The following is a 56,568-nucleotide window of genomic DNA, read 5'->3' as shown; positions in this document are numbered from 1 at the left end:
CCCCCCCCCCGGAAGGGGCGGCCGTCCCAGGCCGGAATCCCTGGACTCCAGGCCAGGGGGCACGTCAAGATCGGCGCATGTCAGACACAGGTGGCGTCCGCGAAGTGAAGTCCGCGGCCCGCACGGTCGAGTTGCTGGAACTCCTCGCGGCGCGCGGCGACCGTCCGGCACGGCTCCAGGAGCTGGCCGACGAACTCAGCGTCCCGCGCAGCTCGATGTACGCGCTGCTCCAGACCCTGATCTCGCGCGGCTGGGTCCGCACCGACGTCACCGGCTCCCTGTACGGCATCGGCATCCGCGCACTGCTCACCGGCACCAGCTACCTCGACTCCGACCCGCGGGTCCGGGTCGTACGGCCGTATCTCGACGAGGCGTCCGAGGCGCTCGGCGAGACGATCCACATGGGCCGGCTGGACGGCCGGGACGTGGCGTATCTGGCGACGCGGGAGTCGCACGAGTACCTGCGCACGATCAGCCGGGTGGGCCGGCGACTGCCCGCGCACGTCGGGGCCCTGGGCAAGGCCCTGCTGGCGGAACGCCCGGACGCGGAACTGCCCGAGGGGCCGTACGAGGCGCTGACCCCGAACTCGCACACCAGCCGGGAGTCCCTGGCGGCCGACCTCGCCCGGGTCCGGGCCCGCGGCTGGTCCGTGGACCGGCAGGAGGGCGTGACCGGCATCGTCGGCTTCGGGTTCGCGCTGCGCTACGACACCCCCGCACAGGACGCGATCAGCTGCTCGGTGCCGGTGGCCCGGCTCACGCCGGAGCACGAGGAGCGGATCGTCGCCGTGATGCGGGAGATCCGGGCAAAAGTGGAGGCGACGGTTCCAGGGGCCGGGTCGGTGCACTGGCGTTAGCGGAAACCTCTACGCCACCTCGGGAAAGGCGCTCGTCTACCCGGACTTCACCGCACCAAACGCAACGTGCGCCACATCACACCCTCCGGGTTAACTCGTACGACTACTTGCTTGATACAAATTGCCCGCGCGTTCCTGTCCGTCGACGGTCGTCGCCCAATCCCCCTCCTCCGCCGCTCCTTTCGCATGCCCTGGGAACGCCCGTGTTCGCCCCCCGCACCACCCCCTGGCCCCTCGTCGCCCTTTTCACGGCCGGGTACCTCGCCCCGTATCTGCTGCCGACCACCGTCGGCAGACTCGACTCGGGCCTTCCGCTCTCCGCCACCCAGGCCGGCGCCGTCGGCAGTGCGCTGCTGCTGAGTTCGGCGACCGCCGGATTCGCCCTGGCCTCACGGGTCGAACGGATCGGGGCCCGCGCCCTCGCCCGGCTCGGGCTCGCACTGGCCCTGCTCGGCTACGGCGGTGCCGCACTGGCCACCGCCGTCCCGGCCGTCGTCGCCGGTGCGGTGGTCGGCGGGTTCGGATCCGGCACGGCCACCACCGTCGCCGCCACCCTGATCGCCGCCCAGCGGGACCCGCACAGGGCCTCCACTGCCGGGCTGCTCACCGTCTCCGCCCTCGCGGGCGCCGTGTATCTGACGGTCCCGCACCTCGGCCCGGGGCACGGTCTGCCCCTGGCCGCGATCGCCCTCACGGCCCTGGCCGTGTGGCCGCTGACCGGCCGTCTGCCCGCCGGTACGCCCGCCGCGCCCGCGCGGCACCACAAGGCCCGGCTGCCACACGCCCGTTCGGGCCTGGTGCTGGCCGCCGCCATGGTGTGCTGGTCGCTCGCCCAGAACTCCCTGTGGGGCGTGAGCGGCCAGATCGGGCTGACCCAGGCCCACCTCGGCGAGGCCACCGTCGGCGCCGTCTTCGCCGTGGCACTGGGCGCCGGGCTGACCGGCGTCCTCGCGGCGGGCGCGCTCGGGGCGCGGCTGGGGCGCGCGGTGCCGATCGGGGCGGGCACGGTCCTCATCGCCGGCTGCATCGTGCTCAGCGCCTCCGCGACCGACCTGGCGAGCTTCGCGACCGGCGAGATCGCCTGGAACACCCTGTATCCGGTGGTGCTGTCGTACCTGATCGGACTCGCCGCCTCGCTCGATCCGCGCGGCCGCTGGGCGGTGCTCGTCGGCTCGGCGTCCTCGCTGGGCACGGCCGCCGGGCCGCTCACCGGCAGCCTGCTGTCCGCGCAGGCCGGGTTCCCGGCCATGGGCGCGATCCTGGCCGCCGGCCTGCTGGTGGTCGCCCTGCCGATGACCGCCGTCGCCCTGCACACGAGCGGACGCCCGCTGCTCGCCGGGGCGATCCGCCGCCGCGGCGGCCACCCGGCCGCCCTGGTCGCCGCCGCCACGGGCACCCCCACCGGCACGGTCCCCGAGATCGGCGCTCCGGAACAGCCGGTGGTGGAGATCACCGTGGACACCCCGGCCGTCCCGGCCCAGCGCGCCTACGGCAAGGCGGGGTCGGAGGTCCTCTGAGGCCACCGGAGGTCTTCTGAGGCCGCGGGTTCCTCAGCGGAACTCGTAGGCCTCCACCTCCGCGAGATACCGCGCCCGCAGCTCCTCGTCGTCCTCCAGGAACGAGGCGAGGAAGGAGTTGCGGGCGAGCTCGCGCAGCCGCTCCTCGCTCAGGCCGAGGGTGTCGCGCACGGCGTCGAAGTTGTCACCGGCGTATCCGCCGAAGTACGCCGGATCGTCCGAGTTCACCGTGCACATCAGGCCGGCGTCCAGCATGGCGGGCAGCGGATGGTCGGCGAGGGTGTCGACGGTCCGCAGCCGGACGTTCGACAGGGGACACAGCGTCAGCGGCACCCGCTCCCGCACCAGCCGCTCCACCAGCGCCGGGTCCTCCACGCAGCGCAGCCCGTGGTCGACCCGCTCGACGCCGAGGACGTCCAGCGCCTCGGTGATGTACTCCGGCGGCCCCTCCTCACCGGCGTGCGCGACCCGCCGCAGCCCGAGCGCGGCGGCGGCCTCGTACACCTCGCGGAACTTCGCCGGCGGATGCCCGACCTCGGCCGAGTCGAGGCCGACGCCGGTGATCCGGTCCAGGTACGGCTTGGCCGCCTGAAGGGTCGCCAGGGCCGACTCGGCGGACTCGTCGCGCAGGAAGCACATGATCAGCCGGGTCGACACGCCGTGCCGGGACTCGCTGTCGCCCAGCGCCCGCCACAGCCCCTCGACGACCGTGCCGAGCTCCAGCCCGCGGCTGGTGTGGGCCTGCGGGTCGAAGAAGATCTCCGCGTGCCGCACGCCCTGGGCGGCGGCGCGTTCGAGGTAGGCGTTCGCCAGGTCCTCGAAGTCCCGCTCGGTGCGCAGGACGGCCATGAGCTCGTAGTACAGGTTCAGGAACGACTGGAGGTCCTCGAACCGGTACGCCTCGCGCAGCTCGTCCGTGTCCGCGTACGGCAGCGTGACGCCATTGCGCGCGGCGAGCTCGAAGGCCAGTTCCGGTTCCAGGGTGCCTTCGATATGAAGGTGCAGTTCGGCTTTGGGGAGGGACATCAATTCATCGTACGGCCGTGTCACCGACGCTTCGGAACCGGCACCCTCAGCAGATCGTGCGCCACGGTCAGCTCCCCCTCGTACCCCGCCGCCCGCGCCTGCCGCTCGAACTCGTCCGGGTCGTTGTAGCGCTGGCTGAAGTGGGTCAGCACCAGGTGCCGCACACCACCGTCCCGGGCCACCCGGGCGGCCTGCCCTGCCGTCAGATGACCGTGCTCCACGGCGAGTTGCTCGTCCTCGTCGAGGAAGGTCGACTCGATGACGAGCATGTCGCAGCCCTCGGCGAGCGCGTACACCCCGTCGCACAGCCGGGTGTCCATGACGAACGCGAACCGCTGCCCGCGCCGCACCTCGCTGACGTCGTCGAGCGAGACCGGGCCGAGCGACCCCTCGCGCTGGATCCGGCCGACATCCGGGCCCTTGATGCCGTGCGCGGCGAGCCGCTCGGGCAGCATGCGGCGGCCGTCGTGCTCGATGATCCGGTAGCCGTACGACTCGACCGAGTGCGACAGCCTGCGGGTGTCCAGCGTGTACGACGGCGTGACCGCGAGCACGCCGTCCCCGTCGGCCGGGGCCTCGGTGATGAAGACGGTCGCGCGGTAGGGCGTGGCGAACTGAAGCCGCTCGTAGAAGCGCTGCCCGGACTTCGGGTAGTGGGCGGTGATCTCGTGCGGCACCTGGTCGAGGTTGATGCGCTGGATGACCCCGGGCAGGCCCAGCGCGTGGTCGCCGTGGAAATGCGTGACGCAGAGCCGGTTCAGGTCGTGCGCGGCGACCCCGGCGCGCACCATCTGGCGCTGCGTGCCCTCGCCGGGGTCGAACAGGATGCCCTCGCCGTCCCAGCGGAGCAGGTAGCCGTTGTGGTTGCGGTGTCGGGTCGGGACCTGGCTGGCGGTGCCGAGCACCACGAGTTCACGTACGGACAAGGCGGATCATCCCGGAGGCCAGTCGAGACCGCGGCCGCCGAGCACGTGACCGTGCACGTGCCAGACCGTCTGGCCGGCGCCGCTGCCGGTGTTGAACACGAGGCGGTAACTGTCCAGCTTCTCCTCGTCGGCGACGGCCTGGGCCTCGCGGAGCACGTCCGCGGTGAGGGCCGGGTCGGCGGCGGCGAGTGCGGCGGCGTTCTCGTGGTGCGCCTTGGGGATGATCAGGACGTGCGTGGGGGCCTGGGGGTTGATGTCGCGGAACGCGACGGTGGTGTCCGTCTCGCGGACGATCGTCGCCGGGATGGTTCCGGCGACGATCTTGCAGAACAGGCAGTCGCCCTGTGGCTCCCCTGCCATTTTCCCTCCGGGGGTTGGCCGAATGTGGTGTCCGACTCGGGCATCGTATCGTCGTCGGGTGCGGGTGCGTTGGGGCTGGTCGCGCCCATGCGGCGGAGCCGCACCTCGACACAGCCCCGCGCCGCTAATCGGTCGGCACAGCAGGGGGCGTCTTAGCGGGACTGTTCTCCAGGTTCTCCAGCGCGATACGGATCGCCTCGTCCAGCTGGGCGTCCCTGCCCGCCGCGTAATCCTGGGGACGCTGAAGGACCTCCACATCCGGGTCCACCCCGTGGTTCTCCACCCCCCACTCGTAGCCCTCCAGCCAGAAGGCGTACTTGGGTTGGGTGACGAGGGTGCCGTCGACCAGGCGGTAGCGGCTGTCGATGCCGATGACGCCGCCCCACGTGCGGGTACCGACGACCGGTCCCAGGCCCAGGGCCTTGACCGCGGCGTTGACGATGTCGCCGTCGGAGCCGGAGAACTCGTTGGCGACGGCCACGACGGGGCCGCGGGGGGCGTCCTCGGGATAGCTGTAGGGGCGCATGCCGCGGGGAACGGCCCAGCCGACGATACGGCGGGCGAGTTTCTCGACGACCAGCTGGGAGGTGTGGCCGCCGCGGTTCTCGCGGACGTCGACGACCAGGCCCTCGCGGGCGACCTCGACGCGCAGGTCACGGTGGATCTGGGCCCAGCCGGGCGCCTGCATGTCCGGGACGTGGAGGTAGCCGAGGCGGCCGCCGGACTTCTCGTGGACGTAGGCGCGCCGGTCGGCGACCCAGGCGTGGTACCGCAGCGGCTCCTCGTCCGCGACCGGGACGACGACGGCGTGCCGCGGGTCGCCGCCGCCGGACGGGGAGATGGTCAGCTCGACCGGCTTGCCCGCCGTGCCGATCAGCAGCGGACCGGGTCCGGCCACCGGGTCGACCGGCTGTCCGGCGATCGCGAGGATCGCGTCCCCGGGGCGTACGGCGACGCCGGGTGCGGCCAGCGGGCTGCGGGCGTCCGGATCGGAGGTCTCGGAGGGCAGGATGCGGTCGACACGCCAACTTCCGTCCTCGTGGCGGGAGATGTCGGCGCCGAGCAAACCCTGGCGGGGACCGCCGCCGAATCCGCCGCGCGGGGTGACGTAGGCGTGTGAGGTGCCGAGTTCGCCCTGCACCTCCCACAGCAGGTCGACCAGGTCGTCGTGGGTGGCGAGCCGGTCCACGACCGGCCGGTAGCGGTCGAGGACGCCGGCCCAGTCGACGCCGCTCATGTCAGGCCGCCAGAAGTGGTCCCGCATGATGCGGCCGTTCTCGTCGAACATCTGCCGCCACTCGGCGGCCGGGTCGACGAACTGGCGTACGCGGCCCAGGTCGATGGTGATGTTGGTGTCGCTGTCGTCGTCGTTCGAGGCGCGCCGGTCGCTGGGGACGACCTTCAGCCGTCCGTCGGTCCACAGCAGCACCCGCTTGCCGTCGCCGCTGACCTCGAAGTGGTCGGCGTCGACGGCGAGATGCTCGACGCGCTGCTGGGCGAGGTCGTACCGCTCCAGCTCGGACTTGGGGTCGGGGTCGTCCGGGGTGGCCCGGGACGCGCCGAGCACACCGGCGACCGGGTGGCGCAGCCACAGGACACCGTCCTTGGCGGCGCGCAGGTTGGAGTAGCGGGCGGCCTCGACCGGGAAGGGCACGATGCGGTCGGCGAGGCCTTCGAGGTCGATGCGGGTGGTGGGGGTGCCCTCGCTGTCGGGGGTCTCCTCCCGGTCGGGCGTCTCGAAGGACCGGCCGTGCCGCTGCGGCCCGAACGGGGAGGATGTAGTGGCCGCGAGCGTGATCAGATACGGCCGGGCGCCCTCCACGAAGGCCAGGTCGAAGACGTGCTCGTCGTAGACCGGGTCGAAGGAGCGGGTCGACAGGAACGCGAGGTGCTTGCCGTCCGTCGTGAACGCCGGTGCGTAGTCCTGGAAGCGCAGCGGGGTCGCCTCGGTGACCGACAGGTCGGTGGTGTTGGCGAGCTTCAGCTGGCTCAGGGGCCGCGGTCCGGGGTGGGACCAGGCGAGCCAGGAGGAGTCGGGCGAGAAGACGAGCCCGGACACGTCACCGTCCTCGCTGCGGTCCACCTCCCGCAGCTCGCCCGTCTCCCTCTCGACGAGCAGCAGGCGACCGTCGTGGGAGGCCACGGCCGCGCGGCTGCCGTCCGGTGCCATGGCGAGGTCCAGCACCCTGCCGAGCTGCCCGGCGGCGAGCCGGCGCGGTGTCGCCCCCGGGGCGAGACCGGTGGCGGGGGCGAACTCCAGGGCGTCGTCGCCCTCGGCGTCCGTCACCCACACGACCCACTCCTCGCCGTCCGCGCGGAACGCCTGCGGCATCCGGGCCCGCACCCCGGGCGTCGCGGCCAGCGCGCGGGCCGGGCCGGAGCGGTGGGTGACCCAGTGGACGGACCCGCGCACGGACACGGCACTGCCGCGCGCGGTGTGATCCGGGGACGCCGACCCGAACCACCGGGAGGCGTTGACCGGGAACGGCTGGAGATCGACGCGCTGCCCGCCGAGCCGCACGTCGAGCCGCCGCGGTTCGGCCCCGTCCAGGTCGTCCAGCACCCACAGCTCACCGGCGCTGGAGTAGACGACACGGGTGCCGTCGGTCGCTGCGTGCCGGGCGTAGAAGCCTCCCCCACTCTCGGCTTCGCTCGAGCGGGAGGTGCCCCCATGCGGGGTGTGCCGCCGCAGGTCTGATCCGTCGGCGAGGGAGGAGTACAGCGCGCCGGTGCCCTCGTGATCGGACAGGAAGGCGGTACGGTCCCCCACCCACAGCGGGTACTCGATGTTCCCGTCGAGTTCCTCGTGCAGCCGGACGAACTCCCCGTCGCCCTCCCGGTCGATCCACAACTTGCCCGCCGTACCGCCCCGGTACCGCTTCCACCAGGCGGCCTCGCGCCCCATCGGCGCGGACAGCAGGACGACACTCGGCCCGTAGGCGATGTCACCGACCGGCCCGTACGGCAGGGTGGTGGCCGGACCGCCGTCGAGCGGAACGGCACGCGCCCAGGTGCGGCGCAGGCTCGCCTGTCCCTGGGAACTGATCGCGAGTACCTCGCCGTCCGGGGTCCAGCCGCGCACCTGGGTCTTGAGACTGCCCCAGTACGTCAGGCGCTTGGCGGGGCCTCCGTCGACCGGAGCGATGTGCACCTCGGGGGCGCCGTCGCGGGTGGAGGTCCAGGCGACGGTGGTGCCGTCGGGCGAGATTCGGGGCAGGGTCACCGGCACGTTGTCGGCGCTGACCCGCCAGGCCCGTCCGCCGTCGAGAGGAGCGAGCCACACGTCGTCCTCGGCGGTGAAGGCGACCAGGTCACCGTGCACGTGGGGGAACCGGAGGTAAGCAGGCGATGCGGACTGTGTCACCCGATCACCCTATGCAGGGACGGCGTCCCGGGGACAGACTTCGGATCACTTGCCGTTCGCCTCTGGCGCACGTCACTTGCCCTCGACGGGCCGGCAGTCGGGGTACCGATCGCACCAGATGGTCTGGGTGACGGTCACGGTGACGGTGGGGCCGGGCTGCCCGTTCGTGGGCCCGCCCCCCACGGGCGGCGGGCTGGTGGAGTTGCAGTCGCCGAGCCCGTCGACCTCGAACCACACCTTGCCGTCCACCTTGGCGGTGATGTTCCCGCGCACACAGGCACCGTCCACCGCGTGGGTGACCTTGCCGTCGACGGTGATGTCCTTCCCGTCGTCCGTCTCGCCCTCGCAGTCGACGGTGGCGACGGTCTTCTCACTCGCCGAGGGCGACGGCTTCCCGCCCTGGCCGGAGTCCCCGTAGGAAGCGGTGCACGTCAGCCACCGCACGCCCGCCTTCTGCCGGTTGAGTTCCTTGGTGACGGTCTCGTCGGTGGTGTACGCGACGGACGCGGAGCTGATCCCGGCACCGGGTTCACACGCGACCGCGCCGCCGACGGCAGCCAGCGCGAATGCCACCGCGACCGTCACCCTACGACTGCGCGGCCCCCGCCAGTTCCTCCTCAATGCCCCCATGGAGGGCAGCCTGCCACCGTCGGGGGCGGGGCGGTAGAGCGCAAATGGCCACCCGGCGTTGTTGCGGGAGCGGGGCGTTGCGCAGCCCGGCGTATGCGCGCAGGCAAGCCGTCAGCCGCGCAGCAGCAGCCATTCCTGGAGTTCCACCAAGTTGCCCTCCGGGTCCTTGAGGTGGGCGACGCGCAGGCGGTCGGTCAGGAGGGCCGGGCCGTGGAGGATCGTGGCGCCGCGCATCGTGATCTCCTCGCAGTACGCGTCGAGGGCGTCGACGCGCAGGACGACCAGGGAGCGGTGGCCGTTCGCCGAGTCGCCCAACTCGTCGAGCACTTCGGCCATCACCGAGCGGTCCTGCAACGCGATTCCCGCGGAGCCCGCCGCGGGGCTGAACTTCTCGTACGGCCCGTCCGCCGCCCCCGACTGCGGCTTGAGGCCGAGAACCTCGCCGTAGAAGCGGTAACAGGCGGCGAAGTCGGTCACGAGCAGTCGTACCTGTGCGAGTTCCACGGTGCCTCCGAGAGGGGTCAGGTCCAGCGGCCGGTGCGTGCCAGGAGCACGGCCGCGGCCGCGGTCCCGGCAGTCGATGTGCGCAGCACACTGCGCCCGAGGCGAAACGCCTCGGCCCCCGCTTCCCCGAACAGCGCCAACTCTTCCGGCGCCACGCCCCCTTCGGGCCCCACCACCAGCACGATCTCACCGGACGACGGCAGTCCGGCCGTCGCCAGCGGCGAGTCCCCGCTCTCGTGCAGCACGGCAGCGAACTCCGCCCCCGCCAGCAGCGCCGCGACCTGCTTGGTCGTAGCCGTCTCGGCGACCTCGGGGAACCTGACCCGGCGCGACTGCTTGCCGGCCTCCCGGGCGGTGGCCCGCCACTTCCCCAGCGCCTTCGCCCCGCGCTCGCCCTTCCACTGCGTGATGCAGCGCGCCGCCGCCCACGGCACGATCGCGTCGACGCCGACCTCGGTCATCATCTCGACGGCCAGCTCCCCGCGGTCACCCTTGGGCAGCGCCTGGACGACGGTCACCCGGGGCTGCGCCTGCGGCTCCTCGGTCACCGGGTCCAGCCGGACGATCAGCCGGTCCTTGCCCTCGGTGTCGAGCACGACACCGTCCGCCCAGCGCCCGGCCCCGTCCGTGAGGACGACGTCCTCACCGGGCCGCAGCCGCTTCACGGAGACGGCGTGCCGTCCTTCGGGACCGTCGAGGACATAGCGGCCGCCCCCGCCCGCGTCGAAGTGCTCGACCACGAATACCGGAGCTGTCATCGGACTCCGCCTCCGCCCGACAACGCTGTCCACGCCGCGGCGAGTTCACCGGCCAGCACCTCCACCAGCTGTCCGGCCGGCAGCTCCCGCGCCATCCAGTGCCCCTGTCCCGCCCACAGCGCCATGCCCTGCGCGTCCCCCGCCTTGGCGGCGGCCTTGCGCAGCGGCGAGGTGAGGTGGTGGATCTCGGGATAGGCGGCGGGGGCGTACGGGCCGTGCTCACGCAGGAAGCGGTTGACGAGACCGCGCGCCGGGCGCCCGGAGAAGGCCCGGGTCAACTCCGTACGGACGAACAGGGGGTTGGTCAGCGCCTGCTTGTGCAGGGCGTTCGCGCCCGACTCGGCCGTGGCGAGGAAGGCGGTGCCGAGCTGGGCCGCGCTCGCGCCCGCCGCGAGGACCGCGGCGATCTGGCCGCCGCGCATGATGCCGCCGGCGGCGATGATCGGGATGCTCACGGTCTCCCGGATCTGGGCGACCAGCGACAGCAGCCCGATGCCGGAACCGTCCGTCTCGGGGATGTCCCGGTGCGTGCCCTGGTGGCCGCCGGCCTCGACGCCCTGCGCGATGACCGCGTCGGCGCCCGCCCGCTCGACGGCCCGGGCCTCGTCGGGGGTGGTGGCGGTGACCAGGACGAAGGTGCCGACCCGGTGCAGGGCGTCGACGACCTCCCGGCTCGGCGTGCCGAAGTGGAACGACACCACGGGCACGGGGTTGTCGCGCAGGACCGCGAGCTTGGTCTCGTAGCCGTCGTCGCGGCCGCTGTCGGGGTCGCCGAGCTCGGCCTCGTACCAGGAGGCCTCGCCGGCCAACTGGTGGGCGTAGACGTCGATGGCGGCGGGGTCGGCGTACTCCGGCTGCGGCATGAAGAGGTTCACTCCGAAGGGCCTGCCGGTGAGGCTGCGGAGCTGCTTGATCTCCTGGTACATCCCGTCGGCGGTCTTGTACCCGGCGGCGAGGAACCCGAGCCCGCCCGCCTCGCACACGGCGGCGGCGAGCTTCGGTACGGAGACGCCGCCCGCCATGGGGGCCTGCACGATCGGGTGCGGGAAGAGATCGGTCAGCGCGGAGGACATGACCGCATGTTGTCACGTCCTCCGAACAACTCCGAAACCGGCCTGCCGTGTGGCATAGACCAGAGGAACAGGCACCTGCCGACCCCCAGGGGACCCGACGTCACCGCCCGTTGAACGCGTCCTTCAACCGCGAGAACAACCCTTGCTGCCCCGGCTGGAACTGCCCCTGCGGGCGCTCCTCGCCGCGCAGTTTGGCCAGCTCGCGCAGCAGGCGCTCCTGCTCGACGTCCAGCTTGCTCGGGGTCTGGACCTCGACGTGGACGATGAGGTCGCCGCGTCCGCCGCCGCGCAGGTGCGTGACACCGCGGCCGTGCAGCGGGATCGACTGGCCGGACTGGGTGCCCGGGCGGATGTCGACCTCCTCCAGGCCGTCCAGCGTCTCCAGCGGCACCTTCGTGCCGAGGGCGGCCGCCGTCATCGGGAGCGTGACCGTGCAGTGCAGGTCGTCGCCGCGGCGCTGGAACTGCGAGTGGGGCAGTTCGTGGATCTCGACGTACAGGTCGCCCGCGGGACCGCCGCCGGGACCGACCTCGCCCTCACCGGCGAGCTGGATCCGCGTGCCGTTGTCGACACCGGCCGGGATCTTCACGGTCAGCGTGCGGCGGGAGCGGACGCGGCCGTCACCGGCGCACTCCGGGCAGGGGGTCGGGACGACCGTGCCGAAGCCCTGGCACTGCGGGCAGGGCCGCGAGGTCATGACCTGACCGAGGAAGGACCGCGTGACCTGTGACACCTCACCGCGGCCGCGACACATGTCACACGTCTGGGCCGTGGTCCCCGGCGCCGCGCCCTCACCGCTGCAGGTGTTGCACACGACCGCCGTGTCGACCTGGATGTCCTTCGTCGTGCCGAAGGCCGCCTCGTCGAGCTCGATCTCGATACGGATCATCGCGTCCTGGCCGCGGCGGGTGCGCGAGCGCGGACCGCGCTGCGACGCCGTGCCGAAGAACGCGTCCATGATGTCCGAGAAGTTCCCGAAGCCGCCGGCCCCGAAGCCGCCCGCGCCGCCGCCACCGGCCTGCGAGAGCGGGTCGCCGCCGAGGTCGTAGACCTGCTTCTTCTGCGGGTCCGACAGCACCTCGTAAGCGGCGTTGATCTCCTTGAACCGCTCCTGGGTCTTCGGATCGGGGTTGACGTCCGGGTGCAGCTCGCGCGCGAGCCGCCGGAAGGCCTTCTTGATCTCTTCCTGCGACGCGTCGCGGCGCACGCCGAGTACGGCGTAGTAGTCCGTGGCCACTACGACTCCGCCAGGATCTGTCCGACGTACCGTGCCACTGCGCGTACCGCTCCCATCGTTCCCGGGTAGTCCATGCGGGTCGGTCCGACCACGCCGAGCTTGGCGACAGCTTCGCCGCCCGAACCGTAGCCGACCGACACGACGGACGTGGAGTTGAGTCCTTCGTGGGCGTTCTCATGACCGATACGTACGGTCACGCCCGGATCCTTCGCCTCGCCGAGCAGCTTGAGGAGCACCACCTGCTCCTCAAGCGCCTCCAGCACCGGCCGGATCGTGAGGGGAAAGTCATGCCCGAAGCGGGTCAGGTTGGCGGTGCCGCCGATCATCAGCCGCTCCTCGTTCTCCTCGACGAGCGTCTCCAGAAGTGTGGAGAGCACCATGGAGACCGTACCCCGGTCCTCGTGCTCGAACGCCTCCGGCAGATCCTCCACCAGACTCGGCACATCCGTGAAACGGCGGTTCGCCACACGGCTGTTGAGCCGCGCGCGCAGATCCGCGAGCGAGGCCTCGCCGAAGGGTGCCGGGCAGTCGACCACGCGCTGCTCGACCCGCCCGGTGTCCGTGATCAGCACGAGCATCACGCGCGCGGGCGCGAGGGAGAGCAACTCCACATGCCGCACGGTCGAGCGGGTCAGCGACGGGTACTGCACGACGGCGACCTGGCGTGTGAGCTGGGCCAGCAGCCGTACCGTACGCGCCACGACGTCGTCGAGGTCGACGGCACCCTCGAGGAAGTTCTGGATCGCGCGCCGCTCGGGCGCGGTCATCGGCTTGACACCGGCCAGCTTGTCCACGAACAGCCGGTAGCCCTTGTCGGTGGGGATGCGCCCGGCGCTGGTGTGCGGCTGGGCGATGTACCCCTCGTCCTCGAGGGCCGCCATGTCGTTGCGGACGGTGGCCGGGGAGACGCCGAGGTTGTGCCGCTCGGTGAGGGCCTTGGAGCCGACCGGCTCCTCGGTGCCGACGTAGTCCTGGACGATGGCGCGCAGCACCTGCAGCCTGCGTTCACTGAGCATTCGCGCACACCTCCAGAAGTCGTCCGCCTGGTGTCCTGCCTGTCGTGCCTGGCACTCTGCGCGTGCGAGTGCCAGCATTCCCCGCCCAGTGTACGGCGGTGGGGTACACCCCCGGCAAGGCTGGTCGCATGCCGTCGTGCCCCGGGCGGGGGTCACCGCTAGCGTCGCCGTATGACGGTGACTTGGGAAGAGCTCGGGTGGGAGCGCGTGGCCGCCGGGGTGGGGCGGTGCCGGCTTCCGGTGTGGGACTGCACGGCGGGGCTGGTCGTCGGTGAGGGCGCGGTACTCGTGATCGACGCGGGGTCGAGCCCGGCCGAGGGCGCGCGGTTGCGCGAGCAGGCGCAGTCCCTCACCGGTCACCATGTGACGCATCTCGCGCTGACCCATCCCCACTTCGACCACGTCTTCGGGGTCGCGGCCTTCACGGACGCTGAGGTGTTCGGCGCGGTGGGCGTGGACGCGGTGCTGACGCGCGTACGGGACCGCCAGGAGCTGCGCGCCGACGCGGTACGCAACGGCCTGGCGGAGACCACCGCGCAGGAGTCTGCGGACCGGCTGGTCGCGCCCCGCCACCTGGTCTCCGGCGAGTGGACCCTCGACCTGGGCGGCGGGCGCCAGGTGCTGCTGGCGAACGTGGGCCCCGGGCACACCGCGCACGATCTGGCGGTGCTGGTGCCGGGGGATCCGGAGGTGGTGTTCTGCGGCGATCTGGTCGAGGAGTCCGGCGAGCCGCAGGCGGGCCCCGACGCCGTGCCGTCGCACTGGCCGGCCGCCCTGGGCCGGCTGCTCGACCTGGGCGGGGAGGACGCGCTGTACGTGCCCGGTCACGGAGCGGTGGTGGACGCGGCGTTCGTCCGCGCCCAGCGGGACACGCTGGCGGCGCGTTTCGGCGTGTCTCCGTGACCACCCCCCGGCTTCTCCTATCGTCATTCGAATGCGCCAGTACTCACCCGATCTGACCCCGTCGTGGAAGAAGCCGCAGCAGCCGGTGCCCGAGGTTCCGGCGGAGCCGGGTCTGGTCGTCGAGGAGGCCGGGACCGGCTTCTGCGGCGCGGTGATCCGCTGCGAGGCGGGCACGGTGACACTGGAGGACCGCTTCGGCAAGCACCGGGTGTTCCCCATGGAGCCGCGCGGCTTCCTCTTGGAGGGCAGGGCCGTGACACTGATCCGCCCTTCGCCGGGCGGCCCCGCACGTCCCACCCGCACGGCGTCCGGTTCGGTTGCCGTCCCCGGTGCCCGCGCACGCGTGGCACGCGCCGGCCGCATCTACGTCGAGGGCCGGCACGACGCCGAGCTGGTCGAGAAGGTCTGGGGCGACGACCTGCGCATCGAGGGCGTGGTCGTGGAGTACCTGGAGGGCGTCGACGACCTGCCGTCCATCGTCGAGTCCTTCGCCCCCGGCCCCGACGCCCGCCTCGGCGTCCTGGTGGACCACCTGGTGCCGGGCAGCAAGGAGTGGCGCATCGCCGAGTCGGTGACGAGCGACCACGCCCTGGTCGTCGGCCATCCCTACATCGACATCTGGGAGGCGGTGAAACCGTCGTCCCTGGGCATCGAGGCATGGCCTCGGGTCCCGCGCGGCCAGGACTGGAAGACGGGGGTGTGCCGGGCGCTGGGCTGGCCGGAGAACACGGGCGCGGCTTGGCAGCGGATCCTGTCGGGTGTCCGGTCGTACAAGGACCTGGAGCCGGAACTGCTGGGCAGGGTGGAGGAACTGATCGACTTCGTGACGACGCCGGCGTAGGTGCTGAGCTGCGGGCGATCGTGCCGCCAGGGCGGCACGGGTGGGCGCAGCGGCACCCGGCTACGCCGGGCCGTGCGACGCCCCGGCCCCAGTACCAACGCCGCGCACCTCAGTCCACGAGGTCCCGAACCACCGCATCCGCCAGCAACCGCCCCTGCAGCGTCAGCACAGCCCGACCTTCCTCGTACGGCCCTTCCTGCAGAAGCCCGTCCGACAACGCCCGCCGCGCAGCCGCAAGCCCCTCCTCCCGCAGCAACGACAACGGCACGCCCTCCCGAAGCCGCAGCTCCAGCAGGATCCGCTCGACCCGCCGGTCTTCCTCCGACAGCACCTCACGTCCGGCCCCCGGCGACCGCCCCGCCGCCAGCGCCCCCGCATACGCACCGGGATGCTTCACGTTCCACCACCGCACCCCACCCACATGACTGTGCGCCCCGGGCCCGGCCCCCCACCAGTCGGCCCCCCGCCAGTACAGCTCGTTGTGCAGGCAGCGCCCCGCCTCCGAGGTCGCCCAGTTCGACACCTCGTACCACTCGAAGCCCGCGCCCGAGAGAACCTCGTCCGCGATCAGGTACCGGTCGGCATGCACATCGTCGTCGGTCATCGGCACCTCGCCCCGGCGGATCCGACGAGCCAGCTGCGTCCCCTCCTCGACGATCAGGGCGTAGGCACTGACATGGTCGGGCCCGGCCCCCAGCACCGCGTCGAGCGAGGCCCGCCAGTCGTCGTCGGACTCCCCCGGCGTGCCGTAGATCAGATCGAGATTCACATGCTCGAAACCGGCCGCCCGGGCCTCCTCGACACACGCCTCCGGCCGCCCCGGCGTGTGCGTGCGGTCCAGCACCTTCAGCACATGCTGCCGCGCACTCTGCATCCCGAAAGAGATCCGGTTGAAGCCCCCCTCGCGCAGCGCCGCCAGATACCTCGGATCGACCGACTCCGGGTTCGCCTCGGTCGTGACCTCGGCGTCCTGCGCGAGCCCGAACTCGTCGCGGACGGCCGCGAGCATCCGCACCAGGTCGCCGGCGTCGAGCAGCGTCGGCGTACCCCCGCCCACGAACACCGTGCGAACGGGCCGCTGATCGTCCCCCAGCACCTTCCGCGCCAGCCGGATCTCGTCGGCCAGCGTCTCGGCGTAGTTGTCCCGCGAGGCCAGCACGCCACCGGTGCCGCGCAGCTCGGTCGCCGTGTAGGTGTTGAAGTCGCAGTAGCCGCAGCGGGTCGCGCAGTACGGAACGTGCAGGTAGAACCCGAGCGGGCGGTCGGCGGCCCCGGCGAGGGCGGACTCGGGCAGCGCGCCGTCGTCGGGGACGGGCTCACCGTCGGGGAGTGCGGAAGGCATACGTTCCATTGTCCAGCACCCGGGCGGTCACTCCGCCTGGAGCACCAGCAGCGCCAGATCGTCCGCCGGGGGCCGCGCCCCGAACTCGTGCACAAGCCGCCTGATCCGCTCGGCTATCAGCTCGGCGTCCAGACCCGCGCACCCGGCCAGCGCCGCCGCGAGCCCGTCCCCGTCGTCGAACTGGCGGGACCCGGAGCGGCGCTCGGTCACACCGTCGGTGACGCACAGCAGCGTGTCGCCGGACCGCAGCTCGAAGGTCTCACTGGTGTAGGTGGCGTCCTCGACGACGCCCAGGAGGGTCTGGGGCTGTGCGGCCGTGTGGACCTCGCCGCCCGTCCCGAGCAGCAGGGGCAGCGGGTGCCCGGCGGAGGCGACGGTGCAGCGGACGCCACCGTCGAAGGGGACCAGTTCGCCGTACAGCAGAGACAGGAAGCGCGTCTGAGGGCCGTCACCGGGCTGGGTCGGACGGGCGCCCGCGGCCACCAGCGCGCGGGCCGCCGCGTCCGCGGCCTCCGTGGCGTCGTCGAGCAGGAGCTGGTTGAGGCGGTCGAGCACGTCGGCGACCCGGTAGCCCTCCCGGGCCAGCAACCGCAGCCAGGGCCGGGCCAGGCCGATCACGACGGCGGCCTCGGGGCCCTTGCCCTGGACGTCGCCGACGGCGAAGCACCAGCGGCCGTCACCGGCCGGGAACAGGTCGTAGAAGTCGCCGCTGGGCCCTCCCTTGTCGCACGGCTCGTAGACGAGGGCGCTGCGTACCCCGGGGATCTCGGCCACGGCGCCGGGCAGCAGTCCGCGCTGGAGCACGGCGCTGATGGTGGCCTGGCGGGCGTACTGGCGGGCCGCGCCGATGGCGAGCGCGACCCGGCGGCTGAGGTCCTCGACGAGGCCGGTGATCTCGTCGGGGAAACCGGCGGCACCGGACCGTCCGATGACGAGGGTGCCCAGCGGGCGTCCGCCGGCGACGAGCCGGTACGCGAGGGCCGAGCCCGGCCCGCCGGGCTCGTCACCGAGCGCCTCGCCGGGCCAGGGGTAGTCGACCGGCCCGGACCCTGACGGGTCGGACGGGTGCGGCGCGTCCTTCTCCAGGGCCCGGCGCAGCTCCTCGATGCGGTTCTCGCTGCCGTGCCAGACCCGGGCCAGCCGGGGCCCGCCCGCTCCGGCCCCGCCGCCCCAGCCGCCGCCGGTGGCCTCGTCCTCCAGCCACACCGCGCACCAGTCGGCCAGCCGGGGCACGATCAACTGCCCGGCGAGGGCGGCGACCAGGTCCTCGTCCAGCTGTCCGGCGAGGAGGTCGGAGGCCTCGGCGAGGAAGGAGAGGGCACCGCGGCCCAGCCAGGCGCCGTCGCGTCCGTCACGGCCGTCGCAGTCCTCGTAGCGGTCCCGCCAGTCGCGCAGGTCGTGCCAGTCGCGCAGGTCGCGGGAGCCACCGGGGTCATGCCGGTCCCGGGTTTCGCGCCAGTCCCGTGCATCAGGCGGGTCCCGCAGGGGATGCCCGCCCTGTCGCTCGTTCGCGCCACGTGCGGCACGCCGCCGGCCCCGGCCACCCTCCCGGTCGCCTTCTCCGTGGGGCGGCTCCGGTGCCAGGATCTCCGCCATCCGCAACCCGCGCGCCAGCGCGTGCTCCCCGGCGTACGCCTCGATCTGCTCGGCCGCCGCGCAACCCCCGGCGGGCAACCGCGCCCAGACGGTCTTCCTACCCGTGCGGTACGTGATGCCCCAGGCCTCGCAGAGCGCGCCGACGAGCCGCAGGCCGCGCCCGTACTCCGGGGTGTCGTGCGGCGTTTCCGGCTCGCCGCCGCGCGGGGCGCGTGAGGGGTGGTGGTCGGAGACCTCGACGACGAGCGCGGCGGTGTCCTTGCCGTCGGCTTCCAGCCGGCACTCCAGCTCGACGTCGGTGCCGGCGTGCACGACGGCGTTGGTGACGAGTTCGCTGACGACGAGCAGGGCGTCGTCGGCGAGCCGGTCGGTGAGGTGCTCGGCCCCGGGCAGTCCGAGCCCGGTCCACTCGGCGAGCGCCGTACGCACCAGGGCGCGGGCGGAGCCCGGCGCGAGGGAGCTGCCGGACAGGGTCGCGTACGCCCGCGCGCGCTCCTTCTCACGCGCCTCTGAGGCGATCACGGACGCCTCGGATGCGGCCACGGGCTCCCCGGATGCGGGCACGGGAGTCTCGGGTACGAGCACGGGCTCCTCGGATGCGAGCACGTGCGCATCAGCACTCGGCACGGGCTCCTCGGATGCGAGCACGTGCGCATCAGCACTCGGCACGGGCGCCTCGGATGCGAGCCCCGGCGCCTCGGAAGACAGTGCGCTCTCCTCGGAGACGGCCCCGTCGTGCACGGGCACCGGCATCTCCGAAGCGTGGGCAGGCGCCTCTGAGGCACGGGAAGCGGTCTCCCGTTGCGTCGGAATGGCCCCCATGGACAGCTCCCCGGGCAGTTCGTACGAATACGCCACAGTCGATGCCGACAGGGTGACAGACTGACCACGCCCATAAGCGCCGAGTTACCGAAGTGGGCCGCCATGAGTGAGAACAGTGCTACTCCTGTGGTCGAAGACGGGCACGAAGACGGTCAGATTCGTGCATCCGATCTCCGTCCCCTGCTCGCAGCCATGACAGCCGCACGCGACGGCGACTTCACCAAGGTGCCGGAATCCGGCCACGGGACGGTGGCCGAACTCACCGCGGTGTTCAACCAGATCATGGACCGCAGCGTCCACTTCACCACCGAGGTGCGCCGGGTGAGACGGGAGCTGGTGCGGCACGGCCGGCTCGACGAGCGGCTCTCGGCCAGTCCGGGTCAGGGCCTGTGGACGTCCCGCGTCAACGACGTGAACCAGTTGCTCGACGCCCTGGTCGCCCCGGCGGCGAACGCCACGCGTGTGCTGGACGCGGTGGCCGGCGGCGATCTGACCCAGCGGGTCGATCTGCACGACGGCACGCGGGAGTTACGCGGCGACCTGCGGCGCCTCGGCCGGGCCGTGAACAAGATGGTGGACCAGCTCTCCCTGTTCACCGGCGAGGTGACGCGGGTCGCGCGCGAGGTGGGCACCGAGGGGCGGCTCGGCGGCCGGGCCAAGGTGCAGGGGCTTTCGGGCAGTTGGCGGGACGTGACCGAGGCCGTCAACACGATGGCGGCCCGGCTGACGGCCCAGGTGCGGGACATCGCGGCGGTCACGACGGCGGTGGCACGCGGCGACCTGACCCGCACGGTCACGGTGGAGGCGACCGGCGAGCTGCTGGAGCTGAAGCTGACCGTGAACACGATGGTCGACCAGCTCTCCGCCTTCGCCGACGAGGTGACCAGGGTCGCCCGGGAGGTCGGCACCGAGGGCCAGCTGGGCGGCCGGGCCCAGGTCCGGGGCGTCTCCGGGGTCTGGAAGGACCTCACCGACAACGTCAACTTCATGGCGTCGAACCTGACCTCGCAGGTCCGCAATATCGCCCAGGTGACGACGGCCGTGGCCAACGGCGACCTGTCCCAGAAGATCACGGTCGACGCCCGCGGCGAGATCCTGGAGCTCAAGTCGACCATCAACACGATGGTCGACCAGCTCTCCGCCTTCGCCGACGAGGTCACGCGGGTCGCCCGCGAGGTCGGCACCGAGGGCAACCTCGGCGGCCGGGCCCAGGTCCGGGGCGTCTCCGGCGTCTGGAAGGACCTCACCGACAACGTCAACTTCATGGCCGACAACCTCACCTCCCAGGTGCGGAACATCGCGCTCGTTTCCACCGCCGTCGCCCAGGGCGATCTCGGCAAGAAGATCACGGTGGAGGCCAAGGGCGAGATCCTGGAGCTCAAGTCCACGATCAACACGATGGTCGACCAGCTCTCCGCCTTCGCCGACGAGGTCACGCGGGTCGCCCGCGAAGTCGGCACCGAGGGCAACCTCGGCGGGCAGGCCCAGGTCCGGGGCGTCTCCGGCGTCTGGAAGGACCTCACCGACAACGTCAACTTCATGGCGCTGAACCTGACCTCGCAGGTCCGCAACATCGCCCAGGTCACGACGGCCGTGGCCAACGGCGACCTGTCGAAGAAGATCACGGTCGACGCCCGCGGCGAGATCCTCGAACTGAAGGACACCGTCAACACGATGGTGGAGCAGCTGCGCGCCTTCGCCGACGAGGTCACGCGCGTCGCCCGGGAGGTCGGTACCGACGGCCGGCTGGGCGGCCGGGCTCAGGTGCTGGGTGTCTCCGGCGTCTGGCGGGATCTGACGGACAACGTCAACTCCATGGCCGACAACCTCACCTCCCAGGTGCGCAACATCGCCCAGGTCGCGACGGCCGTGGCGCAGGGCGACCTGTCCCGGAAGATCGACGTGGACGCCCGCGGCGAGATCCTGGAGCTGAAGACCACGATCAACACGATGGTCGACACGCTGTCCTCCTTCTCCTCGGAGGTCACGCGCGTGGCCCGCGAGGTCGGCTCCGAGGGCCAACTCGGCGGGCAGGCCCGGGTCGAGGGCGTCTACGGCACCTGGAAGCGCCTGACGACGAACGTCAACGAGCTGGCCTCGAACCTCACCACCCAGGTCCGCGCGATCGCCGAGGTCGCCTCCGCCGTGGCCCAGGGCGACATGTCCCGCTCGATCACGGTCGAGACCCGCGGCGAGGTCACCGAGCTGAAGGACAACATCAACCTGATGGTGGCCAACCTGCGCGAGACGACCCGCGCGAAGGACTGGCTGGAGTCCAACCTGGCCCGGCTCGCCGCCCTGATGCAGGGCCACCGCGACCTGATGGAGGTCGCCGACCTGATACTCCGCGAGCTGACCCCGCTGGTGAACGCCCAGTACGGCGCGTTCTACCTGGCCGACCCGGACGAGGACGGCGCGGCCCTGCGCACCACCGTTCCGACGAAGGGCCTGGCTTTCATCGCCGGCTACGGCGCCGCCCAGGACGCGACCGTCGAGACCGGCGCCCTCCCGGTGCACGGCCTGGTCGCGCAGGCGGCCCGGGAGAAGAAGCGGATCCTGGTCGAGGGCGCCCCGCCCGACTACATCAAGATCAACAGCGGCCTCGGCGAGGCGGCTCCCACGACGATCGTCATCATCCCGATCCTCTTCGAGGACAAGCTCCTCGGCGTCATCGAACTCGCCTCCTTCTCCCGCTTCTCCGACGTGCACCTGGCCTTCTTCGACCAGTTCGTCAACACCATCGGCGTCGCCATCAACACGATCATCGCCAACTCCCGCACGGAGTCCCTGCTCGGCGAGTCCCAGCGCCTCGCCATGCAGCTCCAGGAACGTTCGGACGAACTGCAGAAACAGCAGGGCGAACTTCAGCGCTCCAACGCCGAGCTGGAGGAGAAGGCCGCCCTGCTGGCCACGTCCTCGCAGTACAAGTCGGAGTTCCTGGCGAACATGTCGCACGAACTGCGCACACCGCTCAACTCCCTGCTGATCCTGGCACGGCTGCTCTCCGACAACCCGGACGGTCATCTCTCGGACCAGGAGGTGCAGTTCGCGACGACGATCCACCGCTCGGGCTCGGACCTGCTCCAGCTGATCAACGACATCCTGGACCTGTCGAAGATCGAGGCCGGCAGGATGGACGTACGCCCCAAGCGGCTCCCCCTCATCAAGCTGCTCGACTACGTCCACGCCACGTTCCGCCCCCTCACCATCGACAGGGGGCTCGCCTTCGAGCTTGCGGTCGGTGAGGACGTACCGCGCGAGATGTACTCGGACGAACAGCGGCTCCAGCAGATCCTGCGCAACCTCCTCTCCAACGCGATCAAGTTCACCGCCACGGGCAAGGTCGAGCTGCGGGTCGACCGGGTGAAGGACACCGAACACCGCTACGTACGGGACGCCGACGACGTCATCGCCTTCGCCGTGTCCGACACCGGCATCGGGATCGCGCCGGAGAAACTCCCCGTGATCTTCGAAGCGTTCCAGCAGGCCGACGGCACCACCAACCGCAAGTACGGCGGCACGGGGCTCGGCCTGTCCATCAGCCGGGAGATCGCGGGCCTGCTCGGCGGCCGGATCGTCGCCGAGAGCGAACCCGGCAAGGGCTCCACGTTCACCCTGTACGTGCCTGTCCTGAGCCCCGGTCACACGGCTCAGGGTCCGGCCGTCGACGACCGCCCCGAACTGCCCCTGCCCCTCCAGCCGGCCGCCGCCGGACCGTTCCCGGCCGCGAACGACACGGACGACGCCTGGCCCCTGCCGACCAGGCTGGAGGCATGGACGTCCGGCAGGCCGGGCCGGATCCTGGCCGGGCGGCGGGTGCTGATCGTCGACGACGACATCCGCAACGTCTTCGCCCTCACCCATGTCCTGGGCCGCGTCGGCATGACCGTGCTGTACGCGGAGAACGGCCGGGAGGGCATCGAGACACTGGAGCGCAGCCCGGACGTCGAACTGGTCCTGATGGACATCATGATGCCGGAGATGGACGGCTACGAGACCATCGCCGCCATCCGCCGCACCCCGCGCTGGGCGGACCTGCCCATCGTCGCCCTGACCGCGAAGGCGATGCCCGGCGACCGCGAGACGTCCATCGCCCGCGGCGCCAACGACTACGTGCCCAAGCCGGTGGACATCGACCGACTGCTGACGGTCGTCTGCGAACTGCTGAACCCCGAGGACGGGGAAGAGGTCTGCGAACTGCTGAACCCCGAGGACGGCGAAGAGGAAGCATGAGCAGCGCGGCCGGCCACCCCGAACGCGCCGGAATCCTCCTGGCCGACGACATGGAGGACAACCTGACCGCCCTGGAGGCGGTCCTCGCCTCACTCAACGAGCCGCTGGTGCGCGCCCGTTCCGGCGAGGAGGCGCCGAAGGCCCCGCTGCGACAGCCCATCGCCCTGGTCCTGCTCGACATCCGCATGCCCGGCATGGACGGCTTCGAGACGGTCGCCCACATCAAGCGCCTGGACCAGACCCGCGACGTCCCGATCATCTTCCTGACGGGCGCGGACGACGACTCGGGCTACGCCTTCCGCGGCTACGCGACCGGCGCCGCCGACTACGTGGCCAAGCCCTTCGACCCCTGGGTCCTCAGGGCGCAGGTCAGCGTCTTCCTGGACCTCTACCGCTAAGGCAGAGAGGTGGAACGCCTGCGCACAGAGGTCCAGGAGCTCAAACGCCGGGTTGATGAAGGTACCCAAGGGGCGCGGGGCTGTGTCGATCTGCGGCTCCGCCGCGTGGGCGCGAGCAACCACGCACAACCCGTAGCCGCCGGCGAATCCCCGCGCCGCCCCTCACGCCTCGCGAGACCCCTCGTACATCTCCTCGATCAGATGCTTGTACTCCCGCTCCACAACCGGCCGCTTCAGCTTCAGGCTCGGCGTGATCTCACCGTGTTCCACATCGAGATCCCGCGGCAGCAGCCGGAACTTCTTGATCGTCTGCCACCGCTGAAGCCCCTCGTTGAGCTGCTTCACATACCCGTCGACCATCTCCACCGTGACCGGCGAGGAAACGATCTCCGCGTACGGCTTCCCCCCGAGCCCGTTCTCCTTGGCCCACTCCGTGATCGCGACCTCGTCGAGCGCGATGAGCGCCGTGCAGAAGTTCCGGTCGGCGCCGTGCACGAGGATGTTGGACACGTACGGGCACACCGCCTTGAACTGCCCCTCGACCTCCGCCGGCGCGATGTACTTGCCGCCCGACGTCTTGATGAGGTCCTTCTTACGGTCGGTGATCCGCAGGTACCCGTCGGGCGACAGCTCCCCGATGTCCCCGGTGTGGAACCAGCCGTCCGCCTCCAGCACCTCGGCGGTCTTCTCGGGCAGCTTGTGGTAGCCCTCCATGATCCCCGGGCCGCGCAGCAGGATCTCCCCGTCGTCGGCGATCCGCACCTCCGTGCCGGGCAGCGGCTTGCCGACCGTACCGGTGCGGTAGGCCTCGCCCGGGTTCACGAACGACGCGGCCGAGGACTCGGTCAGGCCATAGCCCTCCAGGATGTGGATGCCGGCGCCGGAGAAGAAGTACCCGATCTCGGGGGCCAGTGCCGCCGAACCCGAGACGCAGGCCCGCAGGTTCCCGCCGAAGGCCTCCCGGATCTTGGCGTACACCAGCGCGTCGGCGACCTTGTGCTTCGCGCCCAGCCCGAACGGCACGGACGCGGTTCCCGTACGCCGGAAGTTGTCCTGGGCGACCTTGGCGTACTCGCGGGCGACCTCGGCGGCCCACTGGAAGATCTTGTACTTGGCGCCGCCGCCCGCGCGGGCCTTCGCGGCGACGCCGTTGTAGACCTTCTCGAAGATGCGCGGCACGGCCGCCATGTACGTCGGCTGCACCACCGGCAGGTTCTCGATGATCTTGTCGACGCGGCCGTCCACGGCGGTGACGTGCCCGACCTCGATCTGGCCGGAGGTGAGCACCTTGCCGAAGACGTGCGCGAGGGGCAGCCACAGGTACTGCACGTCCTCGCTGCTGACCAGCCCGGTCGCGGCGATCGCCTTCGCCATGTAGGACCAGTTGTCGTGCGGCAGGCGCACGCCCTTGGGGCGGCCGGTGGTGCCGGAGGTGTAGATGAGGGTGGCCAGCTGGTCCTTGGTGATGGCGCCGACCCGCTCCCTGATCAGCTCGGGGTCCTTCTCCAGGCGGGCCGCGCCGCGCCTCTCCAGCTCGTCGAGGGTGAGGATCCAGTCGGCGGTCTCGACCCCGGCCGGGTCGATGACCACGACGTGCGTGAGATCGGTGAGCTCGGCGCGCTTCTCCTGCGCCTTGGCCAGCTGTTCCACGTTCTCCGCGATGAGCACCCGGCTCTCGGAGTCCGACAGGATGTACGCCGACTCCTCGGCGTTGGTCTGCGGATAGACCGTGGTCGTGGCGGCGCCGGCGCACATGATGCCCAGGTCGGCGAGGATCCACTCGATGCGGGTGCTGGAAGCGAGGGCGACGCGCTGCTCGGACTGCACGCCGAGCTCGATGAGCCCGGCCGCGATGGCGTAGACCCGCTCGGCAGTCTGCGCCCAGCTCAGCGACTTCCATTCGTCCGGCCCCTGCCCGGAGGGCGCGGGCACCGGATAGCGGTAGGCCTCGGCGTCCGGCGTGGCCGCCACGCGCTCCAGGAAGAGGCCCGCCACGGACGGCGGACGGTTCTCGATCAGTGTCTGTGTGTCGCTCACGACATCCTCCGGGGCCCGCGACAGCGCGGCTGGCTCAGGTGCGGCTGGTTTTCACTCACGAGCTGCTGTTCGCGAGCGTTGTTTAACTCGCGAGTAACTATCGAGCAGGGATCAGAGTAAAGGTCGACCGGCCGCTTCGTAAGGGTCCGCGGCCTGTCACTTCATACAGAGAGCTACCCCGCATACGCACAGGGGCCCGCCGCACTTTCGCGCGACGGGTCCCTGTTCTACCCGGTTTGCGGCGTAACCCGCGGTAACACGTGATTACTTCTTGCCCTTGCCCGACCCCGCGCTGTCATCGCTCGACAGGACGGCGATGAACGCCTCCTGCGGAACTTCCACGGAACCCACCATCTTCATCCGCTTCTTGCCCTCCTTCTGCTTCTCCAGCAGCTTCCGCTTACGGGAGATGTCACCGCCGTAGCACTTGGCGAGGACGTCCTTGCGGATGGCGCGGATGGTCTCGCGGGCGATGACCCGGGAGCCGATGGCGGCCTGGACCGGCACCTCGAAGGCCTGCCGCGGGATGAGCTCCTTGAGCTTCGCCACGAGCCGCACGCCATAGGCGTAGGCCTGGTCCTTGTGGGTGATCGCCGAGAAGGCGTCGACCTTGTCGCCGTGCAGCAGGATGTCGACCTTGACCAGGCTGGAGGTCTGCTCGCCGGTGGGCTCGTAGTCGAGCGAGGCGTAGCCGCGGGTCTTGGACTTCAGCTGGTCGAAGAAGTCGAAGACGATCTCCGCGAGCGGGAGGGTGTAGCGGATCTCGACCCGCTCCTCGGAGAGGTAGTCCATGCCGAGCAGGACACCCCGCCGGGTCTGGCACAGCTCCATGATCGAGCCGGTGAACTCGCTGGGCGCCAGGATGGTGGCCCGCACGACCGGCTCGTAGACCTCCGAGATCTTGCCCTCGGGGAACTCGCTCGGGTTGGTGACCGTGTGCTCGCTGCCGTCCTCCATGAGGACGCGGTAGACCACGTTCGGGGCGGTCGCGATCAGGTCGAGCCCGAACTCGCGCTCCAGCCGCTCCCGGATCACGTCCAGGTGCAGCAGGCCGAGGAAACCGACGCGGAAGCCGAAGCCGAGGGCGGCGGAGGTCTCCGGCTCGTAGACCAGCGCGGCGTCGTTGAGCTGGAGCTTGTCGAGGGCCTCGCGCAGCTCCGGGTAGTCCGAGCCGTCCAGGGGGTAGAGGCCGGAGAACACCATCGGCTTGGGGTCCTTGTACCCGCCGAGCGCCTCCTGGGCCCCCTTGTGCTGGCTGGTGACGGTGTCACCGACCTTGGACTGGCGCACGTCCTTCACACCGGTGATGAGGTAGCCCACCTCGCCGACCCCGAGACCGTCGGACGACAGCATCTCCGGCGAGTTGGTGCCGATCTCCAGCAGCTCGTGCGTGGCGCCGGTGGACATCATCTTGATGCGCTCACGCTTGTTGAGCTGCCCGTCGATGACACGGACGTACGTCACCACGCCCCGGTAGGAGTCGTAGACGGAGTCGAAGATCATGGCACGCGCGGGGGCGTCCTTCACGCCGACCGGGGCCGGGACCTGTTCGACGACCTTGTCCAGCAGCGCCTCGACGCCGAGCCCCGTCTTGGCGGAGACCTTGAGCACGTCGTCGGGCTCGCACCCGATGAGGTGGGCGAGCTCCTCGGCGAACTTCTCGGGCTGCGCGGCCGGCAGGTCGATCTTGTTCAGCACGGGGATGATCGTGAGGTCGTTCTCCATCGCCAGGTAGAGGTTGGCGAGGGTCTGCGCCTCGATGCCCTGGGCGGCGTCGACCAGGAGGATGGTGCCCTCACAGGCGGCGAGCGATCGCGAGACCTCGTAGGTGAAGTCGACGTGCCCCGGGGTGTCGATCATGTTCAGGATGTGCGTGTTGCTCTTGTCGTGGGACGGGGCCCACGGGAGTCGCACCGCCTGGGACTTGATCGTGATGCCGCGCTCACGCTCGATGTCCATGCGGTCGAGGTACTGAGCACGCATCTGCCGCTGCTCGACCACTCCGGTCAGCTGGAGCATCCGGTCGGCGAGCGTGGACTTGCCGTGGTCGATGTGCGCGATGATGCAGAAGTTGCGGATCAGAGCCGGGTCGGTTCGGCTCGGCTCGGGCACGTGGCTGGGGATCGCGGGCACGCAGGGTCCTGATTCTTGAGGCGTCCGCAGTGTCTGCGGTCTCGGGTCGGATCGATACGTAGCCTCCATGGTCCCACGGGTGGGGACCATGGACGGGTTTGGGCCATGAATGAGCCCGCTGGTACCGTGGGGGGCTGTGCCTCATGCCCTCTCGCAGGAGGCACTCCTCAAGAAATCACCCGGTACAGGACCGTGCGGCACCCGTGCGGCCCCGTGCCAGAACCTGAGAAGGCTCATTCGTGGCGAACATCAAGTCCCAGATCAAGCGGATCAAGACCAACGAGAAGGCGCGGCTGCGCAACAAGGCCGTCAAGTCCTCCCTCAAGACCGCGATCCGCAAGGCCCGTGAGGCTGCTGCCGCGGGTGACGCCGAGAAGGCCGCCGAGTACCAGCGCGCTGCCGCGCGTCAGCTCGACAAGGCCGTCTCGAAGGGCGTCATCCACAAGAACCAGGCTGCCAACAAGAAGTCGGCGCTGGCTCAGAAGGTCGCCGCGCTCAAGGGCTGACGTCTGATGTGACGCCGGAGGGAATCGAGCGGGCCCTCTCTCATCCGCTCCCGTCCGGCACCCCTCGGGTCCGCGCGCGGCCTGCGTTCGCCACGCGGGCGCGGATCCAACAGCTTGAAGCGAAGGCCGGGTGTCCTCCTGTTCCCCATGGGAGGGCACCCGGCCTTCGGCCTGTTCAGGACCAGAATTCGTTGTTCTTGTCGATGTCCTCGACACACTCGTCGAGGTCAGTGACCTTGTCTCCGACGATCCGGAAGATGATGCATCCGGTGTCGTCCAGGCGCTTGCCGTTGCGCTCGGCCGTGAAACGGGTCATGCCGACCGCGTGACCGCGGCCGTCGACACAGGTGCCGATCAGTTCGGCACGCGCAGTCCCGTTGGTCTCCGAGCCGAGCCGTTCGTACATCTCGATGATCGCGTTCACCCCTTTGAAGTCACCCGACAGCGGGTGCTCTCCGGGTACGTGGTGTGTCGCGTCCGCTGCTATCAGCCCGCGCAAGGTGTCCATGTCACCGCGCGAGAAGGCCTCGAATCCCTTGCGGACCAGCGCTGCGTGCGGGTGTTCAGCCATGTCCTCCGCCGCCTCTCCGTCTCTTGGCGAGCTACGGCTGACACTCCCGATTCTCCCTCCGGACGGCTCTGGCGGCACAGTGGAGACATGGACGCAGACGACAGGAACGTGCTGGCCGGAGCCCGTGTGGCGACCAGGCTTCCCGCCCAGGACCTGGACCGGGCACGGCGCTTCTACTCCGAGAAACTCGGTCTGGAGCCAGTCGACGAACGGCCCGGCGGGCTGCTGTACCGGTGCGGCGGCGCGGAGTTCGTGCTGTTCCGGTCGACGGGAGCCTCGCCCGGCACCTTCACCCAGATGGCGTTGGAGGTTGGCGACATCGAGGCCGCCGTGGCGGAGCTCAAGCGGCGCGGCGTGGTCTTCGAGGAGGTCGACGCGCCCGGCTTCCGCACGGAGGACGGGATCGCCGAGATCGAGGGGAACTACCCGAGCAAGGGCGCACGGGGTGAACGCGGTGCCTGGTTCCATGACAGCGAGGGGAACCTGCTGGGGATCGGGGAGCCGGTCGTCTGAGCGGAGGCTCGGTGACCCAGGTGATCGGGACACGGCGTCCTGCTGAGATTACCCCCGGCCCCTGGACCGCGCCGCCCGTGCGATGGTGACCACCGCCTTCTCCAGGGCGTACCCGGGATCGTCCCCGCCACCCTTCACCCCCGCGTCCGCCTCGGCCACGGCCCGCAGCGCCACGGCCACCCCGTCCGGAGTCCAGCCCCGCATCTGCTGCCGCACCCGGTCGATCTTCCACGGCGGCATGCCCAGCTCCCGGGCGAGATCGGCCGGCCTCCCGCCACGCGCGGACGACAGCTTCCCGATCGCCCGGACGCCCTGCGCCAGCGCACTCGTGATCAACACGGGTGCCACCCCGGTCGACAGCGACCAGCGCAACGCCTCCAGCGCCTCCGCCGCCCGCCCCTCGACCGCCCGGTCGGCGACCGTGAAGCTCGACGCCTCGGCCCGGCCCGTGTAGTACCGCCCGACGACCGCCTCGTCGATCGTCCCCTCGACATCCGCGACCAGCTGCGAAACCGCCGACGCCAGCTCCCGCAGATCGCTCCCGATCGCGTCGACGAGCGCCTGGCACGCCTCCGGCGTGGCGGACCTGCCCACCGCCCGGAACTCCTGCCGCACGAACGCCAGCCGGTCCGCCGGCTTCGTCATCTTCGGGCAGGCCACCTCGCGCGCCCCCGCCTTGCGCGCCGCGTCGAGCAGCCCCTTGCCCTTGGCCCCGCCGGCATGCAGCAGTACCAGGGTGATCTCCTCGGCGGGCGCCCCGAGATAGGCCTTCACGTCCTTGATCGTGTCGGCCGACAGGTCCTGCGCGTTGCGTACGACGACGACCTTGCGCTCCGCGAAGAGGGACGGGCTCGTCAGCTCGGCGAGCGTGCCGGGCTGCAACTGGTCCGGGGTCAGGTCCCGTACGTCCGTGTCGGCGTCGGAGGCCTTCGCGGCGGCCACCACCTCCTGCACGGCACGGTCGAGCAGCAGCTCTTCCTGGCCCACGGCGAGCGTCACGGGGGCGAGAGGGTCGTCATTCGCAGTCTTCCTGGCCATCGCGACAAGCATCCCACGCGGCACTGACAACCAGGCCTACGGTTCTTCCCGCCAGCCCTCCCACTCACCGGCGAACCGGTCCAGCTCCCCGGGGTCCAGCCGCTCCTCCTCGTCCCTCAGGACGACCAGCCACTGCGCGTCCTCGGCGTCGTCCTCACCGGCCAGCGCGTCCCGCACCAGCTGCGGCTCCTCGACGACCGCGAACCGCTCCCGCAGCGCCTCCACCACCTCTTCCGCAGCATCACGGTCGGGCAGCACCAGCACATGTCGCACATCACTCACGCCGGCCATTGTCCGACACCGGTTCACGACCCAGCCGCTCAGCCCTTGCGGACGACCTGCACGTCGAGGTCGACCTTGATGCTCGGCCCCACCACCGCGATGCCCCGGGCCAGCATCGTCTGCCAGCTCACCGTGAAGTCGTCCCGGTGCAGTTCGGTCGTGGCCCGGCAGGCCGCCCGCACCTCGCCCTCCATTCCGTTGCCCAGCCCCAGGTACTCCGTGTCCAGCGTGACCGTGCGCGTCACGCCGTGCAGCGACAGCGCCCCCGTCACAGCCCACCGGTTCCCGCCCTTGTGCACGAACCGTTCGCTGTAGAACTCGAGGGTCGGGAACCTCGCGACGTCCAGGAAGTCCGCCGACCGCAGATGGTCGTCGCGCATCCTCATGTTGGTGTCGATGGACGCCGCGTCGATCACCACGTGCATCGCCGACTGCTCCAGCGGCTCGGTGATCCGTATGACTCCCGCGAAGGACTTGAACCGTCCGTGGATCCGGGCGAGTCCGATGTGCCGCGCGGTGAAGCCGATCGAGGAGTGCGCCGACTCGATCTCCCAGTCTCCGGGCCCCGGCAGCTCCGGCGGCCGGGCCACCTGGAGCATCACGTCGCCGAGCGACGCGAGCGAGTTCTCGGCGACCTGCGTCGTCGCCCTGTACGGCGTGTACCCCTCCGCCGACACGGCGAGCCGGTACTCCCCCGCGGGCACCGTCGTCATGAACGAACCGAACGGATCCGCTCCCCCGCTGACCACCGGACGCCCCATGGCGTCGGTGACCGCGAACTCCGCGTGCCTGACCGGTTCGTTGACCGGGTCGAGTGCCCGGCAGGCCAGCACTCCGGCGCTCGGCGGCATGAACACCGCCGCCAGGGGACTCGTCCGTTGCACCCGATTGGTTCGGCTTCCCAGCCAGCGGCCGATCATGGACACCTCGCGCGGCTCGAAGTCAGCTGTTTGATCACGGTTGACCGAGGAGGCATTCGACCACCGATGAGGCTTTCGAGGCAACACGAGACCACATCACGGGAATCCAGCACTTGTGCTGGGACTACGCGCGAGTAGCACCATGTGGCCCAAGTGGGGTTTCTGGCCCCTGTGCCCCTTCTGTCCTCACCGCTTCATCGCCCCTTCCCTGCCCTGTTGAACCTCAGTCAGGATCAGCTCTCCTGGCCGGTGCCCCGAACCGTCGGCACCGAGCCGAGTTCGATACCGAACCTCTCCCGGTACACCCCGAGCACCTCCTCGTCCGCCCCCAGCTCCCGCTCCTGACGGCTGCCGTCGGCCCCGGTCACGGTGAACCTGCGGCCGCTGAGCGTGATCCGTCCTCCGTCCTCCGTGACCCGCGAACAGACCAGCGACCGCGTGAAGTGCGACACCGGCGACGTGCTGTGCCACCACACCCCGGCCACGAAGTCCCCGAGCACCCGCGGCCGTACCTCCAGCCGGTACTGCGGTCTGCCGTCGCGGATCACGTCCAGGTCCGCCGCCTCCATCGTGTCGTGCCCACCGCGCACCCCCGCCGCGTCCGGCTCCGCCTCGACGATCCGGAACGTGCCCCCGGGATCCTCCTGTTCTCCCCTCTCCCCGAACGCCAGCGGCAGGTGACAGTGCGCCCCGAACCCGACGTCGGCCAGCCAGTCGCCCCCGTCCACTGTCCGCACCCGCAGCGCGAGATGGTCGTACGGGATCCCGAGCCGCTCCCCGTCCCCGTAAACCCGCGCCGCGAGCAGCGCCACGTCGTACCCCAGCGCGGCCAGCAATGACCCGAATGCGCCGTTGAGTTCGTAACAGAACCCGCCCCGCCGGGCGCCCACCACCTTGTCCAGCAGCCGCTTCTCCTCCAGCACGATCTCCTCGCCGAGATGGATCGAGAGGTTCTCGAACGGCACGGTCTGAAGGTGGCGCAGGTGCAGTTCGCGGAGCACGTCGACGGTGGGCCACGCCGGGTGCTCGACTCCCAGGCGGCGGAGATAGGCATCAACCTGTGCTGAGTGCATGCCCTCAGTCTCGCGCCACCCTCAGCTCCCCGCCCCCTCCTACGACCGCCAGTGCGCCGTCCCGGTCGGTCCGCAGCACCGCCGCACCCCCGGCGCGCAGCGCCGCGACCGTGCCGGGCGCCGGATGCCCGTACCTGTTGTCCGCACCGCAACTGATCAGGGCCAGCCGCGGGGCCGCCCGGCGTATCAGGCCGGGGTCCTGGTAGGCCGAGCCGTGGTGGGCGACCTTCAGCACGTCCACGCTCTCCAGCGCCTCGGCGGCCGGCGATCTCGCCAGCGCCCGCTGGGCCGGGGGTTCGAGGTCCCCGAGGAGCAGCAGGCGCAGCCCGGATGACCGGACCAGCATGGCGACACTGGCGTCGTTCGGCCCCTCCGGCGCCGGGTGGGCCGGAAGCAGGTGCGGATGTGAGCCCGGTGGTGGTGTCGGAGGCTGGCTCGGGGGCGGCCACACCACCTGCCAGGACAACTCCCCCGTGCGGCGCTGCTCCCCGGCGGCGGCCCGCCTCACGGGAACCCGCCGGGCCGCCGCCTGTCTCCGTACGAACGCGGCCTGGTCAGCGGGCTCTTCGAAGCCGGTCGTCTCGATCGCGCCCACCGCCCGTCCGCGCAGCACCCCGGGCAGGCCCGCCACGTGATCGGCGTGGAAGTGGGTGAGCACGACCAGCGGAATCCTGGTGATGCCGAGTGAGCGCAGGCAGTGGTCGACGAGCTGCGGATCGGGTCCCGCGTCCACCACCACGCCGCTGCCCTCGCCCGCCGCGAGCACCATGGCGTCGCCCTGCCCCACGTCGCACATCACCAGCCGCCAGCCGGGCGGCGGCCAGCCCGTGACCACCCGGGTCAGCGGCGGCGGCTGCACGACCACCAGCACCAGCACCAGGCCGCAGACCCCGCACCACCAGGGGTGCCCGAGCAGCCGCCGCCCCACGAGCAGCACCGCCGGCGTCACGGCCGCGAGCAGCGCCGCACCCGCCCAACTGCCCGGCCAGTCCACTCCCGCTCCCGGCAGCGCAGCCCCGGTACGGGCGACCTCCGCGATCCACTCGGTGGGCCAGTGCGCACACCATGCCAGGGCCTTGGCCACCGGCATCGCCATCGGTGCCGTGGCCAGTGCCGCGAAGCCCAGCACGGTGGCCGGCGCGATCGCGAATTCCGCGATCAGATTGCACGGCACCGCCACCAGGCTCACCCGCGCCGACAGCACGGCGACGACGGGCGCGCACAGGGCCTGCGCTGCGGCAGCGGCGGCCAGCGCCTCGGCGAGCCGCGGTGGCACGCCGCGCCGCCGCAACCCGGCGCTCCAGCGCGGCGCGAGCGTGAGCAGGGCGCCGGTGGCCACGACGGAGAGCAGGAACCCGTAACTCCGGGCCAGCCACGGGTCGTACAGCACCAGCAGCAGGACCGCCGTCGCCAGCGCCGGGATGAGTGATCTGCGGCGGCCGGTCGCGAGGGCGAGCAGCGCGACGGCTCCGCAGGCCGCGGCCCGCAGCACGCTCGGATCCGGTCTGCACACGACGACGAACCCGAGTGAGAGCACGCCCCCGAGCACCGCGGTCGCCCGCAGGGAGACACCGAGGCGAGGCGCGAGCCCCCGCCGCTCGACGTGCTGCGCCAGGCCCGGCGGCCCGAGCAGCAGGGCGAGCAGAATCGTGAAATTAGCCCCGGAAACGGCCAGAGTGTGCGTGAGGTCGGTCTCCTTGAAGGCCTCCTCCAGCTCCGGGGTGATCCGCGAGGTGTCCCCCACGACCAGCCCCGGCAACAGGGCCCGGGCATCCGCCGGCAGCCCGTCGGTCGCCTCCCGCAGCCCGGCCCGCAACCGCCCTGCGAGCCGCTGAGCAGCCGAGGGTTCCCCCACCACCTCCGGTTCGGCCTCGCCCCGCACCCGCAGCACCGCCGCGACCCGGTCTCCGCCCGTCATCGCGGGCGCCAGCCGTGCGCCGACCCGCAGCCGCGTCGACGGCAGCAGCCCCAGCCACGGCGAGCGCACCGGCCGGAGGGCGGTCTGCCGCCCGTCCCCCGCAGACCCCGTCGCGGGTACGGGCCGCCCATCTCCGACGGCCCCGGTCGCCCCGCCCGCGGGTGCCGATCGCCCACCCTCGGCGACCCGGCCGGCCGACTCCACGTCGACGATCAGCAGCACCGGCGTCCGCGTCACCACCGTCGCGCCACCCGCCTCCTGGACGCGCCGTACATCGGCGTCGATCAGCACGGCGGTCGGAGCGACATGATCGCCCCGGACCTTCGGCCGGGTGAGCCGGGGGTCGGAGGTGATCTCGACCTCGGCGGTCACTGTCGCGTACTCCCGCGCCAGGCCGGGCACGGGCCCCCGGCGCAGATCCGCCCCGTGCAGCCCGGCCGAGGCGGCAGCCGCGGCCACGCACAGCAGCACGGCGGCGGCCGACGCCCGCGACCAGGAGGCCCACCCGGCTCGCCGGGTCAGCGGCAGCAGGGCGACGGCGGCCAGACAGCCGGCCACGATGCCCAGGACCCACCCCGGCGACGCGTCCAGCGCCAGCGCCGCCGTGCCCCAGGCCGCGAGGGCGGGTGGGACGAGCCGTAGGTCCGTGGGTGCTTCCTGCCGCGGACGGGCACTGCCCAGCCGCTTGCCGGAGGAGGCGTGCACGGACGACCGGGCGGGAGGGGCGGACCCGGTGGGAGGGGCCGGTCCGGCGGTGAAGGCCTCAGGTGCCGCCTCGTCCCGCCGCGCCGGCAGCTCGGCCCCGCTCATGGCCGTACGAGATTCCGCAGATCGGCGAAGCGCCGGTCGCCGATGCCGTTCACCTCGCGCAACTCGTCCACGGAACGGAAACCGCCGTGCTGCGTGCGGTAGTCGATGATGTGCTGCGCCAGCACCGGGCCGACACCCGGCAAGGTGTCGAGCTGGTCGGCGGTGGCCGTGTTGAGCGAGACGGGAGCCCCCGGCAGCAGTCCGCCCGCCGCCGCACCGGCCGTGCCTCCGGCAGCCGTACCTCCCGTCCCGGTCCCCGCGGCGGGGGCCGGTCCGCCCACGATCACCTGCTCGCCGTCCACGAGGAACCGGGCACGGTTGAGACCGTCGGTCTTCGTGCCGGGCTTCACCCCGCCCGCCGCGCGCAGCGCGTCCGCGACACGTGAGCCGGCCGGCAGCCGATGGATCCCGGGTTCGCGGACCTTGCCGCCGACGTCCACGACGATCTCGGCCGCACCTGTCGCCTTCGTCGCCCCTGCGGGCGCACCCGCTCCGCGTCCCGGCTCTGCCGGTCCGCTTTGCTCCCGCTCTGCGTAGGGTGCCGCCGCTCGCACCACCTCGGGCGGCCGTACGGACTGGGTCCGGCCCGCCCAGAAGTGCTGCACGGCGAACGCCGCCGCGACGACGAGCACCACCGTCAGCGCGAGCACGCTCCGCCGCTCCAGGCCGCACCTCGCCTGCAACCACACGGGCATGCGCTCCCGCACCGCGAGCCCGGCCCGCTCCCGCCAGGCCCCTTCCTCAAGGCGACCGCCCCCGCCGACTGTCCCGGCGCCCGCCCCACCGTCGACACCGACGGGCACACGGGCAGACACCGCATCGGCATCCACACCGGCCGCCGCAGCGGTCCCCGGCCGGCCCAGCCCGTGCCGAGCACGCCCTACGGCAATCGTCTCCTCGGGCGGGCCGTGGCCCGACTCCCGCCGCTCCCCGCCCCGTTCGGCATGCTCGCCGAACAGCACCTCCGCGCGCCGGCGGAGTTCCTCCGCCGAGGCATGACGGTGCCGTGCCCGGCCGCGTGCGACAGGCCGGTGACGACGGTGACGGATGCGGCCGTCGGACGCCGGTCCACGGCCGGGCCCGCTGGTCGCAGTCGCTGTGCGTGAACGTGATCGAAGTGCCATGCGACGAGGATCGGCCACGTCGGCCCTCTCACGATGATCTTGCTCAATTCCCGGGGACAACGGCCGACTTGTGGATAACCCGGCCACCCACACGGATGATCAGAGCCCGCCGTAACCGTTCACTGCGGCGAAACCACGACCCCCAGCAACCCGGGCCCGGTGTGCGCCCCGATCACCGCCCCGACCTCGCTGACATGCAGATCGGCGAGCCCGGGCACCCGTGCCCGCAACCGGTCGGCGAGTGCCGATGCCCGGTCCGGCGCGGCGAGATGGTGGACGGCGACGTCGACCTGGCCGCTGCCCGCCCGCTCGGCCGCGATCTCCTCGAGGCGGGCGATCGCCTTCGACGCGGTCCGCACCTTCTCCAGCGGTTGGATACGGCCGTCGGCCAGTTGCAGCAGCGGCTTCACCGCGAGCGCCGAGCCCAGCAGGGCCTGCGCGGCACCGATACGGCCGCCGCGGCGCAGGTAGTCGAGGGTGTCGACGTAGAAGTAGGCGGACGTGCCCGCGGCCCGCTTCTCCGCGGCTGTGACGGCCTCGTCCACCGTGCCGCCCGATTCCGCTGTCTCCGCCGCGGCGAGCGCGCAGAAGCCGAGCGCCATCGCGATCATGCCGGTGTCCACCACCCGCACCGGCACCGGTGCCTGCCGCGCGGCGACGACGGCCGCGTCGTACGTACCGGAGAGCTCGGCGGAGAGATGGAGGGAGACGATGCCGGTGGCGCCGGACTCGGCGACCTTGCGGTACGTCTCCTCGAAGAGTGCGGGGCTGGGCCGCGAGGTCGTCACCGGGCGCCGCTTCTGCAAAGCCTGGGCGAGGGCGCGGGTCGAGATCTCGGTGCCCTCCTCCAGCGCCCGGTCGCCGAGGACGACGGTCAGAGGTACCGCTGTGATGCCGTGGCGCTCCATCGTCCGGGCCGGCAGGTAGGCCGTTGAATCGGTGACGATCGCGACATGGCGGGACATGAGCTGGAGGTTACCTGCCGTAGCGCCCGTGCGGCAGCCCGGCCCCCGTGCCCCGTGACGCGAGTGGCCGGATCAAGTGGTGCTCTCGGGGCGGGGCTTCTTCTGCCAGGGGTAGGTGGGGCGCGGTGCCGGCGGGGTGATGGCGGGCCGTGCCGGCTCGTCCGCCGGGCTCGACTGCGGGGTCTGCGGCCAGGTCTGCCCGGCCGTTGCGGCATCGGCGGCGGGTGCCTCGGGCCACGGCCTCGCGGCGGGCTGCGGATCCGGAGAGGAGGCGGCCTGGGACTCCGGCGTCGTCGTCCAGTGCCGTAGCGCGCCGGCCTCCATGTCGATCTGGGCGCTGAGTGTGTCCAGGTCGTCCCCCGCGAAGCGGCGGGCGCGGTCGCGGGCCGCCCAGCGCAGGGCGTCCGCCGACTGTGTGATGCGTTCGGTGCGCTCGCGCAGCTCGGGCAGCCGCTCGCCGAGCGCGCCGCGGTCGGGCTCGGACTCCAGGCGCTTCAGCTCGTCGTCCAGCTCGTGCCCGTGCGCGCTGAGCCGTTCGAAGAGGCCGATGGACTCCTTCAGGGACTCGTCCTCGGCGACGGCCGCGTGCAGCGCGTCCTGGGTGGCACGCATGGAGGTGCGCAGTTTCAGCCGGAGTTGGGCGAGCTCGCCCGCGGCGCCCGGCTGGGCGAAGGACTTGGCCCGCAGGGTGTGGTCCTCGACCGTGCGGCGGGCCTGCGTGATGCCGCGGTCCACACCGCGCTTGGCGGCGCCGACCACCTTCACCGTGGCGTACACACCGAGCCCGAGAAAGAGCATGAAGAGCAGAGCGAATACTGCGATCACTGCGTCCACCGGCTCCTCCTCAGGGCTTCTCGGCACATCTCACGCGCTCTTCAACGGTAAACGCAACAGGCAGGCCCGGAGTTCCAGAAAAACCCCGAACCTGCCCGTAGGGGACCACCCGGAGAGCGGCCCGCAGTGCCTGGCGGCTACGCCGGGACGATGTTCACCAGCTTCGGCGCCCGCACGATCACCTTCCGGATCCCGGCCCCGCCCAGCGCGGCGACGACCTTCTCGTCGCCCAGCGCGGCCTTCTCCAGCTCGTCCTCGGAGATCGACGGCGGGACCTCCAGCCGCGCCTTGACCTTGCCCTTGATCTGGACGACGCAGGTCACGGTCTCGTCGACCACGTACGCCGGGTCGGCCACCGGGAAGTCCTGGTGCACCACGGAGTCCTCGTGCCCCAGCTTGCGCCACAGCTCCTCGGCGATGTGCGGGGCCAGCGGCGCGACCATCAGCACCAGCGGCTCGGCCACGGAGCGCGGCACCGCGCCGCCCGCCTTGGTCAGGTGGTTGTTCAGCTCCGTGACCTTGGCGATGGCGGTGTTGAACCGCATGCCCTCCAGGTCTCCGCGCACGCCGTCGATCGCCTTGTGCAGGGCGCGCAGCGTCTCCTCGTCCGGCTCGGCGTCGACGACGGTGACCTCGCCGGTCGCCTCGTCGACGATGTTGCGCCACAGCCTCTGGAGCAGCCGGAACTGGCCCACCACCGCGCGCGTGTCCCAGGGGCGGGAGACGTCCAGCGGGCCCATCGCCATCTCGTACAGACGCAGTGTGTCGGCGCCGTACTCCTCGCAGATCTCGTCCGGAGTGACCGCGTTCTTCAGGGACTTGCCCATTTTGCCCAGCAGCCGGGAGACCTTCTCGCCCTGGTAGTAGTACGCGCCGTCGCGCTCCTCCACCTCGGCGGCCGGCACCGCGATGCCACGGCTGTCGCGGTAGACGTAGGCCTGGATCATGCCCTGGTTGAACAGCTTGTGGAACGGCTCCGCCGAGGAGACGTGCCCCAGGTCGTACAGCACCTTGGACCAGAAGCGCGCGTACAGCAGGTGCAGCACGGCGTGCTCGGCGCCGCCGACGTACAGGTCGACACCGCCGTGCGGCCGGCCCTCGCGCGGGCCCATCCAGTACCGCTCGATCTCCGGGTCGACCAGCTGCTCGCTGTTGTGCGGGTCCAGGTAGCGCAGCTCGTACCAGCAGGAACCGGCCCAGTTGGGCATGGTGTTGGTCTCGCGGCGGAACTTGCGCGGACCACGGCCGTCGCCCAGGTCCAGCGTGACGTTGACCCAGTCCTCGTTGCGGGACAGCGGCGTCTCGGGCTGGGTGTCGGCGTCGTCCGGGTCGAACGTGCGCGGCGAGTAGTCCTCGACCTCGGGCAGCTCCAGGGGCAGCATCGACTCGGGCAGCGCGTGGGCGATGCCGTCCTCGTCGTAGACGATCGGGAAGGGCTCGCCCCAGTAGCGCTGGCGGCTGAACAGCCAGTCGCGCAGCCGGAAGTTGACGGTGCCCTCGCCGGTGCCGGACCGCTCCAGCCACTCGGTGCTGCGCGCCTTGGCGTCGACGACACTCAGGCCGTCCAGGGAGACGCCCTCCCCCGTGGAGTTGACGATCTTCGCGTCGTACGACACGAAGGCGTCGTCCCACGTCGAGGTGTCGGTGCCGCGGCCGTCGGTCGGCTCGACGACGCAGTTGACCGGCAGCTCGAAGGCGCGCGCGAACTCGAAGTCACGCGGGTCGTGTGCCGGGACCGCCATGATCGCGCCGGTGCCGTAGCCCATCAGCACGTAGTCGGCGATGAAGACCGGGATCTGCTCGCCGTTGACCGGGTTGGTCGCGTACGCGCCGATGAAGACGCCGGTCTTGTCCTTGGCCTCGGCCTGCCGCTCCACGTCGGACTTGGACGCGGCCTGCGCGCGGTAGGCGGCGACGGCCTCCCCGGGGGCCGCGTGACCGCCGGTCCACACCTCGTGGGTGCCCTCCGGCCAGGCGGCCGGGGTGAACTTCTCGACCAGCGGGTGCTCGGGCGCCAGCACCATGTAGGTGGCGCCGAACAGGGTGTCCGGGCGGGTGGTGAAGACCGTGATGCGCTCGCCGTCGATCGGGAAGTCGACGCGGGCGCCCTCGGAGCGGCCGATCCAGTTGCGCTGCTGGAGCTTGATGGCCTCGGGCCAGTCCAGCTCCTGCAGGTCCTCCAGCAGCCGGTCGGCGTAGGCCGTGATGCGCATGTTCCACTGGCGCAGCTTGGCCTTGAAGACCGGGAAGTTGCCGCGCTCGGAGCGGCCGTCGGCGGTGACCTCCTCGTTGGCCAGCACGGTGCCCAGCCCGGGGCACCAGTTGACCGGCGCGTCGGAGGCGTAGGCCAGCCGGAACTCGCCCAGGACGTCGGCCTTCTCGGCGTCGCTCAGCTCGCTCCACGCGCGCGTGTGGCCCGGTACGGGCCGCTCACCCGACTCGAACTGGTCGACCAGTTCGGAGATCGGGCGGGCCTTCCTGGCATCGTGGTCGTACCAGGAGTTGAAGATCTGCAGGAAGATCCACTGGGTCCACTTGTAGTACTCGGGGTCGATCGTGGCGAACGACCGGCGCTTGTCGTGACCCAGGCCCAGCCGGCGCAGCTGGGACTTCATGTTCTCCATGTTGGCTTCGGTGGACACGCGCGGGTGCGTGCCGGTCTGCACGGCGTACTGCTCGGCGGGCAGGCCGAAGGCGTCGAAGCCCAGGGTGTGCAGGACGTTGTGGCCGGTCATCCGCTGGAAGCGCGCGTACACGTCCGTGGCGATGTAGCCCAGCGGGTGTCCGACGTGCAGGCCCGCACCCGAGGGGTACGGGAACATGTCCATGACGAACTTCTTGGGCTTGGCGACGGCCCCCTGGTCGCCCGCCAGGTCGCCCTTCGGGTTGGGCGCGCCGTAGGTGCCGTCGGCGTCCCAGAAGTCCTGCCAGCGTGCCTCGATCTCGGCAGCCATGGCGGCCGTGTAGCGGTGCGGCGCTGCCACCTCGGGGGCGGCAGCGGGGTTCGTCTCGCTCATGATCCTCAAAGCTCCATCGATCGTCTCTGCCTGCGGCTGTGTGGTTCGAGAAACGAAAAATCCCCTCGCACAGGAGGGGACGCCGCGCCGATTCCGGCCACTCGACTCGTCCGGTGGCCGGGACTGATCAGCGCGGCCCGCTAAGCAGAAGGCGTACGGCACGCATGGCGCTAGGGTACCGCAGGCCCCCAGCGCGCCGCGAGGCGCTTCCGGGGGCCGTCTCGGTGCCCAAAAGCTGAACCAAGGTCAAAGGTTACTTCGCGTAACAGCCGCTAAGGGACATCACAACAACCGCATTGTCCTTTGATAACAACGCAATAACCCAAACCTGATACCCATCGGTATGGCTCCGCTTAGAGTGCGGCAGCGGGACCGCTTTCCCGAACCGCTCGGAGTTGCCCCCATGAACCCTCATCGCAGTACCCCCTCGCTCCACCCGGTCGCCGGAATGCGGGGAGGCCGGTCGTGAACCCCAACGACTCCACGGCAGACGACTCCTTCGCCGAGTACCTCAACTTCGGCGCGGGCGTGCTGTCCCTGGTATGCCTGACCTGCTCGGTGATCTGGGGCCTGGTCGCCCAGGACCGAATCCTCCTCGACGCCCGCAGGCGCATCCTGGCGCAGGCCGTGCACCGGACCACGGCCGTTGCCTCGATCGCCTTCCTGCTGGTGCACATCGGAGTGAAGCTGGCGCTGTCCCACACCTCGTGGATCGCCGCGGTGATCCCCTTCGGGCTGCTGTTCACCGACGAAGAGCTGGTGGCGGGCAGGTCCTTCCTGATCGGCCTGGGCACCCTGGCAGGCATGCTCATGATCTTCGTGGGCATCACCGGCGTGCTGCGCAACCGCTTCGCGTCCCCCGCCCCGGTCGCGGCCCGCTGGCGGGCCATGCACATGCTGGCCTATCCGGCCTGGTGCGCCGCTCTCGTCCACGGGCTCTACGCGGGTCGCGCGGCCAAGCCGATCTTCGTCATCCTGTACTGCCTGTCCCTGGCCGGGGTGGCCGGAGCCCTCGCCCTGCGCGCGGCTCCGCGCCCGGTCAAGCGCAAGGTCGCCGATAGGGTCGCCGCGCTCATCGGGCCCACCGACAGCCAGGGCCGCAGGGACCTGGAGGAGAGCCGGGCCCGGGCCGGGGCCGGCTCCGCACTGCCCGGTTACGAAGGCCGGGAGGCCCGTGGCGGAGCTGCGGCGCCCGCGTCCGGGCGGCGGTACGAGAAGGCGGAGCGCCCCACCCCCCAGGAGTCCACGAGCGGTTTCGCCGCGGCCTACCGGGCCGTCTCGAGCCCGCCCGTGGGCCAGCAGGCGTTCGCGCCGGGGCCGACCGACCGCATGCAACTGCCGCTGGACATGCAGCCCACGCAGACCATCCCGACCGTGGACGGCCCTTCCAGCACCTCGGGCAACTGGCCGATCCCGTCCCCGCCGCCGGTCGGCGAGGCCCCGCCGTCGGCCTACGACCCGCTCCAGGACACGGGCTTCAACATCCCGCCCTACGACCCCCTGCAGGACACCGGCCAAAGCATCCCGGCCTATGACAATCCAGGCGCCTCCGGCTATGGATCGAGTGACGTGTACGACACGGGTGAGACGAACGCCGTCTACGACACGTACTACCCGAACGACACGTACAACAGCGGTCCCGCCACTGAAACACTGCCCGGTGCGTCCTACGACTTCGACGCACCGGGACCGGGCGAACCTTGGAACACGCCTTCCGGAGGCTTTAAGTGAACGAGGCTTTGCCTGACGTACCCGAAGTCCGCGTGGTCGGTCTTCCCCAGCTCACGTCCGGCTTCGACCTTGTCGATCGGCTCGATCTGCCCATGCACCTGAAGGTGCACGGGCCACTCGAGCCGATGGGCGGCGAGCAGCTCGCGCAACTCGCCGAACGCATCAACCTGAAGGGCCGCGGCGGCGCGGGCTTCCCCTTCCACAAAAAGCTGCGCTCGGTCGCCGAGGCCGCGATCAAACGCGGCGTCCGGCCGGTCGTCGTCGTGAACGGAAGCGAGGACGAGCCGGCCTGCCGCAAGGACACGGTGCTGATCAACCGTGCTCCCCATCTGATCCTGGACGGCGCACTGCTGTGCGCCGAGGCGCTGGGTGCCCGCACGCTCGTGGTGGGGGTCACCCGTGAGTCCACACAGCGCTCCATGGAGGCCGCGCTGGCCGAACGCGGCCTCAGCAACGGCCGCAGGTCGGCACTCCGCGCGCGTGTGCAGCGCAATCCTGTCCGTATGGTCACCGGCGCCGCCGCGTCGCTGATCCGTTCCATCGACGGCGGCCCGGCCATCCCGCCGGGCCGCAAGGTCAGCGCCTCACAGAACGGCGTCGGCGGCGCGCCCACGCTGCTGTCCAACGCCGAGACCTTCGCCCAACTGGCCATCGCCGCCCGCATCGGCCCGGAGCGCTACGGCAACACCGGCCTGTACGACGAGCCGGGCACCGTCATGCTCACGGTCTCCGGGGCGGTCGCCCGCCCCATGGTGATCGAGGTCCCGACGGGCGTGCCGCTGCGGTACGTCCTCCAGCTCGCCGGCGCCCCGCCGGTGCCACAGGGCGTGCTCACCGGCGGCTACCACGGCAAGTGGATCGACGCGGCGACGGTCAACGAGGCGATCGTCTCCCGCAACTCCCTGGACGCGGTGGGCGGCGCGCTCGGCGCCGGCGCGATCCTGCCGATCACTCAGGACACCTGCCCGCTGGGCGAGTCACTGCGTGTCGCCCAGTGGCTGGCGGAGGAGAGCGCGGGCCAGTGCGGCCCCTGCTACCTCGGCCTGCCGGCCGCCGCGCGCGGCCTGGAGGACATCCTCAACGGCGGCGGACCTGCCGCCCTGGAAGCCCTCAAGCAGGTCGCCAAGAACGTGAAGCGGCGCGGCGCGTGCTCGCACCCGGACGGCTCCGCGATGTTCATCGAGTCGACCATCAAGGCGTTCACGGACGACCTGGCCGCCCATGTCCTCGGAAACGGCTGCGGACGGCCCGTGGAGGGCGTTCTGCCGCTCTTCGAGGGCGGCAGGGCCCCTACGGGCATCCCGGGCGGCGGCGAGTCCGAGGAGAACGGCCCCAGCCGCCAGAAGATCTACGTCGACTGGACGCTGTGCCGGGGCCACGGCCTGTGCGCGGACATCCTCCCCGAGGTGTTCCAGCTCGGCGCCGACGGCTTCCCGACCGTGGCGCAGGCGCAGGTGCCGCGGTACGCCGAGGCCAAGGCTCTACGCGCGGTGCGCCGCTGCCCGGCGCTGGCCCTGCGCATCGAGGAGGACACGCGCGCTCAGGGCGGCGCGCCGTCCCGCAACCTCCCTGTCCTGTCCCAGGGCCGCGGCCGCCGCGCTCTCGGCCGCTGAGCACACGTACGGCGGGCTTCCCTCAGGGGAGCCCGCCGTACGCACACACGGACACCGCACACGAAGAAGGCGGGCCATCCGATCGGATGGCCCGCCTTCTCATCTGGTGTGGAGCTAAGGAGAATTGAACTCCTGACCTCCTGCATGCCATGCAGGCGCTCTACCAACTGAGCTATAGCCCCTTGCTGTGCCCCTCCGGGTTTCCCCGGCGGCGACGCCAACATTACTGGTCCACCGGGCCCAACACCAAATCGATTTCGCCTCGTACGGGGATGCCCGCTATGCCGGATTTACACCGACCCTGCGGGCTCTACGCCGTGACGAACGAATAGAACCGCTTGAGCGTGCAGTGCTCCTCCAGAAGCCGGCCGTAGATCGGCTCGCCCTCCAGCTCGCGGTACGTCTCGATCGGGTCGCCCTTTATGATCAGCGCCCGTGCGCACTCCTCGCACCAGTACTGGTAGTCGGGATTGATCGGCTCCATGTCGCGGACGATCGGCGTCCCACTGCCACACCAGTCGCATTTCCGCCTGTGTGCACCCATCGATCAGCTCCAGCTGTGGCCGCAGGCCGTGCACACGTAGGAGATCCCGCCGTTGTCGCCGAGCATCTGGGCCACGTGCGCGGATCCGCAGGAAGGGCAGCTGAGGCGGGTCGACATGTCCCGTTTCAATGCTGCTCCGAGGAGGTGGTCGACCTCCCGGATGCTCGCAGGCATCGCTACTCCCTCCCGTCGGGCCGCGCCCCCTTCCGGCCGTTTGATTCTGCCACGGCCGGAGCAATACGGTCAGCGACGCCTCAGTACCAGTCCGGACACGGCAGGCGTCGTGGCCGTAGAGGTATACGCCTCAGTGGCCCCGAGTGACTCAACCCGGGGCACGAAAAATCCCGCCCCCTGGACGGGAACGGGATCTTGACGTGGAGCTAAGGAGAATTGAACTCCTGACCTCCTGCATGCCATGCAGGCGCTCTACCAACTGAGCTATAGCCCCTCGTGTTCTCCCCGCTCGGCGGGGCGAACAAGAAGAACTTTAGCCTGCGACCTGCCGGAAAGTGAAATCCGGGTCAGTCGTCGTCGCCGAGCACCGGTTCCGGCAGCGTGCCGGCGTTGTGCTCCAGCAGGCGCCAGCCGCGGGCGCCTTCGCCGAGGACGGACCAGCAGCAGTTGGAGAGTCCGCCGAGGCTCTCCCAGTTGTGGGGGTCCAGGGCGAGGAGGCGGCCGATGGTGGTGCGGATGGTGCCGCCGTGACTGACCACGACGAGCGTGCCGTCCTCGGGGAGCTTCTCGGCGTGGCGCAGCACCACGGGGGCGGCGCGGTCGGCGACCTCGGTCTCCAGTTCGCCACCACCGCGGCGCACCGGCTCGCCGCGCTTCCACGCGGCGTACTCGTCGCCGTGCCGGGCGATGATCTCCTCGTGCGTCAGGCCCTGCCAGACACCGGCGTAGGTCTCGCGCAGCGCCTCGTCGTGGGTCACGTCGAGGCCGGTGAGCGCGGCGAGTTCGGCGGCCGTGTTCGCGGCCCGCTTCAGGTCGGAGGCGACGATCGCGGCCGGCTTCAGGCCGACGAGCAGGCGGGCGGCGCGGCGGGCCTGGGCGACGCCGGTCTCGGTGAGCTCGACGTCCGTGGTGCCCTGGAAGCGGCGCTCCACGTTCCACGCGGTCTGGCCGTGCCGCCAGAGGATGATGCGGCGGCCCCGGCCCTTGCCGGCGGACGCCTCAGTGAAGGAGGTCACCGCCAGTCACCGTCCAGCTCCGCCGCCTCCTCGGCCGCTCGCAGCTTGGCGTGCTCCTCGGCCTTGCCGCGGGTGGCCTTGGCGTCCTCGGGCAGCTCCAGCTCGGGGCAGTCCTTCCACAGCCGCTCCAGGGCGTAGAAGACGCGCTCCTCGCTGTGCTGGACGTGGACGACGATGTCGACGTAGTCCAGCAGCACCCAGCGGGCCTCGCGGTCGCCCTCGCGGCGCACCGGCTTGGCGCCGAGCTCCTTGTTGAGACGCTCCTCGATCTCGTCGACGATCGACTTGACCTGGCGGTCGTTGGGAGCGGAGGCCAGCAGGAAGGCGTCCGTGATGGACAGCACGTCACTGACGTCGTAGGCGACGATGTCGTGTGCCAGCTTGTCGGCGGCCGCCTGGGCGGCGGTGTTGATCAGCTCGTGAGAGCGGTCGGTCACGGTCACTACAAGGCTTTCCGTCGGCGGTCACTTGCCACCTAGGGTCTCACGACCCGCCGTGCGCCCCCCACGCGATTACGGGGACCGGGTGGGGAGCACACTCCTGCCGGCTAGTCGGACGACGGCTTGTAGTCCTGGCCGAGGACGACGGCGACGTCGGCGCCTGCGGAGATCCCGCCCTTGGTGACGGAGCCCGCGGGCAGGCCCAGGGTCTTGGCGACCTCGACCGCGTCGGCCTTGTCGGCGGCGTCGGCGTAGGTGACCTTGGACGTGGCCTGGGCGGAGCCGGGCGTGCCGCCCTCCAGGAAGGTGAAGCCGCCGTTGAGGAGCACGACGCGGGCCTTCTCCGTGTTGTCCTTCACACCGCTGGCGTTCTGGACGGAGACGCTGACGGCGGCGTCCTTGTCGGGGCTCTTGGCGGTGCCGCCGAGGACGTTCCTGACCACCCCCGCGCTCGCCTGGGCGCTGAGCGTGCCGTCGGTCTGGACGGGCAGCAGATCCGTCTTGTAGTCGCCGCCCTTGGCGAGGTCGGAGAGCCCGGCGAGGAAGGTGCCGAGGTCCTTGTCGGTCAGGGACGGGTCCAGGATCTGCGCCAGGGTCTGGATCGTGGTCGTCGCGGCCTGCGGGTCGGAGGACATCTTGCGCAGTACGCCTTGCAGGACCTGCCCGAACCGCTCCAGCTGGGCGTCCTGGGCCTCGCCGGGGGCACGGTAGGTGGCGTAGGCGACGGCCATCTTGCCGCTGAGGGTCTGGGCCTTGCCCTTGTTGACCAGGGGAGCCGCGCCCTTCTTCTTGGCCTCGGGGTCGGGGACGTCCGTGTCGGTGTCGACGTCGATGTTGCCGACGAGGTCGACGAGGTTCTGGAGGTAAGGGGTGTCCAGGCGCCAGGTGCCCTGGATGTCGGTGCCGAGGACCGTGTCGAGTGCGTCGCGGGTGCCGTCGGAGCCGTCGTCCTCGACCGACTTGGCGAGCGTCGTCGTGGTGCCGTCGTCGCTGGTGAGGGCGAGAGAGTTGGGCAGCAGGACGGTGGTGCCCCGCTTGGTGGTGGTGTTGTCGACGAGGAGGGCCGTGGCGGTGCCGCCGCCATTGGTGTCGTGCAGGTGGACGACGATCACGTCGCGCTTCTGGGCGCCCGCGGCCGTCGCGGTGCCTGTCGCGGAGCCGTCGGAGGACAGGCCGGGCAGCTTCCCCGCGTACCAGAGGTAACCGACGCCGCCGACCGCGGCGAGCGCGAGGACGACGACCAGGGCGACGATCCGGCTGCGGGCGCGGCGCCGGGCCTCCTCACGGCGCTCGGTGCGGTTCTCGGTGAACTTCAGCCAGTCGATGACGTCTTCGGAGTTGTCGTCGGGCTCCTCGACGAAGGCGAACTGTTCGGTGTGGTACTCCGGTTGGGCCCGCTCGCGGACTTCCTCGTCGTCGGCCGGGCCCGCCTGCTGCGGGATGTGGGCGGTCTGTTCGGCGACGCGGGGCTGCTGGGCCGTACCGGCGCCGGCCGCGGCCTGCCCATAGGGGTCGGGAGACGCGGTGCCGCCCTGGTGCTGCCCGGAGGCGTAGGGGTCGTAGGAGCCGTAGGCGGGCTGCTGCTGACCGGTGCCGTAGTCGTACGCGGCCCCGGGCTGCTGCCCGGTCGTGGCGTACGGGTCGTAGCCGTAGCCCTGCTGTTGCTGCTGGGCGTACGGGTCGTACGTCTGCTGCTGGGTCTGCTGTGCCGGGACCTGGCGGTAGACAGGCCGGCCGTACTCGTCGTAGCCGACGAGCTCGTACTGGTCGCCCCCGTACCCCGGGTCGTATCGGTCGTTCACCGGTGCCCCTCTCGGCTCATTCGCCGCGGTACAGCTCGCGCTTGTCGATGTAGCGCACGACTCCGTCCGGCACCAGATACCAGATGGGGTCGCCCTTGGCGACTCTCGCACGGCAGTCCGTGGAGGAGATGGCGAGGGCGGGGACCTCGACGAGGGAGACGCCGCCCTCCGGAAGTCCTGGGTCGTTCAGGTGGTGGCCCGGCCGGGTGACCCCGATGAAGTGCGCGAGGGAGATCAGCTCCTCGCTGTCCCGCCAGGTGAGGATCTGGGCGAGAGCGTCGGCGCCCGTGATGAAGAACAGGTCCGTGTCGGGGTTGAGCGCGCGCAGGTCGCGCAGGGTGTCCACGGTGTAGGTGGGGCCGCCGCGGTCGATGTCGATGCGGCTCACCGAGAACTGCGGGTTCTCGGCGGTCGCGATGACCGTCATCAGGTAGCGGTCCTCGGCCGGGGAGACCTTGCGGTGGGTCTTCTGCCACGGCTGGCCGGTCGGGACGAAGACCACCTCGTCGAGGTGGAACGCCGCGGCGACCTCGCTGGCCGCCACGAGGTGCCCGTGGTGGATCGGGTCGAAGGTGCCGCCCATGACACCGAGGCGGCGCTTGCCCAGCCGGGGCCGGTCGTTTCCGGGGCCGTCGATCTGGCGGTGCGCCGTGACGGCACGGCGGGGCTCCGAGTGTCGCTCGGTGCCGCTCGCCGTGTCCTGTGCCGGGTCGTGCGGCGTCTCGTTCGCCGGACCGGTAGGCATGTCCTGCTCTCCCATGCGTGCAGACCCTACCGGCCCTGCCTGAGGGCTCCGGCCGCCCCCGGGTTCCCCTGGGTGCCCCGCGCGGGGCACCCCGCCGGGCTCAGCGGTCGCGGTTGAAGCGGGTGGTGATCCACAGCATCAGCAGCAGGATGAAGAGAGCGGCGCCACCGGTGAGGTAGGGGCTGAGGCTCTCGTGGTTTCCGCCGTGCTCCTCGCCCTCGGCGGCGAGGGTGACCAACTGGGCAGCGGTGCTGTGGAAGCTCATCTTCGGCAGGACCTATCGCATGTGGGCGGGTTAAAGACGTCGGCTCATCGTAAGCGGGCGCCCCGACCGCGATCACCCCGACTCCGCCTGTTCGTGACACGGAGGCGGTGCCTGCTCCCGTCAGGCCCGGTCCCGGGGCCCGGCGGGGAACCTTCCCGGCGCCTCAGTCGTCCTTCCGTCTGTAGCCACGCAGCAGGAACCACGCGGTCAGCACACAGCCCAGGATCATCACGATCAGTACGTACCGCAGCATCCCCGGCCCTCCTTGCCGCTCGGCGGCGGTCGCGGCCTCTGCGAGCCAGGCGGCTGCGGGGTGATGCTCCATGGCGGCGGTCTCCTTCGCTGTACTGCCCGACCACCGTAACTCCGCCTAGGCTGGGCTCTGCCTCGGGGAAGCAAAAGGCCGCACAAGGGGCCGTAAAGGTCACACAGACGCACATGGGGGAAGACATGTCCGACGGCCACGAGCACAACGGGCACGAGAACGTGCCGAGCAGGCAGCGCAGGCGCTTCCCCGGAATCTCCTCGCGCACGTACGAGCATCCGGCCGACCGCTCGGCCCTGGTGGCGCTGCGCAAGCTGAGCGGTTTCGACACGGTGTTCAAGGCGCTCAGCGGCCTGCTGCCCGAGCGCAGTCTGAGGCTGCTGTTCCTGTCCGACTCGGTGCGGGTGTCCGACCAGCAGTTCTCGCATCTGAACGTGATGCTGCGGGACGCCTGCTACATCCTGGACCTGGAGAAGGTCCCGCCGATGTACGTGAACCAGGACCCGCAGCCGAACGCGATGTGCATCGGCCTGGACGAGCCGATCATCGTCGTCACGACAGGGCTCGTCGAGCTGCTCGACGAGGAGGAGATGCGGGCGGTCATCGGGCACGAGGTGGGGCACGCGCTGTCCGGGCACTCGGTCTACCGGACCATCCTGCTGTTCCTGACCAGCCTCGCCGTCCGGGTCGCCTGGATCCCCCTGGGCAACCTCGCGATCATGGCGATCGTGACCGGGCTGCGCGAGTGGTTCCGCAAGTCGGAGCTGTCCGCGGACCGGGCGGGGCTGCTGGTCGGGCAGGATCTTCAGGCGTCCATGCGGGGTCTGATGAAGATCGCGGGCGGTAACCACCTGCACGAGATGAACGTGGAAGCGTTCCTCGCCCAGGCCGAGGAGTACGAGGCCGGGGGCGACCTGCGCGACTCGGTGCTGAAGATCCTCAACGTGCTGCCGCGCTCCCACCCCTTCACCACCGTGCGGGCGGCCGAGCTGAAGAAGTGGGCCGAGTCGCGGGACTACCAGCGGATCATGGACGGCCACTACCCGCGGCGCGACGAGGACAAGGACACCTCGGTCCGGGACTCCTGGCGGGACTCGGCGAACCACTACACGACCCACGTGAAGAGCTCCAAGGACCCGCTGATGAAGCTGGTCACCGACCTCGCCGGCGGCGCCGGCGACCTGGGCGACCGCGTCCGCCGGGGCTTCGGCGGCTTCACGAACACGGCTCAGAAGCCGCCCCAGGGGCCCGAGACGCCGGGTACGTCGGACTCCCCGGGAGACGACCGGCCGCCGCGCGACGGCAGCTGAGGCGCCCGCAGGACCCGTCGGGAGGACCACAGCGCCCGGAGTGCCCTGGAGCGCCTTGGAGCGCCTTGGAGCGCCTTGGAAGTCGCCCTCACACCCTCGGCTGCGCGCTCGTCGCCAGGGAGCCGCACAGGGCCGTGGCACTGCCCGTGGCGTAGGGGTCCGTGCCGGCGGGGCCGCCTTCCTTGGCCGTCTGGCCGGCCAGGAGGGGGCGCAGGTGGTTCGTGGAGTCCTCGGCGCAGGAGAGCGGGCCGGCCTGGACGTAGGAGACGACGAGCTGGGTCTGGCGCAGGCGCAGGTCGTCGCGGTCGAAGCGGAAGTGCAGCTCGCGCCGGACGGTGAACAGGGACGCCTCGGCCTTGTCACCGGCCCCGGCGGGCCGCAGTGCGTACACGAACGTGTGGTCGGCGGTGACCTCGAGCGTGGACGAGTCGGCCTCGGCGGCCTGGAGCGTGCCCTGGACCCGCACCCTGCGGTCGGCCAGCTCGGCGCGGGAGGGGTCGAAGCGGACGAGCCAGCCGGTGGGCGCGTGGTGTCCGTCCGCGGTGGGGCGGGCGAAGCTCTGATCGAACTGGTCCAGCTGGTCGGGGGCCAGCAGGACGCGGACGGCGCGGACCTCACGGCCCGTGAGCACGTCCGGGTCGAGGGCGGAGCGGACGATGTAGTCCTTGGCGGTGGTCAGGGCGCTGACGACCTGGCTGTCCGAGAAGTGCGCGGTGCGCCGCGAGGCGGGCAGCGGCACGCCCTCCGCGCCGGTTTTGAACTGTGCGGCGGGGCTCCGTTCGTACAGGTAGGCGGTGTCGGCCGTGCCGGGCACCTTGCCCTCGGGGGCGAGCGGGATGACGGTCATCCGCAGGGGTTCGGCGGTCTCCTGGGCGGCGGGGCTCTGGTAGGGGTGCCGTACACCCATGTAGATCGCGGTGCCGAAGGCGACGGCGATCAGCAGGACCAGAACCAGTGCCTGCCGGGACAGGCCCCGGCGCATGGGCGGGACGCGGCGCACGGCGGGCGCGTGGTCGCTGATCCGCTCCTGGGCGGAGTACTCCTGGAGGTGGGCAGCACGGACGAACGATTCGTCGAAGACGACGGATCGGTACTCGTCCTCTCCACCTCCGGGGCCGCCCTCGGGTGTCCCCTCAGGTGGGTCTCCAGGCCCGCCCATATCTTCAGGGTAGGTCTCCGGAAGCTCGGGTAAACGCCCTGCCGCACCACAAGTTCTGACAGGTCCTCACCAACACGAGCGGGTTCGGTCAGGGGGTGCGCGGGATCACCGAGACGGCCGGCTGGGAGTAGTCCGCGGAAGCGGAGGGAGCCGCCCCGCTGCCCTGTTCCAGCCCGGTCGAGGTGGGCGCCGGCACGGGGTCCTGGCGGTTGGAGGACGCGCCCCGGTAGACCGCCGTGAAGGCCAGCGCGACCATGCCGATGCCCATCACGAGGGCGAGCAGCCAGGCGACGGGGCGGTGCCAGCGGACCTGTTTGGAGTACGGCCCCGTGCCGTCGTAGTGGTCCTCGAGGATGTCGGAGTCGTCCAGCTCGGGATCACGGCCGAAATCGCCGGACGCGTCCGGGCCGTACCCGTCGTCGTACCGCTCGCCTCTGGAGTGGGCGCGGCGCGCCTCCGCCTCGGCTCTCGCCTTGGCGGCGGCCAGGAGGCGCTCCACGGCGGTCGGCTCGTGCACCATGGCCGCGCGTACGAAGGCCTCGTCGAAGACCACGGAGGCGAACTCTTCGTCCGACACCCCGCGGTCGTGGTCGTCGTCGGGCTCCCGGCCGTCAGGAAACGGCGTGCCCCCCACGTCCTCCGGCACGGTCCCAGAGTAGACCTGGGGGGTCATTTTGGGCAGACAGTATGGAAATTCATCCGCCGGTTGAGACGGCGTTCACGGGGTATCGCACGGCGCACGCCCGGCCGGTCCGCCCCTGCCGCAACCACATGCGCCGCGTCACACACACGTGGCAGGCGGTCAGCGCCGCACGTGCCCGTCGCCGGTGACGATGTACTTCGTGCTGGTCAGCTCGGGCAGACCCATCGGGCCGCGGGCGTGCAGCTTCTGTGTCGAGATGCCGATCTCCGCGCCGAAGCCGAACTGGCCGCCGTCGGTGAAGCGGGTGGAGGCGTTGACGGCGACCGTGGTCGAGTCCACCAGCTGGGTGAAGCGGCGGGCGGCCTGCTGGGAGGTCGTGACGATGGCCTCGGTGTGGCCCGAGGTCCACAGCCGGATGTGCTCGACGGCCTTGTCCAGCGAGTCCACCACGGCCGCGGCGATGTCGTACGACAGGTACTCCGTCTCCCAGTCCTCCGCCGTCGCCTCGACGACCGTGGCCTTGGAGTCCTTGGCATGGGCCAGGACGCGCTCGTCGGCGTGCACGGTGACCCCGGCGTCGGCGAGGGCGTCCAGGGCCCGCGGCAGGAACTCGGCCGCGATGTCCTGGTGGACCAGCAGGGTCTCGGCTGCGTTGCAGACGCCGACGCGCTGGGCCTTGGAATTGATCAGGATCTCGACCGCCATGTCCAGGTCGGCCTGCGCGTCGACGTAGACGTGGCAGTTGCCGGTGCCGGTCTCGATGACCGGGACGACCGACTCCTGGACGACCGTGTTGATCAGCGAGGCGCCGCCGCGCGGGATGAGCACGTCGACCAGGCCGCGGGCGCGCATCAGCTCGCGCACGCTGTCGCGGCTCTCACCGGGCACCAGCTGGATGGCGTCGGCGGGCAGCCCGGCCCCGCCCACGGCGTCGCGCAGGACGCGCACGAGGGCGCTGTTCGACTGGTACGCAGAGGAGGAGCCGCGCAGCAGGACCGCGTTGCCGGACTTCAGGCAGAGGGCGGCGGCGTCGACGGTGACGTTCGGCCGGCCCTCGTAGATGATCCCGACGACGCCGAGCGGCACGCGGACCTGGCGCAGGTCGATGCCGTTGGGCAGCGTGGAGCCGCGTACGACCTCGCCGACCGGGTCGGGCAGCGAGGCGACGTCGCGCACGTCCGAGGCGATGGCGCGGACCCGCTCGGGGGTGAGCGTGAGCCGGTCGATCATGCCCTCGCTGATGCCGGCCTCGCGGGCCTTGGCGACGTCCTTGGCGTTGGCCTCGACGATCTCGCTCGTACGGACCTCCAGCGCGTCGGCGATGGCGAGCAGCGCGTCGTCCTTGTCGGCCCGCGGCAGCGGCGCGAGGCTCGCGGCGGCGGCCTTGGCGCGGTAGGCGGCCTCGGTGACCGGGGACATGGAGTCGTACGGCGAAAGCGTGGTCATAAGGGAAGCGTAGTGTGCCGGGCGGGACCGTTCACCGCGCGTTCCATACCCCGAGACACTCCCCGAGACGGCTGCCGGACCGGGTCAGAACGGGTGGACTCCGACCGGCGACGCCGGCGGCGGCCCGTACCCCTCGGCGATGCGCTGGTGATAGGTCGCGCGGTCGATGACCTCCAGGCCGACGATCTCCCAGGGCGGCAGCCCGGCGGTCTGCCGGTGCTCGCCCCACAGGCGCAGGGCGACGGCGGCCGCGTCGTGCAGGTCGCGGGCCTCCTCCCAGTAGCGGATCTCCGCGTGGTCGACCGCGTATCGGCTGGTCAGAAGGAAGGGATGGTCGTGGGCGAGCTGTTCCAGGGCGCGCCGGACCTCGGGGAGCGGGGCCTCCTTGCCGGAGACGCTGAGGGTGACGTGCCACAGGCGCGGCGTGTCCGCGGGTTCCTCGCCCTCGAACCGGTCCCCGGCCGCCACGCTCGTCAGGGCCCGCTCCTCACCGGCCGCGCGGGAACCGGCACCACCACGGGACGCCGTGGCCCCAGGGCGCACTCGTCTCACGACGGCCTCCTTTGCACAGTGGCGCTGCTGTGGAATATGTCCCCCGAGACAAAGTTGAGCAGGCTGCAAGAGATCGCGGGGCGGTTTTGCGGAACGTCCACCACCGAGGGCGGACGTTTCGACACATTACGGGTGCAGGAGCACCAGGTCGTCCCTGTGTACGACCTCGCGTTCGTACGCGGGGCCGAGTTCGCGAGCCAGTTCGCGGGTCGAGCGGCCGATCAGCCGGGGGATCTCCTTGGCGTCGAAGCTGACGAGCCCACGGGCCACGGCCCGTCCCGTGGTGTCCCGCAGCTCGACCGGGTCGCCGGCGCTGAACTCGCCCTCGACGGCGGCGATCCCTGCGGGCAGCAGCGACTTGCGGCGCTCCACGACGGCCTCGACGGCACCGTCGTCCAGGGTGAGGGCGCCCTGCGGGGTGGAGGCGTGCTGGAGCCACAGCAGCCGGTCGGCGGAGCGCTTGCCGGTGGGGTGGAAGTAGGTGCCGGTGTCCTGGCCGGACAGGGCGTCGGCCGCGTGGACGGCGCTGGTGAGCACGACGGGCACGCCGGCGGCGGCCGCGATCCGGGCGGCCTCCACCTTGGTGACCATGCCGCCGGTACCGACGCCCGCCTTGCCCGCGCTGCCGATCTCGACGCCTGCGAGCTCGGACGGGTCGCGCACCTCGGCGATGCGGGAGGTGCCGGGCTTGCCGGGGTCGCCGTCGTAGACGCCGTCCACGTCGGACAGCAGGACCAGCAGGTCGGCGTGGACGAGGTGGGCGACCAGGGCGGCGAGGCGGTCGTTGTCGCCGAAGCGGATCTCGTCCGTGGCGACGGTGTCGTTCTCGTTGACGATCGGGAAGGCGCCCATCGCGAGGAGCTTGTCGAGGGTGCGGGAGGCGTTGCGGTGGTGGGCGCGGCGGCTCATGTCGTCGGAGGTCAGGAGCACCTGGCCGACACGGACGCCGTAGCGGGCGAAGGAGGCGGTGTAGCGGGCGACCAGCAGGCCCTGGCCGACGCTGGCGGCGGCCTGCTGCCGGGCGAGGTCCTTGGGGCGGCGGCGCAGGCCCAGGGGGGCGAGGCCGGCCGCGATGGCGCCGGAGGAGACCAGGACGATCTCGCGCTCGCCACCGCTGCGGACCTTGGCGAGCACGTCGACCAGCGCGTCCACGCGGTCGGCGTCCAGGCCGCCCGACGCGGTCGTCAGCGAGGAGGACCCGACCTTGACGACGATCCTGCGGGCCTCGCCCACGGCCTGCCTTGCCCCTGCCACGTCGCCGTCCGTCCCCTCGCGTCGATCCGGTCGCTCACCAGGAAATCTACGGGACGGGCGGGCAGGGCGCGGCACCGGTCCACGCTACGGACGGTACGACGGGCGTCACGGCACGGCCGCCGCGCTCCCGCCGTCCGCGGACATGAGCTTGTGAAGGTGCCGTCCCGGACACGGGCTCGCTGCCGTCCCGGACATGGCTTGCGCGGCCGCCCGCGCAGCCGCCCCGAGGCCCGCCCGCGGGACACCGCGCACGCCCCCTGAATCCGCCCGGGCCATACCGCGCACGCCGTCCCGAACGCGCGTCGTGCGCCCGACGGCCGCCACCGGGCCCGCCCGCAGCGCGCACCGCGCACACCACGCCGGACACGCGCTGTGCAGCCGCCCGCGCAGGTCCCCACCGGGCACCCAGCAGACACCGCGCACGCCCCCGAACCCACCGCCTGCGTCACACCCCGCACACCCCCG

47 protein-coding genes, 2 tRNA genes and 1 pseudogene are annotated in these 56,568 nt (G+C 71.3%); 11 read left to right on the top strand and 39 right to left on the bottom strand.

Features of this window, described 5'->3' with window-relative positions; all coding sequences use genetic code 11:
• Positions 1-77 precede the first annotated feature (77 nt).
• Positions 78-857, top strand: coding sequence for an IclR family transcriptional regulator (locus AOQ53_RS11915; RefSeq protein ID WP_059416986.1), 780 nt, complete (start codon positions 78-80; stop codon positions 855-857).
• Positions 858-1,060: 203 nt separating this feature from the next.
• Positions 1,061-2,374 carry an MFS transporter gene (locus tag AOQ53_RS11910; RefSeq protein ID WP_059416985.1) on the top strand — a complete coding sequence of 438 codons (1,314 nt, stop codon included), beginning with the start codon at positions 1,061-1,063 and terminating at the stop codon, positions 2,372-2,374.
• A gap of 33 nt (positions 2,375-2,407) precedes the next feature.
• On the opposite strand, the gene AOQ53_RS11905 is transcribed toward AOQ53_RS11910, so the two are convergent.
• The 10 genes from AOQ53_RS11905 to hrcA form a co-directional block, all read right to left on the bottom strand.
• Positions 2,408-3,400: an adenosine deaminase gene (locus AOQ53_RS11905; protein WP_059416984.1), complete on the bottom strand. Its 993-nt coding sequence runs from the start codon at positions 3,398-3,400 to the stop codon at positions 2,408-2,410.
• Positions 3,401-3,420: 20 nt separating this feature from the next.
• Positions 3,421-4,326: a ribonuclease Z gene (locus AOQ53_RS11900; protein WP_059416983.1), complete on the bottom strand. Its 906-nt coding sequence runs from the start codon at positions 4,324-4,326 to the stop codon at positions 3,421-3,423.
• 6 nt (positions 4,327-4,332) lie between these two features.
• Entirely contained in the window at positions 4,333-4,686 is a 354-nt protein-coding gene (locus AOQ53_RS11895; protein ID WP_059416982.1) for a histidine triad nucleotide-binding protein, read from the bottom strand.
• A 124-nt stretch (positions 4,687-4,810) separates the two neighbouring features.
• Positions 4,811-8,050 carry a S41 family peptidase gene (locus tag AOQ53_RS11890; RefSeq protein ID WP_059416981.1) on the bottom strand — a complete coding sequence of 1,080 codons (3,240 nt, stop codon included), beginning with the start codon at positions 8,048-8,050 and terminating at the stop codon, positions 4,811-4,813.
• A gap of 72 nt (positions 8,051-8,122) precedes the next feature.
• The gene (locus tag AOQ53_RS11885) at positions 8,123-8,680 is read right to left on the bottom strand and encodes a hypothetical protein (protein WP_078945274.1); all 558 of its coding nucleotides are present in this window, start codon (positions 8,678-8,680) and stop codon (positions 8,123-8,125) included.
• Between the two features lie 111 nt (positions 8,681-8,791).
• Positions 8,792-9,184: a VOC family protein gene (locus AOQ53_RS11880; protein ID WP_059416979.1), complete on the bottom strand. Its 393-nt coding sequence runs from the start codon at positions 9,182-9,184 to the stop codon at positions 8,792-8,794.
• Between the two features lie 17 nt (positions 9,185-9,201).
• Positions 9,202-9,942: a 16S rRNA (uracil(1498)-N(3))-methyltransferase gene (locus AOQ53_RS11875; protein ID WP_059416978.1), complete on the bottom strand. Its 741-nt coding sequence runs from the start codon at positions 9,940-9,942 to the stop codon at positions 9,202-9,204.
• A complete protein-coding gene (locus AOQ53_RS11870; RefSeq protein ID WP_059416977.1) occupies positions 9,939-11,015 on the bottom strand; it encodes a nitronate monooxygenase in 1,077 nt (358 codons plus the stop codon). Before AOQ53_RS11870 ends, AOQ53_RS11875 begins: the two co-directional genes overlap by 4 nt.
• Positions 11,016-11,115: 100 nt before the next feature.
• Entirely contained in the window at positions 11,116-12,252 is a 1,137-nt protein-coding gene (dnaJ, locus tag AOQ53_RS11865; protein WP_059416976.1) for a molecular chaperone DnaJ, read from the bottom strand.
• A complete protein-coding gene (gene hrcA, locus AOQ53_RS11860) occupies positions 12,252-13,268 on the bottom strand; it encodes a heat-inducible transcriptional repressor HrcA (RefSeq protein ID WP_059416975.1) in 1,017 nt (338 codons plus the stop codon). Before hrcA ends, dnaJ begins: the two co-directional genes overlap by 1 nt.
• Positions 13,269-13,439: 171 nt before the next feature.
• Between hrcA and AOQ53_RS11855 the strand changes: the two genes are divergently transcribed.
• The gene (locus AOQ53_RS11855; RefSeq protein ID WP_059416974.1) at positions 13,440-14,171 is read left to right on the top strand and encodes an MBL fold metallo-hydrolase; all 732 of its coding nucleotides are present in this window, start codon (positions 13,440-13,442) and stop codon (positions 14,169-14,171) included.
• A 31-nt stretch (positions 14,172-14,202) separates the two neighbouring features.
• Complete coding sequence (locus AOQ53_RS11850) at positions 14,203-15,012, top strand: DUF3097 domain-containing protein (RefSeq protein WP_059416973.1); 810 nt, start codon at positions 14,203-14,205, stop codon at positions 15,010-15,012.
• A gap of 109 nt (positions 15,013-15,121) precedes the next feature.
• Here the strand turns inward: AOQ53_RS11850 and hemW are convergent, their stop codons facing one another.
• Both hemW and AOQ53_RS11840 read right to left on the bottom strand, forming a co-directional pair.
• Entirely contained in the window at positions 15,122-16,354 is a 1,233-nt protein-coding gene (hemW, locus tag AOQ53_RS11845) for a radical SAM family heme chaperone HemW (RefSeq protein ID WP_059416972.1), read from the bottom strand.
• Positions 16,355-16,381: 27 nt separating this feature from the next.
• Positions 16,382-18,703: a SpoIIE family protein phosphatase gene (locus tag AOQ53_RS11840; protein WP_236711665.1), complete on the bottom strand. Its 2,322-nt coding sequence runs from the start codon at positions 18,701-18,703 to the stop codon at positions 16,382-16,384.
• A 171-nt stretch (positions 18,704-18,874) separates the two neighbouring features.
• On the opposite strand from AOQ53_RS11840, the gene AOQ53_RS11835 reads away from it, so the two are divergent.
• A complete protein-coding gene (locus AOQ53_RS11835) occupies positions 18,875-23,005 on the top strand; it encodes a HAMP domain-containing protein (protein WP_174523273.1) in 4,131 nt (1,376 codons plus the stop codon).
• A pseudogene (locus AOQ53_RS11830) lies at positions 23,002-23,400 on the top strand (response regulator); the annotation flags it as partial. The gene AOQ53_RS11835 and the pseudogene AOQ53_RS11830, both read left to right, overlap by 4 nt.
• 165 nt (positions 23,401-23,565) lie before the next feature.
• On the opposite strand, the gene AOQ53_RS11825 reads toward AOQ53_RS11830, so the two are convergent.
• Together AOQ53_RS11825 and lepA are read right to left on the bottom strand one after the other, a co-directional pair.
• A complete protein-coding gene (locus AOQ53_RS11825) occupies positions 23,566-25,440 on the bottom strand; it encodes an AMP-dependent synthetase/ligase (protein ID WP_059416970.1) in 1,875 nt (624 codons plus the stop codon).
• A 264-nt stretch (positions 25,441-25,704) separates the two neighbouring features.
• Entirely contained in the window at positions 25,705-27,573 is a 1,869-nt protein-coding gene (lepA, locus tag AOQ53_RS11820; RefSeq protein WP_059416969.1) for a translation elongation factor 4, read from the bottom strand.
• A 239-nt stretch (positions 27,574-27,812) separates the two neighbouring features.
• Between lepA and rpsT the strand changes: the two genes are divergently transcribed.
• Positions 27,813-28,079, top strand: coding sequence for a 30S ribosomal protein S20 (gene rpsT / locus AOQ53_RS11815; protein ID WP_059416968.1), 267 nt, complete (start codon positions 27,813-27,815; stop codon positions 28,077-28,079).
• A gap of 175 nt (positions 28,080-28,254) precedes the next feature.
• On the opposite strand, the gene AOQ53_RS11810 is transcribed toward rpsT, so the two are convergent.
• Positions 28,255-28,650, bottom strand: a complete 396-nt coding sequence (locus tag AOQ53_RS11810; protein WP_059416967.1) for a nuclear transport factor 2 family protein — start codon at positions 28,648-28,650, stop codon at positions 28,255-28,257.
• An 87-nt stretch (positions 28,651-28,737) separates the two neighbouring features.
• Between AOQ53_RS11810 and AOQ53_RS11805 the strand changes: the two genes are divergently transcribed.
• Positions 28,738-29,163 carry a VOC family protein gene (locus tag AOQ53_RS11805; RefSeq protein ID WP_059416966.1) on the top strand — a complete coding sequence of 142 codons (426 nt, stop codon included), beginning with the start codon at positions 28,738-28,740 and terminating at the stop codon, positions 29,161-29,163.
• A gap of 48 nt (positions 29,164-29,211) precedes the next feature.
• Here the strand turns inward: AOQ53_RS11805 and holA are convergent, their stop codons facing one another.
• From holA to leuS, 9 genes are all read right to left on the bottom strand, one after another.
• Positions 29,212-30,201, bottom strand: coding sequence for a DNA polymerase III subunit delta (gene holA / locus AOQ53_RS11800; RefSeq protein WP_179948488.1), 990 nt, complete (start codon positions 30,199-30,201; stop codon positions 29,212-29,214).
• A 36-nt stretch (positions 30,202-30,237) separates the two neighbouring features.
• Entirely contained in the window at positions 30,238-30,483 is a 246-nt protein-coding gene (locus tag AOQ53_RS11795) for a ubiquitin family protein (RefSeq protein ID WP_078945276.1), read from the bottom strand.
• A gap of 38 nt (positions 30,484-30,521) precedes the next feature.
• On the bottom strand, positions 30,522-31,403 hold the full coding sequence (locus AOQ53_RS11790) for a YceI family protein (protein WP_099054580.1): 882 nt from the start codon (positions 31,401-31,403) through the stop codon (positions 30,522-30,524).
• A 233-nt stretch (positions 31,404-31,636) separates the two neighbouring features.
• Positions 31,637-32,476 carry an arylamine N-acetyltransferase family protein gene (locus tag AOQ53_RS11785; protein WP_059416963.1) on the bottom strand — a complete coding sequence of 280 codons (840 nt, stop codon included), beginning with the start codon at positions 32,474-32,476 and terminating at the stop codon, positions 31,637-31,639.
• A gap of 4 nt (positions 32,477-32,480) precedes the next feature.
• On the bottom strand, positions 32,481-35,204 hold the full coding sequence (locus AOQ53_RS11780; RefSeq protein WP_408055155.1) for a ComEC/Rec2 family competence protein: 2,724 nt from the start codon (positions 35,202-35,204) through the stop codon (positions 32,481-32,483).
• Positions 35,201-36,328: a ComEA family DNA-binding protein gene (locus AOQ53_RS40840; RefSeq protein ID WP_099054579.1), complete on the bottom strand. Its 1,128-nt coding sequence runs from the start codon at positions 36,326-36,328 to the stop codon at positions 35,201-35,203. The genes AOQ53_RS11780 and AOQ53_RS40840 overlap by 4 nt, the downstream gene beginning before the upstream one ends.
• Positions 36,329-36,447: 119 nt before the next feature.
• Positions 36,448-37,293 carry a DegV family protein gene (locus AOQ53_RS11770; protein ID WP_059416962.1) on the bottom strand — a complete coding sequence of 282 codons (846 nt, stop codon included), beginning with the start codon at positions 37,291-37,293 and terminating at the stop codon, positions 36,448-36,450.
• Between the two features lie 72 nt (positions 37,294-37,365).
• Positions 37,366-38,127 carry a hypothetical protein gene (locus tag AOQ53_RS11765; RefSeq protein WP_059416961.1) on the bottom strand — a complete coding sequence of 254 codons (762 nt, stop codon included), beginning with the start codon at positions 38,125-38,127 and terminating at the stop codon, positions 37,366-37,368.
• Between the two features lie 137 nt (positions 38,128-38,264).
• Positions 38,265-41,144, bottom strand: a complete 2,880-nt coding sequence (leuS, locus tag AOQ53_RS11760) for a leucine--tRNA ligase (RefSeq protein WP_059416960.1) — start codon at positions 41,142-41,144, stop codon at positions 38,265-38,267.
• 465 nt (positions 41,145-41,609) lie between these two features.
• On the opposite strand from leuS, the gene AOQ53_RS11755 reads away from it, so the two are divergent.
• Both AOQ53_RS11755 and AOQ53_RS11750 read left to right on the top strand, forming a co-directional pair.
• The gene (locus tag AOQ53_RS11755; protein ID WP_059416959.1) at positions 41,610-42,875 is read left to right on the top strand and encodes a hypothetical protein; all 1,266 of its coding nucleotides are present in this window, start codon (positions 41,610-41,612) and stop codon (positions 42,873-42,875) included.
• Positions 42,872-44,488, top strand: coding sequence for an NADH-quinone oxidoreductase subunit NuoF family protein (locus tag AOQ53_RS11750; protein ID WP_059416958.1), 1,617 nt, complete (start codon positions 42,872-42,874; stop codon positions 44,486-44,488). The genes AOQ53_RS11755 and AOQ53_RS11750 overlap by 4 nt, the downstream gene beginning before the upstream one ends.
• 109 nt (positions 44,489-44,597) lie before the next feature.
• On the opposite strand, the gene AOQ53_RS11745 is transcribed toward AOQ53_RS11750, so the two are convergent.
• From AOQ53_RS11745 to AOQ53_RS44585, 10 genes are all read right to left on the bottom strand, one after another.
• Positions 44,598-44,670: transfer RNA gene (locus AOQ53_RS11745), tRNA-Ala, on the bottom strand.
• Positions 44,671-44,798: 128 nt separating this feature from the next.
• Positions 44,799-45,032: a hypothetical protein gene (locus AOQ53_RS11740; RefSeq protein WP_006136074.1), complete on the bottom strand. Its 234-nt coding sequence runs from the start codon at positions 45,030-45,032 to the stop codon at positions 44,799-44,801.
• A gap of 3 nt (positions 45,033-45,035) precedes the next feature.
• The gene (locus AOQ53_RS44595) at positions 45,036-45,206 is read right to left on the bottom strand and encodes a hypothetical protein (protein ID WP_167745710.1); all 171 of its coding nucleotides are present in this window, start codon (positions 45,204-45,206) and stop codon (positions 45,036-45,038) included.
• Positions 45,207-45,407: 201 nt separating this feature from the next.
• Positions 45,408-45,480: transfer RNA gene (locus AOQ53_RS11735), tRNA-Ala, on the bottom strand.
• 73 nt (positions 45,481-45,553) lie between these two features.
• Positions 45,554-46,228 (bottom strand): histidine phosphatase family protein, encoded by a 675-nt coding sequence (locus AOQ53_RS11730; protein WP_059416957.1) that lies wholly within the window; start codon positions 46,226-46,228, stop codon positions 45,554-45,556.
• Positions 46,219-46,665, bottom strand: a complete 447-nt coding sequence (gene rsfS / locus AOQ53_RS11725; protein ID WP_059416956.1) for a ribosome silencing factor — start codon at positions 46,663-46,665, stop codon at positions 46,219-46,221. Before rsfS ends, AOQ53_RS11730 begins: the two co-directional genes overlap by 10 nt.
• Positions 46,666-46,769: 104 nt before the next feature.
• Positions 46,770-48,464, bottom strand: a complete 1,695-nt coding sequence (locus AOQ53_RS11720; RefSeq protein ID WP_059416955.1) for an LCP family protein — start codon at positions 48,462-48,464, stop codon at positions 46,770-46,772.
• Positions 48,465-48,480: 16 nt separating this feature from the next.
• Complete coding sequence (gene nadD / locus AOQ53_RS11715) at positions 48,481-49,224, bottom strand: nicotinate-nucleotide adenylyltransferase (protein WP_059416954.1); 744 nt, start codon at positions 49,222-49,224, stop codon at positions 48,481-48,483.
• Positions 49,225-49,309: 85 nt separating this feature from the next.
• Positions 49,310-49,474, bottom strand: coding sequence for a hypothetical protein (locus AOQ53_RS44590; RefSeq protein WP_030239898.1), 165 nt, complete (start codon positions 49,472-49,474; stop codon positions 49,310-49,312).
• A gap of 163 nt (positions 49,475-49,637) precedes the next feature.
• On the bottom strand, positions 49,638-49,799 hold the full coding sequence (locus AOQ53_RS44585; RefSeq protein ID WP_086602242.1) for a hypothetical protein: 162 nt from the start codon (positions 49,797-49,799) through the stop codon (positions 49,638-49,640).
• Between the two features lie 125 nt (positions 49,800-49,924).
• Between AOQ53_RS44585 and AOQ53_RS11710 the strand changes: the two genes are divergently transcribed.
• Positions 49,925-51,049: a M48 family metallopeptidase gene (locus AOQ53_RS11710; RefSeq protein WP_059416953.1), complete on the top strand. Its 1,125-nt coding sequence runs from the start codon at positions 49,925-49,927 to the stop codon at positions 51,047-51,049.
• 88 nt (positions 51,050-51,137) lie between these two features.
• Here the strand turns inward: AOQ53_RS11710 and AOQ53_RS11705 are convergent, their stop codons facing one another.
• The 5 genes from AOQ53_RS11705 to proB form a co-directional block, all read right to left on the bottom strand.
• Positions 51,138-52,208 (bottom strand): SCO2583 family membrane protein, encoded by a 1,071-nt coding sequence (locus AOQ53_RS11705; protein ID WP_059416952.1) that lies wholly within the window; start codon positions 52,206-52,208, stop codon positions 51,138-51,140.
• Between the two features lie 88 nt (positions 52,209-52,296).
• Positions 52,297-52,854: an SCO2584 family spore wall biosynthesis protein gene (locus AOQ53_RS11700; RefSeq protein WP_456293489.1), complete on the bottom strand. Its 558-nt coding sequence runs from the start codon at positions 52,852-52,854 to the stop codon at positions 52,297-52,299.
• Positions 52,855-53,010: 156 nt separating this feature from the next.
• Positions 53,011-54,297 carry a glutamate-5-semialdehyde dehydrogenase gene (locus tag AOQ53_RS11695; RefSeq protein ID WP_059416950.1) on the bottom strand — a complete coding sequence of 429 codons (1,287 nt, stop codon included), beginning with the start codon at positions 54,295-54,297 and terminating at the stop codon, positions 53,011-53,013.
• A gap of 84 nt (positions 54,298-54,381) precedes the next feature.
• Positions 54,382-54,840, bottom strand: coding sequence for a hypothetical protein (locus tag AOQ53_RS11690; RefSeq protein ID WP_059416949.1), 459 nt, complete (start codon positions 54,838-54,840; stop codon positions 54,382-54,384).
• 135 nt (positions 54,841-54,975) lie between these two features.
• The gene (gene proB / locus AOQ53_RS11685; protein ID WP_059416948.1) at positions 54,976-56,082 is read right to left on the bottom strand and encodes a glutamate 5-kinase; all 1,107 of its coding nucleotides are present in this window, start codon (positions 56,080-56,082) and stop codon (positions 54,976-54,978) included.
• Positions 56,083-56,568: the final 486 nt, after the last annotated feature.

The sequence above is a fragment of the Streptomyces azureus genome (assembly GCF_001270025.1).
Taxonomy (GTDB): Bacteria; Actinomycetota; Actinomycetes; order Streptomycetales; family Streptomycetaceae; genus Streptomyces; species Streptomyces azureus.
Note: the sequence above shows the minus strand (reverse complement) of the source record. Positions and strands in the feature narration are given on the sequence as shown.

Excerpts from the sequence above, each read along its gene's own strand:
- AOQ53_RS11915 (WP_059416986.1), top strand. The coding sequence starts at position 78 with ATGTCAGACACAGGTGGCGTCCGCGAAGTGAAGTCCGCGGCCCGCACG.
- AOQ53_RS11905 (WP_059416984.1), bottom strand. The coding sequence starts at position 3,400 with ATGTCCCTCCCCAAAGCCGAACTGCACCTTCATATCGAAGGCACCCTG.
- AOQ53_RS11895 (WP_059416982.1), bottom strand. The coding sequence starts at position 4,686 with ATGGCAGGGGAGCCACAGGGCGACTGCCTGTTCTGCAAGATCGTCGCC.
- AOQ53_RS11885 (WP_078945274.1), bottom strand. The coding sequence starts at position 8,680 with ATGGGGGCATTGAGGAGGAACTGGCGGGGGCCGCGCAGTCGTAGGGTG.
- AOQ53_RS11875 (WP_059416978.1), bottom strand. The coding sequence starts at position 9,942 with ATGACAGCTCCGGTATTCGTGGTCGAGCACTTCGACGCGGGCGGGGGC.
- AOQ53_RS11870 (WP_059416977.1), bottom strand. The coding sequence starts at position 11,015 with ATGTCCTCCGCGCTGACCGATCTCTTCCCGCACCCGATCGTGCAGGCC.
- hrcA (WP_059416975.1), bottom strand. The coding sequence starts at position 13,268 with ATGCTCAGTGAACGCAGGCTGCAGGTGCTGCGCGCCATCGTCCAGGAC.
- AOQ53_RS11855 (WP_059416974.1), top strand. The coding sequence starts at position 13,440 with ATGACGGTGACTTGGGAAGAGCTCGGGTGGGAGCGCGTGGCCGCCGGG.
- AOQ53_RS11850 (WP_059416973.1), top strand. The coding sequence starts at position 14,203 with ATGCGCCAGTACTCACCCGATCTGACCCCGTCGTGGAAGAAGCCGCAG.
- hemW (WP_059416972.1), bottom strand. The coding sequence starts at position 16,354 with ATGCCTTCCGCACTCCCCGACGGTGAGCCCGTCCCCGACGACGGCGCG.
- AOQ53_RS11840 (WP_236711665.1), bottom strand. The coding sequence starts at position 18,703 with ATGCCGGTGCCCGTGCACGACGGGGCCGTCTCCGAGGAGAGCGCACTG.
- AOQ53_RS11835 (WP_174523273.1), top strand. The coding sequence starts at position 18,875 with ATGAGTGAGAACAGTGCTACTCCTGTGGTCGAAGACGGGCACGAAGAC.
- AOQ53_RS11810 (WP_059416967.1), bottom strand. The coding sequence starts at position 28,650 with ATGGCTGAACACCCGCACGCAGCGCTGGTCCGCAAGGGATTCGAGGCC.
- AOQ53_RS11805 (WP_059416966.1), top strand. The coding sequence starts at position 28,738 with ATGGACGCAGACGACAGGAACGTGCTGGCCGGAGCCCGTGTGGCGACC.
- holA (WP_179948488.1), bottom strand. The coding sequence starts at position 30,201 with ATGGCCAGGAAGACTGCGAATGACGACCCTCTCGCCCCCGTGACGCTC.
- AOQ53_RS11790 (WP_099054580.1), bottom strand. The coding sequence starts at position 31,403 with ATGATCGGCCGCTGGCTGGGAAGCCGAACCAATCGGGTGCAACGGACG.
- AOQ53_RS11785 (WP_059416963.1), bottom strand. The coding sequence starts at position 32,476 with ATGCACTCAGCACAGGTTGATGCCTATCTCCGCCGCCTGGGAGTCGAG.
- AOQ53_RS11780 (WP_408055155.1), bottom strand. The coding sequence starts at position 35,204 with ATGAGCGGGGCCGAGCTGCCGGCGCGGCGGGACGAGGCGGCACCTGAG.
- AOQ53_RS40840 (WP_099054579.1), bottom strand. The coding sequence starts at position 36,328 with ATGGCACTTCGATCACGTTCACGCACAGCGACTGCGACCAGCGGGCCC.
- AOQ53_RS11770 (WP_059416962.1), bottom strand. The coding sequence starts at position 37,293 with ATGTCCCGCCATGTCGCGATCGTCACCGATTCAACGGCCTACCTGCCG.
- leuS (WP_059416960.1), bottom strand. The coding sequence starts at position 41,144 with ATGAGCGAGACGAACCCCGCTGCCGCCCCCGAGGTGGCAGCGCCGCAC.
- AOQ53_RS11740 (WP_006136074.1), bottom strand. The coding sequence starts at position 45,032 with ATGGGTGCACACAGGCGGAAATGCGACTGGTGTGGCAGTGGGACGCCG.
- AOQ53_RS44595 (WP_167745710.1), bottom strand. The coding sequence starts at position 45,206 with ATGCCTGCGAGCATCCGGGAGGTCGACCACCTCCTCGGAGCAGCATTG.
- nadD (WP_059416954.1), bottom strand. The coding sequence starts at position 49,224 with ATGGGAGAGCAGGACATGCCTACCGGTCCGGCGAACGAGACGCCGCAC.
- AOQ53_RS44590 (WP_030239898.1), bottom strand. The coding sequence starts at position 49,474 with ATGAGCTTCCACAGCACCGCTGCCCAGTTGGTCACCCTCGCCGCCGAG.
- AOQ53_RS44585 (WP_086602242.1), bottom strand. The coding sequence starts at position 49,799 with ATGGAGCATCACCCCGCAGCCGCCTGGCTCGCAGAGGCCGCGACCGCC.
- AOQ53_RS11710 (WP_059416953.1), top strand. The coding sequence starts at position 49,925 with ATGTCCGACGGCCACGAGCACAACGGGCACGAGAACGTGCCGAGCAGG.
- AOQ53_RS11705 (WP_059416952.1), bottom strand. The coding sequence starts at position 52,208 with ATGGGCGGGCCTGGAGACCCACCTGAGGGGACACCCGAGGGCGGCCCC.
- AOQ53_RS11695 (WP_059416950.1), bottom strand. The coding sequence starts at position 54,297 with ATGACCACGCTTTCGCCGTACGACTCCATGTCCCCGGTCACCGAGGCC.